The following is a 57,196-nucleotide window of genomic DNA, read 5'->3' as shown; positions in this document are numbered from 1 at the left end:
CGGCTTTCGGGATCTGGACGTTGCCTTTGTCGTCTTCCGGGGTGTAGTTCAACTCAGCCAGGGCGGAGTGACCGGTACCGGCGTTGTTCCAGCCGTTGGAGCTTTCCTGGGCGACGCCGTCGAGGCGCTCGACCATTTCCATCGACAGACCAGGTTCCAGCTCATTGAGCCAGACACCCAGCGTTGCACTCATGATGCCGCCGCCAATGAGCAGCACATCGACTTTCTTTGCCTCTTCCGCGTAGGCGGACGTGATCCCCATCGACAAAGCCAGCCCCAGCAGGGCCGTGTTCAGTTTCTTAAACATCTGTAGCACCTATGATAAACGCCATCCGCCCTCAATCCTCAACATGAGCAACCCAAGAGTACGGGTACGCAGGCAGCGTGCCGTGGGTTCCTACACTTACAAGGATTTGAAGGTGGGCACACAAGGCCGACGTGTCTCCATCGACCTCAGTTATATGTCCCTCGTGCACTGACTTTTTATCATTATTGGCTCAGTTACTTGAGCGACATTGATTCTGTCGGACGTCTGTGGACGTACGAACCGAATAAGTCAAACCAAGTTAATGCGACAGAATATCACGCCTCGGCCAGCCTGCGCGCCCGAAAGGACTCAACAGTCTAGTCGGGACGAGACCCGCGCCCGGCGTCTTTGCTCAAACGATCCAGCACAAACGCCTTGGCGTTGCGCGTCATTTGGTCAAGATGCCTGTCGCGTTGCTTCTCTGCATCGATCATCGCCCGCTTGCCGTGTTTGTGCAGCAGGTACGTATGTATCTGCCGCACCTCCAGAGAACTGTAGATAGATGTGACATCCAGTAAGCCCATCAAGCCTTCGGTGCCGTGATCACGGGTGTTCATCAGCACCTGAGTGCCACGCACGCCCAGCACCTGGAAGCCCATCGATTCGAACCAGGGCACCTTGGCGACGGTGCAGGTCAGTTCGGCATGCGGGTAGCGATCGAGCATGTCTTGCAGCATCGCCCGGGCAACGCCCCGCCGCCGCTGGCTGGCCTGCACCGCCATGTACGCCACGCCGCACGCCTCGGGGTCGTCCTTGACCGGCAGGTACAGCAGAAAGCCGATGACCTGCTCAGGGTCTTCATCATCCGTGGCGACGATCAGTTCGACCGCAATGCCTTTGGCACCACTGAGCGCTTCGAGGTAGAGATGAACCTCGTAGCCCACCGCGTATTGATAGACGTTGTACAACGGGTTGCTCGGCGCGATGCCCACCATGCTGATGTCGGTCAGGTTGTCGACGACCATCTGCAGAATCTGGCTGTTGATGGGCTCTGGGCATGGGGTGGCAAAGTGGGTGAGCTGGGGCATTGCGTTTTAGACTCCGGGTTAAGCCCGCTATTGTCACAGATCGAGCCCTCGCAGGAAAATCAACGCTCGGGCGCGACGATGCGGAAGCGGATGTTGATGTCGTTGGAGACAACATTGTCCGCCCACTCCCCTTCGCCGATCTTGAAGTCCCTGCGTTTCACAATGATGTCGCCATCGAAGATGCCAATGGCCTTCTCCGGCTTCAGCAGCACCTTCACCTGCAACTCACGCGTCATGCCCCTGAGCGTGAGGTTGCCGGTGATCAAGTAGCGATGGTCGCCCAGTGCTTTCACCCCGGTCGATTCAAAGGTCGCCACCGGATACTCCGCCGTGTTGAACCAGGCAGGCTTTTGCAGCTCGCTGTTGGCATCGCTGCCCCCGGCGTCGATGCTGGCAAGGTCGATGGTCATCTTGGCGTGGGCCGCGGTGGGGTTCGCCGTGTCGAAATCGAGCGTGGCGTCGAACTTGCCGAAGGTGCCATACGCCCTGGAGCCGAACTGGTTATAGGTGAACGAGATCTTGCTGGCGGTGGTGTTCACCTGGGTGTATTCGACGGCGTGGGCGCAAGGCAAGGCGCCGACCAGGAGGATGGCGAGCAATGCGGCGAAACGCGGGAATCGAGGGGTCATGGGATTCTCCGGTTGAAGCGCCTTGGGATTCAATCACCGCACAGGTGTGTCAGTGGACTTAAGCAAAAATTCGATGTTTATTCCAGTGCAGCCGTACCGCGCGCCTTTACCCACAGCGCCATTACTGGATAATGGCACCCCGCCACAATCAGGCCCCTGACCTTAAACGAAGGCAACAACCTGCTCGGCAAGCGCATGGAAGTGCTGGATAACGTACGCATCGAATTGGAGGGCTGCGAAAATATCGGCCGTTTGCCCACCTGTACGTTTGAACTGACCAACCTGAACGTGGACCGCAGCTTTCGCTTCGATGACGGCACCCGGCTGTTTGACGAGTCCGGCGGTCCGCTCGAGTTCGAGTCGATCCGGGTGGGCCAGGTCGAGGACAGCGCCCGGCTACGCTTTCAGCTGATTCGCAACGTACCTACCCGAGTGACGCTGATCTTTCAGCAGAGCAACAGCAAGCTGAGCAAAACGCCTGCGATCAAACTGGCGTTTCGGGATGGGAATGATGAGACGCTGACCGTCAAATTCAGTGAGATTGTAATGCGCTAGGTGCAGGAATAAAGGCTCTTCACTGTCTGGTTCAGCTCAGCGCTGCCCCAGAAATGTCTGGAGGCTGTGATGCCCCTCGACGATCAACTCCCGAATAACTTCCTGGTACTGTTCTGCCCTACTCGGTTCGCGCAGCTCAAAGCTGGCGGACCAACTGATAAACGCCTTGGACTGGCCTGTCAGGGGCGCCAGTTTCACGGTGGCCACGTAATTATCCAAGGGTAATGGCGCCTCTTCGAAGCGGTATGAGAATGTCAGATTGCGGTCATCGACTGACAACAAACGCTCCCTGACGACCGCGCCATCGGCCAATACGAGTTTGCGAATGCAACCCACCATGCCATCAGGCTGGTTGTCCTCAATGCCGCTTTCGACGATCGCCGGATGCCACCTTTGAATCTCGCCAAACTTCTTCAACACGCTCCACGCGTGCGCTGCGTCACTGTCCAGAACAGCGGAAAATTCAACCATCGGCATTTGTGTTCCTCCTAGAAAAAACCTGCTTGAAAACCCCCACCGAACCTGTACTCAAATGCAGCGTTCGGAGGAGATGACATGAATGCCCGGCGCGCGCTCAAGGGCGGACTCGAGTAACGCTCGGGCGATCCGCGACGCGGGGTTAAGTCGCCAGCGAGCGGGCAACAGCCGTCCGGCCAGGCCAAGTGCGCAAACCAGTGCACACTCACCCAATCGCAACTCGTCCCGCTGCCCACCGATGACGCCGGGTCTTACATAGGTGAGTGAGTGAAAGCCAAGCCCGGCCAGATGCTTCTCCAGTTCGCCCTTCACTCGGTTGTAGAAGAAACGCGAAGTCGGATTCGCCCCGATGGCCGAATTGAGTACATATGCTGAGGTGCCATGCCGCTTGGCCAAGCGCGCCACATGCATCGGGTACTCGAGATCGACGCGTCGAAAGGCGTCTCTCGAACCGGCACTGCGCATCGTTGTGCCCAAGGTGCAGATCACGGCATCGGCCTGCCACCAGTCAACCGTTTCGGGCAAAATGTCGAAATCGACCAGAGGCGCCTGCAGCTTGGGATGAGCGACAAGTGCCCGGCGAACCGGAGCTACCACACGACTGATACGTGGATCGGCGAGCGCCAGTTTCAGCACCTCTCGCCCTACAAGCCCCGTGGAGCCAACCAAAACCAACTTCATTGCGAATACCGCTGGTCGAGTCCGCCCGCGCCGATGATAAAAACGTCACTCACGGTCGCTTCTCCCCTTGGTGATGGACGAACTCCGGTCCCGGCACTGCCTCACCGGGACCGGTGGACGCTCAACCTTCGAACTGGTGATAGACCTTGGCGATGACCTTCCAGGCACCATCGATTTTGATCAGGGTCAGGTAATCGTTGTAGTCGGCACCGATCGCATCCTTCTCCATATCAACACGCACAACAGCGGTCGTCGGCGTGATCGCCAGTACGTCGAGACGGGTCGTGATGTCGGGGGCACTGCCGTTTTTCTGAACGAAATCAAACAGGTTTTTGATCGGGCCGCCGAGCAGTTGGCCATTAGTGAAGCCATACATCACCGCGTCTTGGTGGAATGCCTTCGCGACACCTTCCGTGCTGCCCGCCCGCAGTCCTTCAACGTACTGATTGGCAACCGCAATGACGGCGTTGTACTCGGCGGTCGGTACTGCCTTGATGTTCTTTGACATGGTGCTCTCCTTTCAGTGAAGACGAGGGATCAGGCGTTCGGATGGGTGTGGTAGATCTTGCTGACGATGGTCCACTTGCCCTCTACCTTCAGCAGGTTGAAGAAGTCGGTGAAGCGGAATCCGGAAACGTTGTCGGTATCGACCCGCGCACTGGCAGCCGTGCCGACGATGTCGATGCGCACGATGGCGGCTTTGGCTTCCGGGGATGGACGGAACGCGGTGTCGATGACGTCATAGAGATTCTGGATCGCGCCGCCGACGAGCTTGTCGCCATCGACACCAAACATGGTGGCCTGCTCGTTGAAGGCGGGCTTCATCAGTGCGCTATCGGCCTTCGCGCCACCTTCGTTGTACTGGTTAAGCACCTCGACAATCGCGTTGTATTCCTGAACGTAAGTAAGACTGCTCATTGCATGACTCCTGATAAGTAACTGACACGGGATTGGTTTTTTTCGCACTCATGCGCTGTTGCAAGGCGCCGGCCTGCAATCATTCAACCGGCGCTTTTTCGGGGATCAAGCCGCGCACTTTCAACATTTCCCAGAAGGCCTTGGGGGCTGATCTGGACGCCGCTTGAAGATTCGTGCTGACGGCCTCTGCGTTCTGCGCACCGAGCAACACCGTGCTGACGGCGGGGTGCAATTTGACGAACTCGATCGCGGCGGACACGAGTTCGACATTGAACGCATCGCACACTTTTTCGATGCTCCTGACGCGCGTCAGGATGTCCTCGGGGACGGTGTTGTAGTCATACGTCAAGTTGCCGGCTTTGGTTCCTGTCGCCAGAATTCCCGAGTTGAAAACACCTGCCGCGATGACCGAGACATTGCGCTTTTGGAGTTCGTCAAAGGCACCGTCCAACGGCGCGTGATTGAGCAATGAGTAGCGCCCGGCAATCAGTGCACAATCGATGTCGAACTCGGACGAGGCGCGAAGTACCGAATCGGTGTCGTTTACGCCGAGGCCAACGGCCGATATATAGCCGCCTGCGCGCAACTCATCGAGCGCCCGGTAGCCACCGCTTTTATTGAGCTGATCCCAATAGATGGCGGCCTGATCGCCGTGCCAGGCTTCGCCCACATCATGCAAAAGCAGAACGTCGATGAAGTCTTGCCCCAGGCGAAACTGGCTGTCTTCGAACGAACGCATGATGCCGTCATAGGAGTAGTCGTACTCCGCCACAAAAGGCAGCGGCTCGACCCAATCAATTGCATATCGCCCTTTCACTTCCCTGAAGCGATTGGCGGGCTTCAGAATCCGGCCAGCCTTGGTGCTGAGCGTTACGTGTTGGCGAATTCCCAGCTCTCGGATCGCATGCCCCAAGTAATACTCGGCCTTGCCATGCCCATAAAACGGCGCTGCGTCGAAGTGTTGGATGCCTCCTTCGAAAGCCACACCGATGGCTTCTTCGAACTGGCGATAGTTGACGTAGTTGTTGAAGCCCGCCATGCCGACGGTGCCTAGCCCGATGGGACTGACCAGCGCCTGGGATTTGCCGAGTGGAGTTTTCCGTTGATCAGACATTCACTTCACCTCCAGCGTCGGTGGTGGGCCAGTCGGTGTAACCCTCTGCCCCACCGCCGTAGTAAGCCTCGCGGGGTGCAACGACCAACTCGAAGCCAAAGCGCAGACGCTCGACCAGATCCGGGTTGGCGATAAAAGGTCGGCCGAATGCGACGGCATCGACCTTGCCTTGCGCGCGCCGCGAAACGGCTAGATCAAGGTCATAACCGTTATTGCCAATGTACGGGCCGTCGAACAACGCCCGTAGCGCGTCCAGGTCAATGCCTTCCGGTACATCGCGAGATGTGGCGGTGGCCCCTTCGACGATATGCAGATAAGCCAGTTGGAACGCGTTCAGTCGCTTGATCAGATAGCCGTAGGTGACCATGACGTTGCTGTCGGGCGGTGTATTGCCCGCGTCCGGCGTCACCGGCGAGAGGCGGATGCCAACCCGGTCGCTGCCCCAGATCGCGACCACGGCTTCGGTGACTTCGAGGGTCAACCGAGTCCGGTTCTCGATGGAACCGCCGTATTGGTCGGTGCGCTGATTGGTGGAATCGCGCAAGAACTGGTCTAGCAGATAGCTGTTGGCAGAGTGAACTTCAACGCCGTCGAAGCCTGCGCGTTTTGCACATTCGGCTGCGTGCTTGTACTGCTCGATGATGCCCGGGATCTCCGATGTCTTCAGAGCGCGAGGCATGGACACTTCAACCACGCCGTTGGCGGTGTAGGTGGTGCCTTGGGCTTTGATCGCCGATGGCGCCACCGGAAGTGCGCCATCCGGTTGCAGGTCTACGTGGGAGAAGCGTCCCACGTGCCACAGCTGGCAAACGATTCGCCCCCCCGCGGCATGGACGGCATCGGTCACCTTCTTCCAGCCAGCCACCTGCTCTGGCGTCCAGATACCAGGGGTCATGGCATAGCCGCGACCCTGGGCGGAAATATTGGTGGCCTCGCTGATAAGCAGTCCGGCGCTGGCCCGCTGGGCGTAGTAAGTGGCATGCAGTTCGTCAGGCACACCGTCTTCACCCATGCGGCTACGGGTGACTGGCGCCATGACAATACGGTTGGGGAGATCGAATGCGCCCATTCGGTACGCAGAAAAAAGATCGGTTCTCAGGCTGTTATCGGTCATGTTTTACCTCGAATAAAAGACCAAAGCCATCGCCCAGGGCTGGCCGACGGCTCTTCATGGCTAGGTTTTCTGCACCACCCGCGCTACACCTGAAGGCTCAATGCTGACCTTTTCCCACTTGGCGATGACCAAGGGGGCAATCGCATTGCCCAGCACGTTCAGGGTGGTGGTACCGCTGTCGATAATCCGGAAGATGCCGGCAATCAGTGCGACCCCTTCCAATGGAAGACCGGCGGATGCCAAGGTGGCGGACAGGATGATGATGGCGAAGCCGGGAACGCCGGCGGCCCCTTTGGAGGTCAGCACCATCGTCACCACCAGCAGTATCTGCTGGGACAGCGACAGGTCGATCCCATAGAGTTGCGCGACAAAAATCGTCGCCACGCCGAGGAAGATCGACGCGCCATCCAGGTTGAATGCATACCCCACCGGCACCACGAAACTGACGATACGGCGCGGCACGCCATAGTGTTCCAGCTTGCTCATCAGCTGCGGCATGACCGACGCCGAGGCGGCGCTGGAGAACGCCAGGATCAGCTCATCACGGAAGTACTTGATGAGTTTGAAAATATTCTCGCCAATCAGGTAGCAAATACCGCCCAGCACCACCAGCGCAAAGACAATCAGTGCCAGGTAAACCACACCGATCAACTTGAGCAAAGGCAAGAGTGAGGCAAAACCGAAGGTCGCCACGGTAGCGCCGATCATGCCGAATACCCCGATCGGCGCATAAGCCATGACAATACTGACGACCTTGAACATTGCATCAGAGATGCCTTGAACCACCGCCACTACCGGTGCGCTTTTTTCTCTGGGGAGCGAGTTCAATGCCAGGCCAAACAACACGGCGAAGAACAGTACCGAGAGCAACTTCGCTTCCGACATCGCGACAAAAACGTTATCGGGAACGATGTTTTGCAGGATGACGAGAGCGCCCTTCGAAGGCTCCATGTTGACCGACGCGGTGCTGTGGGAAATGCCTGAAATATCAGTGCCCGTGCCGGGCTCGAAGATATTGGCGAAACACAGCCCCATCACAATGGCCAGGCCGGTAATCGCAAAGAAATACCCCAGCGACTTGACGCCCATGCGCCCAAAAGACTTGTTATCACCGCCGCCGGCAATCCCCAGAATCATGCAACAGAACACAATGGGAACCACGACCATCTTCATCATCTTGATGAAGATATCGCCAAGGGGTTTGAGGATTTCAGAACTGATCCACCCTTGATACTGCGGGTGTGTATTGAAGTACCAACCAACGAGCACGCCAAGCAACAGCCCGGCAACTATTTGCCAAACCAAAGGGATACGTTTCATGTCTAGCCTTCTTGTTGGAATGAAAGGACTGCGTTAAGTAGCAGTTGCTAGAGTCATGAGCTTCCAGCTCATTTGAAATCGAATGGCACAACAACGTTGTGCCATTACTTCTATTACTTGGCGAAGAGCTGGCTCATATCCTTGAACGCCTTGAACTCAAGTGCGTTGCCACACGGATCGAACAGGAACATGGTGGCTTGTTCGCCGACCTGCCCCTTGAATCGAATGTAGGGTTCAATCACAAACTCGGTACCAAAGGACTTCAGGCGCTCAGCCAAGGCTTCCCACTGCTGCCACTCCAGGATGATGCCGAAGTGCGGAACGGGGACGTCGTGCCCGTCTACCGGATTGCTGTGCACGCTCTCTTGGGAAGCAGTCTTTGGGTGCTCATGAATAACCAGTTGGTGACCGTAGAAATCAAAGTCGACCCACTGCGTACTGGAGCGACCCTCTTGCAGCCCGAACACTTCACCGTAAAAGGTGCGTGCCGCCGCGAGGTCATAAACAGGGATCGCCAGGTGAAAAGGAGAAAGGCTCATCGGAACTCCAATCAAGGTGTTTTTATCGGTTTTGTTTTTGAGAACGGAGCCAATCGTAGAGCCGCAGACCAAACAAAAAAATCAATATATATTTCTTAGAAACACAATTAATATTTGTGAATGATCAAAGAACTGAAAACACTTATCGCCGTCGCACGGGAAGGCACCTTTGCCGCTGCCGGCAACAGGATCGGGCTGACGCAGGCCGCCGTGAGCGCCCAGATGCAGCGTCTGGAGGCCGAACTGGGTTTCCAGATTTTCGACCGCAAGGGCCGCTCGGCTCACCTGAACAGGATGGGGCATCAGATACTTCTGCAGGCGCAGGAGCTGCTTCGCCTTTATGACAATCTGGGGTCCACCACGGTTGGGCTGCCAGCCAGCGTGCTGGTGAACATCGGCGCCATCGCTTCCGTGCAGCGTTCGTTCTTGCCGGATGCGCTCGCCAGATTTCACCAGCAATGTCCGCAATGCCGAACCCGTGTGATCCCGGGCCTGTCGATGGAGTTGGTCAACCTGGTGGATGCCGGCGAGATCGACATGGCGGTGATCATTCGCCCGCCCTTCTCGCTGCAAAGCGATCTGCGCTGGACGACTCTGGCACTTGAGCCCTACCGGCTGATCGTTCCGCGCGATGTGCCCGGAGAAGACTGGTCGGCACTGCTTTCCAGCCAACCCTTCATTCGCTACGACCGGTCATCGTTCGGCGGCAGGCAGGTCGATCGTTTCTTGCGGCAGATGCATTTCACCTTGCGTGAAGTGTGCGAGCTGGACGAACTGGAGGCCATTATCAAGCTGGTCGAAAATGGCGTCGGTGTTGCGCTGGTGCCGCAGACGGCGACCCATCAGGATTGGCCGGCCGGGGTGCGTGCGCTGGACTTGGGGCAACACACCTTCCATCGTGATATCGGCCTCGTCCATCGGCCTCGGCAAAGTTTTACCGAGCCGGTACGGGTATTGGCCCAACTGATCGTTGAGCAGGTTCAGAGCGGCGCTTGAATCAACTCTGCACAGCCCTCTTCCGACTACGAATAAGCCCCAATCATCCACTTCACTTTTTCCAGCGCCTCGCGCAATGCGCCCATCTCCACGGAGCCCAGCGCCAGACGAAACGCATGTGGGACGTTGGCCGAAGTGGCGAACGGTTCGGCGGTGGAAACCGAGACGTTTTCGCGCATCAACGCCATGGCGATCTGATCGGCCCTTGCGTCTTCCGACAACGGCAGCCAAAGAAAATACGACGAGGGATGGCGAATGCAGCGCAGCCCCGCCAGTACCTCGCCGGCCACGACTTGCCTCGCTTGCGCGTCCTGGCGCTTCTCGGCTTCCAGTTGCATGACGGTGCCGTCGTCGAGCCATGCAGTGGCGATTGCCGTCATCACGCCCGGGGTATTCCAGGTCGTCGCTTTGATCGTGCGCTCCAGCGCGGGCACGTGTTGAAGGGGGGCGACGACGAAGCCGACGCGCAGTCCGGTGGCCACGCTCTTGGAGAGGCCTGATACGTACACCGTTCTCTCAGGGGCGAGGTCCGCCAGCGGTGCGGGGGGATTTTCCGCGAGGAAGGCATAAGCGGCGTCCTCGATGATCAATAGCCCATGTCGGCGCGCAATCGTCACCAGACAGTCGCGTTGATCGGCACTCATCACCCATCCCAGCGGATTGTGCAGGGTCGGCATCGTGTACACGGCCCGTACGCGCCTATGCCGGCACAGGCTTTCCAGCGCCTCCAGATCAGGGCCATGATCGAGCACCGGAATGGGCACGATTTCAAGGTGCAGTGAGTCGGCCAGGGTCTTGAATCCTGAATAGGTCAAGGCATCCGCCGCAATCACGTCACCGGGTTGCAATAGCGCCATCATGGTCACGGCCAGCCCCTGCTGGGCACCGGTGACGATCAGCACCTGCTCTGCCTCAACCGCCAGGCCTCGGACGCGCAGATGTCGCGCCACAGAGGCACGTTCATGCGGGCGCCCCGCGTGTGGCTGGTAGCGCAGCAGCGATTCCAGATCGCCGGCCGATGCGAGCTGGCGCAGGGCATTTCGTAGCAGTTCTGCTTGCCCGGGAAGCGCTGGATAGTTGAAGTTCAGGTCCGTCATGCCAGCGGCAACGCTATGCTGGTCGATACTCTGACCCGGTGACCACGAGGTTTCCCTCACAAAGGTGCCCCGCCCCATTTCCCCGCTGACCAGGCCCATGGCTTCCAGCTCCGCGTAAACCCGGCTAGCTGTCACCAGCGCCAGGCCTTCCGTTGCCGCCAACTGGCGGTGGGTCGGTAGGCGCGTGCCTGGCAACAATCGTCCTGAGCGGATATCCGCGGCGAATTCATCCACCAGTGATTTGTAGCGTGAACGAGGCATGCGCAAGTGTATCCATGACAATATTTTGATTGTATTGAGTTTCGTCCATAGGATGCCTCCCATGCAACCGGCATAAAGGGAGTCCTCAATGGAACGCACATCGAATCTGCAAACCCACACCACGGAAAAGACCGCGAGCGGCTGGCTCAACGGGTTCATCGGCGTGCTCATTTTCAGCGGCTCGCTGCCAGCGACACGGGTGGCCGTTCTGGAGTTTGACCCGGTCTTTTTGACGGTTGCCCGAGCCAGTATCGCTGCCCTTCTGGCGCTGTGCATGCTGCTGCTCTTCAACGAAAAACGGCCAGCCAAGAGTCAGCTTCTCTCCCTGGCAATCGTGGCCTTGGGCGTTGTATTCGGGTTTCCGCTGCTGACGGCGCTGGCGCTGCAATATGTGACGTCTGCGCACTCCATCGTCTTCGTAGGCCTGTTGCCACTGGCCACGGCAGCCTTCGGGGTCTGGCGCGGTGGCGAGCGTCCCCGGCCGGTGTTCTGGTTCTTCTCGGTGCTGGGAAGCCTGCTGGTGGTGGGTTTTGCCGTTTCCCAAGGCCTGACCGCCTCTCCTGCGGGGGACATTCTGATGTTGCTGGCCATCCTCGCCTGCGGATTAGGCTATGCAGAAGGCGCGAAGCTTTCAAGAACACTGGGCGGCTGGCAGGTGATTTCCTGGGCCCTGGTACTGTCGCTTCCCGTCATGGTCCCGCTGACCTGGTTCCTGGCCCCTCCTTCGCTCTCGGGAATCACCCCGACCGCATGGTTCAGCCTGGCTTATGTTTCGCTGTTCAGCATGTTTCTCGGCTTCGTGTTCTGGTATCGCGGGCTGGCCCAGGGCGGGATTGCCGCCGTCGGTCAACTTCAGCTGCTACAGCCGTTTTTTGGCCTGGCGCTGGCGGCCACGCTGCTGCATGAGCAGGTCAGCCTTGGCATGTTGGGTGTGACTGTTGCGGTGATTCTTTGCGTGACCGGTGCGCGCAAGTTCTCGAGATAGACGGCTCGCCGCCAGAAACCGACTGTTGGTTGGCCTGGCGGCCGCAGGAATACTAACCTTTTAAGGTAAGGCCTGAATCTGTCGTGGTGGACCGGCCTCCGAGACGTTCCCGGCCCACCGCAGTGCTCGATAGGAGGAATGAAAAATGGCCAATTTCGAGAAGAAAATGCCGGTGCAGACCGACGACGAAAAAACCGATCAGCAACCGACGGTGGCAGACCCTTGGCGGCCCCTGGAAAAACTGCGCCAGCAGGTCGATCACCTGTTCGAAGACTTCAATCGTGGCTCGGGGTTGACCCCTTTCCGGCGGGGGCTGTTCGATGTCGAACCGTTCTGGAGTCGGGATTTTATCGGCCGCAGCCTGCCTGCGGTGGACATTACCGAGAAGGATGAAAGCTTCGAAATCACCGCCGAACTGCCGGGCATGGATCAGGAAAATATCGACATCAAATTGTCCAATGGCAACCTGATCATCAAGGGTGAAAAGAAAGAGGACAAGGAAGAAAAAAGAAAGGGCTATCACTTGTCAGAGCGTCACTATGGCTCCTTCCAGCGGGCATTCAGCCTGCCCAAAGGCGTCGATGCCGACAAGATCGAAGCGAACTTCAGTAAAGGTGTGCTGAGCATTTCGCTGCCGAAGAAGCCCGAAGCCATGAACGCGGACAAAAAGGTGCAAATCAAATCAAGCTGAATCGCCCTTCGCGCGACAGAAAGCCCCTTGCCGGGAAACCGGCCAGGGGCTTTTTTGTGGTCGCGACGGCGCCAGGCAGAACCTGTCAGTCGACCCGGGGCAATGGCTTGACGATCGTCAGACTGGAGGGCGACCGGTTCAACACACTTTCGGCCGTACTGCCGATGAAAATATCGATCCCGCGATGGTAGGTTGTCCCCAGTACTACCATGTCGAAGGCATGTCGTTGTGCAAAATGTGCGATCACCTCAGGGGGGATCCCAGGCAGTAGATGTTGCTGTTGTTTCTCGATTCCGTAGCGCTCGGCAAGCACCTCGAAGGCCTCCAGCTGAGCATCGATGACCGCGTCTCTCAAACTGCCATCCAGTGTCGCTGTCGGCACGTTCACCTCAGACTCCCCCAACTCCGACCAGCCGTCGACGTTGAGCAGGTGCAAGGTGGCGCCGCAGGATTCAGCCAGCGTCGAGGCCAGGTCGAGAATCCGGTCATTAAGCCCTTGGGTCAGCGCCTCCAGATGGGACAGGTCGACGGTTGCGAGTATGCTCAACGGGTTTGGATTTGCGGCATCGGTGACCAGGTGCAAAGGGGCCGGACAGTTGCGCAGCAACTGCCAGTCCAGAGGCCGGTGAAAGGCGCGATCGAGTGCCGACACGCGATGTGTGTCCTTGATCACCAGGTCCGCATGGAAGTCGTTCACGTACTCAAGCAGATGCGCCAGGCTCGGTCTGGCCCAGACCACTTCAGTGGTCACCTGCAACCCTTCGCATCGTTGAAACCGGGCTTGCTGCTCCAGCCAGTGACGATGCACCTGCAAGTAACCTTCCCGCGCCTGAGCCATCGCGTCGTGGTCAAACAGGCCGGCCACCGCCAGTGCCTGGACATGATCGAAAGCGACGATATGCAACATTGCACCGGTTGCACAGGCCAAGGCTCGCGCCCGATCGAAAGCCGGGGTGCGGACCATTTCGGTCGGGGCAATCAATAGCAGACGTTGAATTTTCACCACTACTCTCCTTGCAACATCGGCAATTGCATCGCGCGGGCCAACATGGCGGCCCGGTCGAACGCCGGAGTACGAGTCATGGCGAAAGGAGCGATCAGCAGTAAACGCTGTGTCTGCGACATAGGGCACCTCGGCGCACGGCCATCTCGATGCAATGGGTAGAACCACAGAGTGAGCGCTTCAGAACCAGGGGATTTGATCTTTGTCAGCTATAGGGTCGACCGTTCTTCTGAATCGTCAGTTTGCTGGAAACAAACCCGAAAGCGGCTCTACAACGCCCCCCCACCACACGTCGGGGCGCATGCTGCATCACTCGCCAGGTTGATAAAGATCAATCCCGCTTCCCCCGTCAGTGACAGGATAAAAAACAGGGCCTCGGTGCCCAAACGCATGGGTGCCATGGAGCACAGGTGTTTCCGCAGTTTTTGACAGGAGCTTTGTCATGTCTGAGCAATTACGCTTCATGCTGGTCGTCTCGCCGCTCATGGAAAACAGCCCCGCGTTCGATCGGGCCGCCGCGTTGGCCAAGGCCGCGGGCGCGGCCCTGCACATCGTCGCCTTCGATTACCTGGAAGGCTTGGCAACGGCCAGCCTGGTCAATGAACAAGTGCAGGAGCAGATGCGGCTCGGGTATGTCGAGCGCCATCGCCAGTGGCTCGAAGAACAGGCCCGTCCCTTGCGTAAAATCGGTGTGCCTGTCACCACTGAGGTGGTTTGGGTAGAAAGACCGTTGCAGGAAATCCTCGTTCACCTCAAAGAACAGCCGATGGCAGTCCTGATCAAGGCTCTGGAGTACGAGTCGCTGCTGTCACGGATCATGTTCACGCCCCTGGATATTCATCTGCTGCGCGAATGCCCGGTTCCGCTGCATTTTGTCAGCCATGTGCAGCACGCGTTGCCACGCAAGATCGTCGCCGCGGTCGATCCCTTCCACAGCAATACTCAGTACAAGGATTTCAACGACAGGATTCTTCGCGAGGCGTCAAAACTGGCCAGTACCTGCAACGCCGAGCTCGATGTTATCTATGCCCATGACCTGTCATCGATCAGCGCGGACGAGTTCGATTTCGACAACAGCTCGACGTTTTTCTCTTCAGGCAAAGCCAAGACTCTGTTCGACGCACAGGGCGATGCCTTCCGCGAATTGGCCGAACGCAACGGTATTGCGCCGGAGCAACAGCATATGATCATGGGCAACCCGGCCAAGGTCCTTACCCATTACGCCGATGCGTACAACGTCGATGTGATTGTCATGGGCCGGGTCGGCCATCGTGGCATGGGTCGACTGGTGGGCAGCACCGTGGAGCATCTGCTGTACAAAATGCCGTGCAGTGTATGGGTGGTTTCACCTGAAGATCTGTAGAGGGACGCTGCGACAGCGCTCGGACCACGTCTTCAAGGTGAGGGCGAGCGATAGTGTGGCTGCCAGACTCAACTGCCTTGCTCATCTTTTCCCCGGCCCTTTGCCGGAAAACCGGCCAAGGGGTTTATTGTCAGAGTGATGAGCTTGAGGGCTGATCGAGGGGGGTTAATTCAACACTGTCGCGGTACTCCGGCACCGAAACCGACCAGCCCAGTTCCAGACTGATACGCCGGCGCAGTACATCCGAGGCATTCGGTTCCCCGTGCACCACATAGGTGTGTTTCGGCGGCCGTTTGAACCCGCGCAACCACTGCATGATTTCATCCGCATCGGCATGCGCGGACAGCGTTTGCATCGGTACCACTTCAGCCCGGATCGGCACGTCTTGGCCGTGGATACGCACCGATGGCGCACCGGCGATGATCTGCGCACCACGGGTACCGCCCGCCTGGAAGCCCGGCACCAGCAACGTGTTCAACGGGTTGGGTGCCAGTGCCTTGAGGTGATGAAGTACGCGCCCACCGGTGGCCATGCCGCTGGCGGCGATGATCACCGCCGGGGTGCGTTGCTGGTCCAGCTCGATAGAGTCTCGGGTCGAGCGCACGAAATGCGCGACATGGCACATGCCCTCGCACTCTTGCAGTGACAACCGGTGTTCACTGCGAAAACGCTGGTACAGGCGCGTGACGTCGGTGGCCATGGGGCTGTTGAGGTAGATCGGCAGGTCCGGGATCGCCCGTTTCTGGACAAGCCTGTACAGGTAATACATCAGCAATTGCGCACGTCCGACCGCAAACGATGGCACCAGCGTGATGCCGTGGCGCAAAGCGGTGCGGGTGATGACCTGCGCCAGTTGCTCCTCCGGGGATTCAACAGGGTGCTGTCGGTCACCGTAAGTCGACTCCACCAGCAGGTAATCGGTCTGCTCGATGATCTCCGGGGCGAACATCAATGGATCGTTCGGCCGCCCCAGGTCCCCGGAACACACCAGCGTCATGCCATCGGCCACCACTTCCACCGTGGCGGCGCCCAGTATGTGTCCGGCGCAGCGCAACAGGATGCTCATGCCCGGAACAATCTGGACCCGGTGGTGCAACTCCACAGGATGCAACAGTTTCAGCGCCTGTTCGGCGTCTTGCTCGGTATAAAGCGGCAGCGCCGGAGTGTGTTTGGAGAAGCCATGGCGATTGGCAAACTCGGCCTCTTCTTCCTGCAAGCGGCCACTGTCACGCAGCAGGATTTTCACCAATTCACAGGTCGCGGGGGTGGCATACACCGGCCCGCGATAACCGTTGCGCACCAGCACCGGTAAATAGCCACTGTGATCCAGATGGGCATGGGTCAGCACGATGGCGTCGAGGTCGCGAACCGGTACATGGAAGCGGTCCCAGTTGTGCAGACGCAGTTGTTTATAGCCTTGGAATAAACCACAGTCGATCAGCACATGGTGGTCGTGATGTTCCAGCAGGTACTTGCTGCCGGTCACCGTGCCCGCCGCACCGAGAAATGTCATTCGCATCGTCATTTCCTCAAGCCAGGTAACGCTTTACCCGACGGATAAACGCTTATCCATGGTTTCCCCTCGGTTCATCGCGGCAGGGAAGTGTCAGGCTGTGATGAACAGTATCTGGCGTTATCGCCGCGGGGCTCTGATTTTTGTCAACTAATGGCCGGCGAGTGATAGCCGGACGCACTCACAGAAGCCTTGTTGATTTAGCTCAATGTCTTGATGTCGTTCCAGTGTAGAAAAAACTGATCGGGCCAGGCTTGCGTCCGTTGTAATCCACGCATCAGACAGAGGGCATCACCATGAGCGACTTGAGTTTGCGTCAACATATTCTGGAAGAGCTTGAATTCCAGCCTGATATCGATGCTGCCAACATCGGTGTGACCGTGGACAACGGCGTCGTCACGCTCTCCGGGCACGTCAAGAGCTACATGCAGAAAATCAACGCAGAACGCGCGGTAAAAAGCATCAAAGGAGTACGCGTGCTGGCCGAAGAAATTCAGGTCAGATCATTTGCTGCTCGCCTGAGTCAATGATCTGGGGAAATCGTGGATCGCACCGGCCGCGTTTCACTGGAGGCGCATGATGTTCGCGGTCACATTGATCAATACGCTGGTGGTGATCGTCGCAGTGGTGATCCACTACGAATGCCTGTTACGCCTCAATGACTGGTTGCCGAGGCTTAAACTCTGGAGCCGCTTCAGGATTGTCGTCGGGGTGTTCGGTGCTCTGCTGGCCCATGCCATAGAGGTGTGGTGCTTCGCGCTGGTCTATTACCTGATGGTGCGCTCCGGAGAATGGGGCAGCCTGATTGGCAACTTCGATGGCTCACTGATGGACTGCGTGTACTTTTCATTCACCACGTACACGACAATCGGTTTCGGCGATATTGCACCGGTGGGCAACCTCAAGTACCTGACGGGTCTGGAGGCCCTGACCGGCCTGGTACTCATCACCTGGACGGCATCCTTTCTGTTTATCGAAATGCAGAAGTACTGGAAGCGCAAATAACCCGCCGACCTTCCCTTGCACGGATCGACTGAGACCGGCTTTTGATTAGCGTCTGTCGAGATAACGGAACAGTTCCTCCTCCTGGTCAAAGTGCAGTTGCACAAGAGTATCCAGACGAATCAACTGGTGCTGAATCTCATCGGCGCAAGCCGTTGCAGGGTCGGCACTGAAGTCAGCGCTCATGCGCGCCAGCACATGGATAAGGCGAAAGATCTCTCGATGGGCATGGCTCAATGCCGACAAGGGGTCCTCACCCTGCATGCTTCGCGTCAGCAGCGGGTACAGGTGTTTTTCATCTTCGCGTTCATGGAGGGCCAGTGAGGCTTGCAGCTTATCCACCAGTTCGCCCAAGTCGGCCTGTGCTTGCTCAAGTGGACGCAGGGCAAAGTCATTTGCCATCTTGTGCAGATCGCTCAGCACCGTGGAAAGCTGATCGTGTTCATCCTGCAGGCGATCGATATGCTCCCCGGCAAGCTGTTGGTGCAGACCTCGCGACGGCATCAATGCACGCAGAGCATTGATAATGATCACCACGTCGATGCCTTCCTGCACAATGGCGCCGATAAGCGGCGGCAGGTAACCGAAGGCCGCCACAACCATGGCCAGCACGGACATGCTCATGCCGACCAACACGCCTTGGCGGGCGATGTGACGGGTGCGGCGGGCAATGTCCAGCGCCTCTACCAGACGATCCAGGCGATCCACCAGCAGCACAACCCCCGCGGCTTGCGCAGAGGCCGTGGCACCACTGGCCCCCATCGCCACGCCGACATGGGCGGCCGCCAGTGCGGGGGCATCGTTAATGCCATCGCCCACCATCAGTGTGCTGGCGCGCAGGCAGCCTTCCTGGACCGCACGCACTTTATCCTCAGGGGTCAACCCGGCACGCAGCTCGTCAATACCGGCAGACAGCGCAATCATCTCGGCGGTTTCCAGGCGATCACCCGTGAGCATGACGATTCTCTGGATGCCTCTGTTGCGCAGTCGACGCAGGGTTAGCGGGGTTTCCCGACGCAGGTTGTCCGAGAAAACCAGCAAACCGGCGAGTGCCCCATCCACTTCAATGAAACTGCCACTGCACGCCAGGTAATCCATGTGGCGCAGCATGGTTGTGGCCCAGCCAGGCACAGGCATGTCTTTATGAACAAACGACAAGGTGCCGAAGCGCACTCGCAGGCCATCGATCAGCCCGCAAAGACCCGCGCCCGGAATCTCCTCAACGTCCTGCGGCAGGCTGAGCGGCAATCCACGCTGATAGGCCGCTGTGACAATGGCTTGGGAAATCGGGTGCGTCGAGGCCTGCGCCAGCGAAGCGGCCAGGCCAAGCAGGCGCTGCGGATCGAACGCTCCGTTGGTTTCAATCGACTGCAGACGGGCATGGCCGCTGGTCAGCGTGCCGGTCTTGTCGAGAAACACCTGCTTGACCCCGGCCAGCGCTTCCAGGGTCACGCCGTCCTTGATCAGGATCCCGCGCCGCGCCGCCCTGGAGATACCTGACATGATCGCGATCGGCACCGCCAGAATCAAAGGGCAAGGTGTGGCCACCACCAAAACCGCCAGCGCTCGCAAAGAATCTCCACTCATGTGCCAGGCGATCCCGGCAATCAGCAATGTCAGAGGAATGAAGAGCAATGCATAACGGTCGGCCAGACGCACGAAAGGCGCGCGCGAGCGTCGTGCGGCTTCGGCCAGGCGCACCACCCCGGCATAGGTGCTCTGCGCTGCCGTTCGCGTGGCAGCCAGGAGAATGGGTGCACCGACATTGGTCACGCCACTGGGCAATTGCTCCCCTGCCTGGCGGGTGACCGGCAGTGACTCACCGCTGAGCGCCGATTCGTCCAGAATGGCTGTAGAACTGAGGAGACAGCCATCGACCGGTACCACCTCCCCCAAGCGCACAAGCAGTGTCTGCTGCGGTTGGATCTGCTCAACCGGTATCTGCCGTAAATCGCCACTTTCTTGCAGCCAGGCAAAGCGTGGCGCCCGGTCTACCAGCGCACGCAGCTCGCGTTCGGCGCGTTGTTTGGTAAAAAACTCCAGGATGCGACCTGACGCCAGCATCAAGGCAATCACCGCCGCCACCAGCGTCTGTTCAAAAAACAACGCCGCTGCAATCGACAGCAGTGCAATCAGATCTACACCGGCCTCGCGTCGGGACAGGCGCCTGGCAATCTCGACGAGCAACACCAGGGCCATCACCAGACTGCCTGCGGCCCAGAAAGTCGATGCCCAGTCAGACTTCCCGACGACCTGCGCAATGCCCCCGACCAGCAGGGTCAGGGTGGTGAGCAGCAATAGAGCCGGATCCAGCCACTTACCGAACATTGATGTGAGTTCCTGCACGCGACATGAATGGATAGAGCTTAGGACTCGAATGCCCGGCATGTTCGCAATGCGTCATCGGTATTGATCAGTATCGGCTTGATTATTTCGGTGGGTGGCGCCCTGCTCGCCTGGACGCTGCTAGCGGCCGAATCGGTGTTTACCCCGGCCAGGGAAAACGTCATGCCGGGGGCGCTCGCCGTGGAGAACAGCCAGGGTGTGCCGGCCAATGCGCTGTGGATCACCGATGGCTGCATTCAACTGTTCCTGCTGCTGACGCTGTATTCACCTTTCCATTTGGCGTATGACAAGCATCAGACAGTGGTGGTCGACGCTGGACGACTACCGTGCAAGTACCGCTCGAACCAGTCGCCAGCCAGCCTGGCGACTGTTTCAAGCGCGCCTGTTTCTTCAAAAAGATGCGTAGCGCCCGGCACGACTTCCAGACATTTCTCACACCGCAAGGCATGACTGCTTTGCACATTCAGATTGATCACCACCGGATCTTGCTCACCGACAATCTGCAGGGTCGCAGCCTTCACGCGGGCCAGCGCCGCACCCGCAAGGTCGGTCCGCCCTCCTCGGCTCACCACGGCATGCACCCGGTCCGCACGCTCGGCCGCTGCCATTAGCGCCGCAGCGGCACCGGTGCTGGCGCCGAACAATCCGATCCGAAGCTGTTGCAGTTCGGCATCCTGGCCAATCCAGTCGATCACCTTCACCAACCGCCCGCAAAGCAGTGCGATATCGAAACGCAGCTCCCGGGTCTGATTGTCCAGGCGTTGCTCCGTTTCTGTGAGCAGATCGAACAGTAATGTGCCCAGCCCTCGCCGGGCCAGCGACTCGGCAACTTGTTGATTACGCGGGCTTGAACGACTGCTGCCGCTGCCATGGACGAAGACCACCAGGCCCACAGCGTTCTTGGGCAGACGCAGGTCGGCAGACAGCACCACGTCCCCCAGGTCCAGCATTCGATAGCGAGCCTCAATCATTTCAATCCTCTTCTCCAGCCTGTGGGCAGCCGACGTCTTCACTGAATCACCAGTTTAGATTCCGCTCCTGAAGATTCGTTGCTGTCCACTGGTCCTCCCAGGCGCATGCCCCACACAGCCCTTACGCTATGATTCACCCATCGGCTCTGGACGGGAGACTGCCATGCCTGACCTGCCTGCGAGTCAGCGGTTGCGCTTGTACGACAGCGATGAACTCGAATTGGTGCTGCAGGCAATGGCGCGCCAGGCCGCAACCCTGTTGCCGCCCGCTCAAGCGGCATTGGTCGGCATCCAGCGCCGTGGTGAGCCTCTGGCACAGCGTTTACGGCAACATCTGTCACGTCAGACCGGCCAGCCAGAACTGCCTCTCTACCCACTGAAGGTCAAGCGCTATGCCGATGACCTCAAGGTGCTGCATGCACACACGGCACTGACCGAGAACCCGCTTCTCAACACGCTGGACCTTGCCAATACCACCCTGCTGGTTGTCGATGATGTGCTGTTTGAAGGCCATTCGCTCCTGCGCACCTGCGCGTACCTGGCGCAACTCGGTGCTCGTCAGGTCTACACGGCAGTACTGGTCGACCGGCATGTCTGCCAGCAGCCGATCCATGCCGATGTTGTCGGCGTGCACCTGCAAGTTGCCGCCCATGACATCGTCGAATGCAACGTGCCGCCCTACGAAATGGAGTTTTGCATTGAAGTGCTGCGTCATGGCGCAGCGCTTCACCCGCGAGGGAGAAGCTGAAGCAGGCTATCTTTAGTAAAGGGGTCGGTCGCTGGCCTGCAGAAACAGGGTGTCGCTTTTCAATGACTTTTCATCCCCTGGGCGTGGAACAACCCTGACCGCGCGGTAGCGGCCCGTTATAAACGACCCTGCGTTCCCACTCCGAGCCAAGGCCATGAAAAAGAACGACCAGTGGAATCTGTCCTACTTCGCGATCGCTTTTATCGTGCTGAGCCTCGCACAGATTTTCTTCGGTGAGCGCCAGGCGGTGCAGCCCCTCCCGTACAGCCAATTCCTGCAACTGTTGAACGAGCAAAAAGTCAGTGATTTGCGGGTCGATAAGGACCAGATCAGCGGCAAGTTGCAAGAGCCCATCGACGGACGCGAGCGGTTCTCCACCGTGCGGGTCGACCCGGCGCTGGCGACCGAACTCTCTCAATCGGGCGTCGGTTTTACCGGAACCACCGAAAACACCTTTTTGAACAGCCTGTTGGGCTGGTTGTTACCGTTTGTCCTGATCATGGTGTTCTGGAATTTCCTGTTTCGCGGGATGGCCGACAAACAAGGCCTTGGCGGGCTGATGAATGTCGGTAAGTCCCGGGCCAAGGTGTTTGTAGAACGCGACACCGGGGTCACCTTCGCCGATGTCGCGGGCATCGACGAAGCCAAGGCCGAGTTGGTGGAGATCGTCTCGTTCCTCAAGGACAAGGCCAAGTACGCACGCCTGGGCGCACACATTCCCAAAGGCACCTTGCTGGTGGGCCCGCCAGGCACCGGCAAGACGCTGGTGGCCAAAGCCATCGCAGGGGAAGCCGGTGTGCCGTTTTTCTCGATCTCCGGCTCCGAGTTCGTCGAGATGTTCGTCGGGGTCGGCGCAGCCCGGGTCCGCGACCTGTTCGAGCAGGCCAGGCAGGCGGCGCCCTGCATCATCTTCATCGATGAACTCGACGCATTGGGCAAGATGCGCGGCGTCGGTACGCTGGGCGGCAATGACGAAAAAGAACAGACCCTCAACCAGTTACTGGCCGAGCTGGATGGCTTCGATCCCCGTGAGGGCGTGGTGTTGCTGGCCGCGACCAACCGGCCTGAGGTCCTCGACCCGGCGTTGTTGCGGGCCGGGCGCTTCGACCGGCAGATTCTGATCGACCGCCCCGACCGCAAAGGTCGGGAGGCGATCCTCAAGGTTCATATGCAGAAAATCACCGTGGAGCCAGGGCTTGATGGCGCACGTATCGCCGAGATCACCACCGGCTTCACCGGCGCCGACCTGGCCAATCTGGTTAACGAAGCGGCCATCGTCGCCACTCGACGCGGCGCCGAAGCGGTCAGCCTGAACGATTTCACCGCGGCCGTAGAGCGGCTCATCGCGGGGCTTGAACGCAAGAGCAGCCTGCTCGATCCTGACGAGCGCCGAGTAGTGGCCTATCACGAAATGGGGCATGCTCTGGCCGCCAGCACGCTGCCGGCGATGGACCCGGTGCATAAAGTGTCGATCGTGCCCCGCGCCATCGGCTCGCTCGGCTATACCCTGCAACGACCGACCGAGGATCACTTCCTGATCAGTTGCCAGACCCTCAAGGACCGGATTGTCGTGCTGATGGCCGGGCGCGCCGCCGAAGACCTGGTCTATGGCCAGATCTCCACCGGGGCCGCCGATGATCTGGGCCGCGCGACTGATATCGCCCGCCAATTGATCACCCGGTTCGGCATGAGCGCCGAACTCGGACAATCGGTGCTGGAGCGGCAAAACGCAACGTACCTGGGAGACCGCATGGCCACGGTGGGCGAGAAGGATTATTCGGAACAGACCGCCCGGGAAATCGACCTGGGTATCCGCGCCCTGCTCGATGAAGCCTACCAACGGGCCAAGGCATTGCTGGAGAGTCGTCGGGCCGACCTGGATGAGGGGGCCCGCCTGTTGCTGGAAAAGGAAACCCTCACCCCCGAGGAATTCCCGCCGCTGATGCCACTCAAGCCTGCCCCGGCATTACCGAAACTGTGATAACCATCAAGCCCGGTTATCCGGCGCCGGTGTCCATTGCCACTGCATCACTTCGGGCATGTCTTGCCCGTGTTCGATGAGATAAAGCTTGTGCTTCTCCATCGTCGCCCAGTAGCGCGCCCGGGCGGTCTGGAGCTGATCATGCAGCCGGGGCACGCGCTCGATGACATCCAGTGCCAGCTGATACCGATCCAGGTTGTTGAGCACCGCCATGTCGAACGGTGTGGTGGTAGCCCCCTCGTCCTTGAAGCCGCGGACATGAAAGTTTTCGTGATTGGTGCGCTTGTACAGCAGTCGGTGGATCAGCGCGGGATAGCCGTGGAAGGCGAAAATCACGGGCCGGTCGACGGTGAACAGTTCATCGAATGCGTTGTCCGCCAAACCGTGGGGATGGTGGTACGACGGTTGCAGGACCATCAGATCGACGACATTGATCACCCTCACCCGCAAATCCGGCACGTATTCGCGCAGCAAGGTGACCGCGGCCAGGGTTTCAAGGGTCGGAACGTCGCCGGCACAGGCCATGACCACGTCGGGATCGCTATCATCCTGGCAGGCCCAGTCCCACCGTCCGATACCGACCTGGCAATGACGAATCGCCGCATCGATATTCAACCATTGCCATTCCGGTTGCTTGCCGGCCACGATCACGTTGACGTAATTGCGGCTTCTGAGGCAATGATCGGCCACCGACAAGAGGCAATTGGCGTCGGGCGGCAGATAGATCCGGACCACGTCCGCGGTTTTGTTCGCCACCAGATCAATGAACCCCGGATCCTGGTGGGAGAAGCCGTTATGGTCCTGGCGCCAGACATGAGACGTGAGCAAATAGTTGAGCGAGGCAATGGGTTTGCGCCATGGCACTTCAGCGGCGGTTTTCAGCCATTTGGCATGCTGGTTGAACATCGAGTCGACGATGTGGATGAACGCCTCGTAACAGGAAAACAGCCCATGCCGGCCCGTCAGCAAATAGCCTTCGAGCCAGCCTTCACACACCTGTTCGCTCAGAATCTCCATCACCCGGCCATCGGCTGCCAGATTGACGTCGTCGACGCCCAGCGGCTCCATCCATGCCTTGGCGCTGACTTCATACACCGCATCCAGCCGGTTCGAGGCGGTTTCGTCCGGGCCGAACAGACGAAAATTGCTCGACGTCAGATTGTCTTTCATCACGTCTCGCAAAAACGTCCCCAGCACCCGTGTCGCTTCTGCGCGCAAACCACCGGGAACCTCGATGTTCACCGCATAGTCGGTGAACCGCGGCAGCTCCAGCGGTCGCAACAGCAGCCCACCGTTGGCGTGGGGATTGGCACTCATTCGCCGATGGCCGGTCGGCGCCAGGGCGGCGATTTCGGGCAGCAAGGTGCCATTGGCGTCAAACAGCTCGTCAGGGCGGTAGCTGTAGAGCCATTCCTCCAATTGCCGCAAGTGTGTGGGTTGCTGGAAATCGGCCAGCGGGACTTGATGCGCGCGCCAGGTGCCTTCGACCCGACGACCATCGACGAATTTCGGTCCCGTCCAGCCCTTGGGCGTGCGTAATACCAGCATCGGCCACAAGGGCCGTTCCGGTGGGCGGGTTTGCGGCCGTTGGCGCGCGATCCGCTGAATTTCACGAATATCCAGCACCATGGTGTCCAGCGTCCTAGCCAGGGCTTGATGAACCTCTGCCGGGTCATCGCCCTCGACGAAATACGGATCGTAGCCATAGCCATACATCAACGCCGATAGCTCCTCCTCGCTGATGCTGGAAAGCACGGTCGGGTTGGCGATTTTGTACCCGTTCAGATGCAAAATCGGCAGCACCGCCCCGTCACGCGCCGGGTTGAGAAACTTGTTGGAGTGCCAACTGGCCGCCAACGTCCCGGTTTCGGCCTCGCCGTCGCCAATGACACACGCCACCATCAAATCCGGGTTATCGAACGCGGCGCCGTAGGCATGGGCCAGGCTATAGCCCAGCTCGCCTCCTTCATGGATCGACCCCGGAATCTGCGCTGAAACATGGCTGGAAATGCCGTAGGGCCAGGAAAACTGCCGGAACAGTCGGGTCAGACCGTTGGTGTTGCACCCCACCGACGGATTGAATTCGGTGTACGTCCCTTCCATGTAGGTCTGGGCCACGACCGCCGGGCCGCCATGCCCGGGGCCGGCGATGAAGATCATGTTCAGGTCGTGGGTCGTGATCAGGTGGTTGAGGTGCGTATAGATCAGGTTCAACCCCGGCGTCGTGCCCCAATGCCCCAGTAGCCGTGGCTTTACATGCGCCAGCGTCAGCGGCTCCTTCATCAGCGGGTTGTCCTTGAGGTAGATCTGCCCGACCGCCAGATAGTTGGAGGCCCGCCAGTAGGCATCCAGCCCTTCCAGTTGCTCGGCACTCAAAAAATCGCTCATGACGTTCTCCGCAAGGGGCTCGGTATACCGATAAACATGCGCCAATTCTGGGAGTCTGCAACGCGCAAGACTTGATTTACATCAAGTCCTGCGCCGGCCGCCCCGTCCCGACGAGGACGAGCCTTTTCCCGCTCGTCGATTGCCCCCGTAAACGCCCGATTGAAGTTGCGATCCAAACTATCCTTTACCCACTATCAGGGGCTACATGCGATGCCCGAAACCCGACCCTATCAACATCATTATCTGAAGGCCGCGTGCTCCAACTGCAGCGTCCTGGAGTTGTGCCTGCCGATCGGCTTGACCGGCCAGGAGGTCGAGCGGCTGGATACCCTGATCGTTCAGCGGGTAAAGGTGAAAAAAGGTGCCGCCCTGTACCGGGCCGGTGATCCGTTGCGCTCGCTGTATGCAGTACGCATTGGTGCATTCAAGACCAGCATGCTGTCGGTCGATGGCCGCGAGCAGGTAACCGGTTTTCAGATACCCGGCGAAATGCTCGGTCTGGACGCCATCAGCGACGATCGGCACGCCTGCAGTGCCTTTGCCCTGGAAGACAGCGAAGTCTGCCCCCTGCACTACGCACAACTGGAGAAACTCGCCCAGGAGTTGCCCTCACTGCAACACAACATGAACAAGCTCCTGAGCCGGGAGATCGTGCGTGATCACAGCATGCTCATGATGATGGGTAACATGAACTCCGATGAACGCCTGGCAGCCTTCCTGCTGAACCTGTCGCAACGGCTGAGCATTCGCGGGTACTCGTCCAGAGACTTCGTGCTGAAGATGCGCCGTGAAGAGATCGGCTCGTATCTGGGCCTGCGCCTGGAAACCATCTGCCGGGGCATCGCTCATCTACGGGATCAGGGGTTGGTCGAGATTTCGGGGCGTAATGTCAAAGTCCTGAATCTGGAGGGGCTCAAGCAATTGGTCGTCGGCTGTCACCGGCAGTCGCCCCCCTGACGCCCCAGGTGCATCGGCTTTTGGAGAATCGTCATGCGCGCGATGGTTTTGCATGCCCCCGGCCAGCCGCTGCTACGGGAGGAGCGTGCCATCCCGATACCCGATGCACATCAACTGTTAATCAAAGTCCTGGCCTGTGGCGTGTGCCGCACCGACCTGCATCTAGTGGACGGTGAACTACCGCAAGCGGTGCTGCCGCGGGTGCCGGGCCATGAAATCGTCGGTGAAGTGACGGCGGTGGGTGCCAACGTCGCGCCCGACTGGGTCGGTAAGCGCGTGGGCGTTCCCTGGCTCGGCTGGACGTGCGGTGAGTGCACATTCTGCCGCTCGGGCCGGGAGAACCTCTGCGATCGCGCCCGGTTCACCGGCTGTCACCTGGATGGCGGTTATGCCGAGTACACCGTTGCCGACGCCCATTTCTGTTTTCCCATCCCGGACGCGCTCTCGGCCGCCGAAGCCGCACCGCTGCTGTGTGCCGGGCTGATCGGTTTTCGCGCCTTGCAAATGGCCAAAGGGGCGCGTCATCTGGGTCTTTATGGCTTCGGCGCGGCGGCGCATCTGGCGATTCAGGTGGCACGGGGCCGGGGGCAGCAGGTGTATGCCTTCACCCGTCCGGACGACAGCGAGGGCCAGGCCTATGCCCGAACCCTGGGCGCCGAATGGGCAGGTCCCTCGGATCAAGCGCCGCCGCACCCGCTCGACGCCAGCCTGATCTTCGCCCCCGTCGGTGCGCTGGTGCCACGGGCGCTGGAAGCCACCGTCAAGGGCGGCTGTGTGATTTGTGCGGGCATCCACATGAGCGACATCCCCAGCTTCCCCTATCGCCTGCTGTGGGGCGAACGCAGCATCCGTTCAGTGGCAAACCTGACTCGCGAGGACGGCACGGCGTTTTTTGCAGAACTGCGTCATACGCCCGTGCACAGCGATGTCACCTGTTTCGCCCTGGACGATGCCAATCAGGCACTGGCCAGCCTACGGGCCGGTCAGGTCAAAGGCGCGATTGTGCTCATCCCCTGACACGCGATCCCGGCTGCTTGACCGCCAGAATACTGCCCGGCACCGAGTAAAGCGCTCGTTCCGTGTTGCTGCCGATCAACCGATCGAACCCCACCCGATGCACCGTGCCCATTACAACGACATCGGCCAGATACTCCTCGACAAACTCACTCAGCACCGGCGCCGGCAGGCCCATGATGAAATGCCGGCGCTCCGGTGGCACGCCATAGCGATCGGCCAGGCTGACAAACGCCTGGTGCAGGGATTGCCGCAGCTCCTCCATGAAGTCCACGTTCCACCCGCCGCTGACCAAGGGCGCATCGCCATTGAAGGCCGGCGACAAGTCATACGCGTACAGCAGATGCAGCGGTGCATCGCATTGCAGGGCCAGTGCATTCGCCGATTGAATGATGGTGTCGTTGAGGCCACTGATTTGCGTCGAGGGGTCGAACGGGTCCACTGCCGCCACGATCCGGTGCGGCAGAGCGTGACGGGCCTGATTGACCAGATGCACCGGCACTTGGCATTCGCGCAGCAGGTGGCAATCCAGAGGGGTGACAAACACGCGCTTGAGCAGCGGCTCCAGCGTAACGTCCTTGATCAGCAGGTCGGGCTTGAGATCTTCGACGCACTTCAGGATGTCCAGCAATGGATGAGTGGTAAAGACCACTTCCACGCTCACTTTCAGTCCCTCACCGCTGAGGCGCTGAATTTCTTCCGCCATCCAGCGGCGATAGCGGCGCAGATAGCGCTGGTACTCCGCCTCATCGGTTTTTTCTTCCCACAAATGGATGATCGGGGCCGGTTCCATGAACGCCCGCACATCCAGAATCGCCCCGCTGACCTTGGCGAGGGCAACGGCGCGCTGCAAGGCCGGGGATTGGTACAGGGTTCGGTCGGCGATCAGCAACACACGTTGATATTGACCCATCACACACCTCGATTCGGTGCCGGTCCAAAGCGCCGGTATGTTCCCAGACTGCGCTCGTTGCTCCCTACCCCGGTTGATTTACATCAGATGCGAGCGTTTGAGCCTGCCTGTCACGAGTGTCTGATCCAGATCAGATTCAAGCGCCGCCAGCGGCGTAAAAAAGAAATGAACCGCGTGGTTCGTTGCGACGCGCGAGCCTTTCAACCCGGATGGAGAATTGCACCATGCTCACTGTTAAAGACCACAATGACCGAGCGGCCGCCGCCTACGCTGCCGTCTCCGGACAGTACTGGATTGAAGCGCTCAGGGACGGGCGCCATGTGCTGATCCGGCCGCTGACAGAAAAAGACCGCGAACGTGAATATGCTTTTATCAAGCAGCTGTCCCCGGAGTCGCGGCACATGCGCTTTCTGGCGCAAGTCAACGAGCCCGGCACGGCCATGCTCGACCAGTTGATGGATGTCGACGGCAAGAAGCGGTTGGCTTACATCGCCCTGATCCATGACAACGGCAAACTGATTGAAATCGGTGTCAGCCGCTATGCCGCCACCGCCGACACCGAGTGTGAATGTGCCGTGACGGTTGCCGATGAGTACCAGCATCTGGGCTTGGGCACCACGCTGATGGAGCATTTGATCAAGGCCGCGCGCAAGAATGGTTTTCGTCAGATGTATTCCGTCGACGCCGCCAGCAATGCCCCCATGCGCGATTTGGCCAAAGCCCTGGGCTTTGAGACCCGTCACGATCCCGATGACAGTCGTCAGGTCATTCATAGCCTCTATCTGTAAAAAAACGCCCCTCGGCGTGATTGGATCCGCCGAGGGGTGTTTCAACACTCAGGGCTCTAACAACGAGTGCCGACCCGCCGTTCGGTGTTTTTTTCAACGGTGTCCGCCAACAACGCTAGGCTTACAAACAATGTGGTGATTATCGCCATTTTGCAGGGAGCGCAAAAATGGAAATCATTAACCGTTGGCAAAACCTCTCCCTCAGGATGGCCCAGGGAGGAATGCCGCAATGAAGCTTTCCAATCATTACAAATGGACTGCCTTGGGCGCCATTGCGCTGACTCTTTTCAGCGTACTGATATTTTTGCTGATCAAATCCTATTCCTACGACACATCGACCTACTTCGAGTCGCGCGACTTCGTTCGCCAACTCAAGCAGTTCGATGCCAACTGGAACGTGAAGATTCTGAGAGCCAAAATCGGCCTGAACGACAATTTGTTTCTGGGAGCGCCCGCTGAAGCAGAACAGCGATGGGCGCAGCTCGACAACCTCAATGCGACCGGCCCCCTCTCGACTCTTTGGCAAACTCGACGCGAGGGTTATCTGGATGCGGTAGAAAACAAAACCCGACTGGTTGAGCAATTCAAACAGCACAACACAGCCTTGCGAATATCATTCGAGGCCCTGCCTGAGCTGGAAGATAACATTCGGGTGTTGCTGGAAGATTTCAACGACAAACGCCCGAAAGTGGATGCTGTGGCGGCCTCAGTGGTGTTCGATGTTACGTTGGATACCCTTGAATACGCCCTTTATGTCTCCAGCGAAAGGGCTGAGGAAATCTCCGGACATATGAAGTATCTGAATGAATACATCAATCAACTGCCGCCCGAACAGCGCCCGCCTTTCACTACCTTTGTAGACGCGGTGAATGCCATTGTTCGAGAACAGCCCATCGTCAATGATCTGCTTGATCGCATCAGTGTGATTCCGGTCGCACGGCAGTTGGACAGCATCAACGAATTATTGAACGAGAAACAACGGCGCACCAGCGCGACAGACCGCCAATATCACCTTTACCTGGGCATATGCGCCGGCATCATGGCCCTGCTGTTGTTGTATCTGGCCGGCCGCCTGATTCGCAGTTATGCCCTGATCAACAAGATGAACAATGAGCTGCAAACAGCAAACGAGCGACTGGAGCAACGCGTCGAGGAACGCACCCGCGAACTGCTGGAAGCCGAGCGCGAACTGGTCGATGCCGCGCGGATGGCCGGCATGGCGGAGATCGCGACCAATGTGTTGCACAACGTCGGCAATGTGCTGAACAGCGTTAACGTCTCGGCAGATGTGATCACCCGCAAATTGGCGGCCAGTAAAACCCTCGGCCTGGGTAAAGCGGTGAAAATGATGAACGAACATGCTGAAGACCTGGGGCAGTTCATCACGTCCGATGAAAAAGGCAAATTGCTTCCCCTTTACCTCAATCAACTGGTCGACTCCATCGCGACCGAGCAATCGAGCATCGTTGAGGAACTGTCACAACTCACCAAAAGCATCGATCACATCAAGGACATCGTTTCCACTCAACAGGCCTATGCCGGCGCCGCCAGGCTGGTTGAGCCGTTGAACGTCGTCGATCTGTTCGAGGATGCGTTACGCATGAATTCCGGCGCGTTGAGTCGTCACCATGTCGTCGTCACCAAGGACTATCAGGACACGCCGACGATCATCGGCGACAAACACCGACTGCTGTTGATCCTGATCAACCTGATCAGCAATGCCAAATATGCAATGTCCAAGGTCAGCGACCGTCAGCGCCAGATGACGCTGGGCGTCAAGATTGTCGATAACACAACGCTGCGCCTCAGCGTAGAGGATCAGGGCGAAGGGATCGCCGCCGAAAACATCACCCGCATCTTCAATCACGGCTTCACCACGCGCAAGGAAGGTCATGGTTTTGGCCTGCACAGTTGTGCGCTCGCGGCGGTAGAGATGAACGGGCATCTTCGCGTCCATAGCGATGGACCGGGCCACGGAGCGGTTTTCACCCTGGAGATACCTTTGGAGACTGCGCATGCATTGCCGACCGCTGGAATGTCAGTCAGTTAAGTCGCAAAACCTGTGGGAGCGGACTTTTGTGGCGAGGGGGCTTGCCCCCGTTGGGTCGCGAAGCGGCCCCAAAACCTGCAATCGCGGTGTATCAGGTACACCGCATGCAATGGTTTTACGACTGCTACGCAGCCGAACGGGGGCAAGCCCCCTCGCCACACAAGCCCGCTCCCACAGGGATTGCGCTTGACTGACTGGTATTAATCGCCCCACCAACGCGACTATCCCACCAAGGCCATCAACTGTTGGCGTTGCGCATCCGTCAGCATCGGGCCGAAACCGGCACCGGCGTTTTCCGCCATGTAACGCGGGTTGCTGGTGCCGGGGATGACACAGGTCACCGCCGGATGAGCCAGCAGGAACTTGAGCGCCAGTTGCGCCCAGCTATTGACTCCCACTTGCGCGGCCCATCCCGGCAGCGGTTTGCCTTTCAATCGAGCGAGCAAACCGCCGCCACCGAAAGGCCGATTGCAGATCACCGCCACACCTCGTTCGCGACACAGCGGCAGGATTCGTTTCTCGACACCGCGGTCGTCCAGGGCGTAGTTGATCTGCAAAAAGTCCAGCGGCTCGGCTTTCAACACCGCTTCCACTTCGTCATACGCCGACGCCGTGTAATGGGTGATGCCGATGTAGCGGATGCGCCCTTCTGCCTTCCATTGGCGCAGGGTGGGCAGGTGGGTTTTCCAGTCCAGCAGGTTGTGAATCTGCATCAGATCGATACGGTCGGTCTGCAACAGCTTGAACGACTGTTCCATCTGCGCGATGCCTTCTTCGCGACCCTGGGTCCAGACTTTGGTGGCCAGAAATGCAGGCGAACGAGGCCGATGGATCGACAGCAATTCACCGGTCGTCTGCTCGGCGCGACCGTACATGGGCGAGCTGTCGATCACCGTGCCGCCCTTCTCGAACAACGCTCTGAGCACAGCGGGCAATTGCTTGTAGGCGGCGTCGGAAGGCGCGACATCAAAGCCGCGATAGGTGCCCAACCCGACCATGGGTAACGGCTCGTTGCTGGAAGGAATGGCTCGGGTCAGCATGTTCTTGCCTCCTGTTTCCGTCGACGGCGCCGATGCGGCATAGGCCGGATCGAAAGTGAAGACCGCCGAAACACCGGCAGCCAGCGTGAGTAGTCTTCTACGCGTGAAGACAGCAGGATCGGTCATGGAATTCCCCCTGGCTGTTCATTCATGGTCGCCCTTTGCTCTTGTCGTCTGGCCAGCCACAGACATAACCCGCCCCACAGCCCGACAAACGGCACAATCACCACCGCCACCAGCCCAAACCCCGCACCCAGTGCCGTCAACCCGGCGGAGAGCCAGCCACTGGCGGCATCGCCGCCGCGATACACCAGAGTTTCGATCACATTCTTGGCCTTGTACTTTTCCTCGCGGCTCACCACCGTCCACAGCACTTCTCGCGCCGGGCGCACGATGGCGAACTCGACGGCGCGGCGCAGCCCTTGCGCCAGCGCGACGGTTGCCGGCACGGGCGCCAGGGCCATGGCGCTAAACGCCACAATCGTCGCCAACGGCAACGCCACCAACGCCCCGCCGATACCAATCAGACGGATCAATGGCGCGGTCAGCAGCAGTTGAAACAGCAACGTCAGCGCCGACACGATCAAATCGACGATGGCGAAGAATTGCGTCCTGCTGGCCACATCAGCATAGCTGCCAGCCACAATCCGTCCCTGTTCGAAATACAGCAACGTTGCGGCACTGGTGTGCAACAACATGAACAACACCAGCCCCATCAGATAACGCGAGCGCAGAATCAGTGTGATCCCGGCCAGCATGCTGCCGCCCATGCGCCGCTCATCCAGCCAGCGACTGCCAGACTGCGACGCTGTGCGCGACAACAGCGCCCGATAGCAACGCACCGCACATTCCAGCAGCACGGCCGCCGCGACGGTCAACGCCACCGGCCCAAGATGTGTGGCCATGGTCGCGGCCAGCAACGGCCCGATGAACGTGCCCAGGGTGCCACCCGCCGCGATAAAGCCGAACAGCCGCCGCCCTTGCTCGCTGGAAAAGCGGTCGACCAGCACGCTCCAGAAAATCGAAACGATGAACAGGTTGTAGATGCTGATCCAGACGAAAAACACCCGCCCTACTGTCACCGGCGCAATGCGCTGAGCGATCAACACGCCAAACACCAGCATCGACAAGGCAATCAAGCGGTAGATCAACGGCACGAAGCGCATGGCGGGCAGCCGCGAAACCAGCGCGCCGAACAGCGGCACCATCACCAGCATCACCACGAAAGTGGCGGTGAACAGCCACTGCAACTTGTCGGCACCGCCTTCAAGGCCCAAGGCATCGCGCAAGGGTCGCACCAGGTAATAACTGGCGAGCACGCAGAAATGGAAGGCGAAACCCAACATCAGGGCCGTTCGTTCGGACGGCAGAACCTTGACCCATTTCAGCGTATCGCTGGCCGTCATGGGACGGCGCCCGGATACAAGCGTCGAATCTTGGACATCGGTGCGCTCCCCGTACCGCAACTGTCGATGTACTACACTCTGACAGCGCTCAAGCGATAGCCGTCGTCAGGCCAGAGCAGTCCATGTCGTCCACTAAACTTAGCCGAATGTCGCGCCCCCTGATGTCTCTCTTCGCATTCGTTGCCGTTGCGTACCTGGTGCTCTGCGCGGTGCTGTTCGTCTTTCAGCGCGCCCTGATCTACTACCCGCAACCACGCGCCATCGACGCGCCCGAAACACTGCTGACGCTGCAAGTCGCCGATGCGCAAGTGCTGGTGACCGTCAGGCCGCACGACGGCCCGAAAGCGTTGATCTACTTCGGTGGCAATGCCGAGGACGTTTCTCGCAACCTGCCCGATTTTTCCCAGGCCTTTGCGGATCATGCGATCTACTTGCTGCATTACCGAGGCTACGGTGGCAGTTCCGGGTCGCCGTCCGAGGAGGCGATTCAGCAAGATGCCATGACCTTGTTTGATATGGTCTACAACACCCATCCCACTATCGCCGTGGTCGGGCGCAGCCTGGGCTCGGGCATCGCCGTGCGCCTCGCCAGCCAACGCCCGGCTTCGCGGCTGATCCTGATCACACCCTACAACAGCCTTGAAGACCTCGCCGCCCGCCAGTTCCGTTGGTTCCCGGTAAAGTGGCTGCTTCAGGACAGGTTCGAATCCTGGAAATACGCCGCTCACATCACCGTACCGACACTGTTGATTGCCGCCGAACACGACGAAGTCATACCGCGCTCAAGCACGGACCAGCTCTACACCCATTTCGCCAAGGGCGTGGCCTCGCTGCAAGTGATACCGGACACGGGCCACAATTCGATCTCCGAAAGCCCCCTATACCTGAAGATGCTGGGTGCAGGGCTGTAAGGTCAGCGCATCAGGAGACAGTCACAAAATCGACATGAATGCTTAACGTTTTTTTTACAACCCAGCAGGCACGTTATGCGTGGCTGCGGGTGCAGCGGCTCATGATGAGCATCGCGCGGGCCTTTGATAAAACGATGGAGCAAGGCATGGAGCCAACGGTGATATCGACCCAAACACATACGCTGATCAGCACGCACCCAGGGGTGAATGTCATGCAAAGGCCTCCTTTGCGCACGGCGGGGATTGGTCGCGCACAGGCGCGGGCCTCATGACGGTTCTGGTCACGGGCGCCGCCGGTTTCATCGGGTATCACACCGTCAAGCGATTGTGTCGGGAAGGTCTTGAAGTGGTCGGTATCGACAATCTCAACGACTACTACAGCGTGGAACTCAAACATGCACGACTCAAGGCGCTGGAATCCTTGCCGGGCTTTCGTTTCCAGACTCTGGACATCGTCGACAAACCGGCCTTGATGGCGTTATTCGAAGACCATGCTTTCACCGAGGTTGTGCACTTGGCGGCCCAGGCGGGCGTTCGCTATTCGCTGGACAACCCGGACGTCTACGCGCAATCCAATCTGGTAGGTTTCCTGAATATGCTGGAAGCCTGCCGACACCACCGCCCCGCGCATCTGATCTATGCCTCGAGCAGCTCGGTGTATGGCACCAACAGCAAAATGCCGCTCAGCGTCGAAGACAGCGTCGATCATCCCATTTCGTTGTACGCCGCCACTAAACGAGCCAATGAACTGCTGGCGCACAGCTACTGCCACCTCTATGGCCTGAAGGCCAGCGGCCTGCGCTTTTTTACCGTTTACGGGCCTTGGGGCCGCCCCGACATGGCGCTGTTCAAGTTTACCGAGGCGATCATCAAAGGCTTGCCGATCGACATCTATAACCATGGCCAGATGTCGCGCGACTTCACCTACATCGACGACATCGTCGAAAGCATCGCCCGCCTGCGCTCAAAACCACCGGTGCCGAACGGGCCCGGCGATGGCGCAAACCGAATCTTCAACATAGGCCGCGGCCAGCCGGTGCCGCTGCTGGAATTCGTCGATTGCCTGGAATCGGCGCTGGGTATCAAGGCCCAACGCAACTTCATGCCGCTACAGGCAGGCGATGTGATCAAGACCTGGGCCGATATTTCGGCACTGGCCGAATGGGTCGACTTCCGCCCTCAGGTGACGGTTGAAACAGGCGTGGCGGAATTTGTGAAGTGGTATCGCCACTTCTATCAGATATGAAACGTGAGCCCTTGATAATAAAAGACCAAGGCGCAAGGGGGACTCTATGAGCCAAGACATCTTTGTATCTGTATTGATTCCAGCAAAAAACGAAGCAAACAACCTCAAGCCCTTACTTGAGGAAATCCGCACCGCACTGGCCGATGAGGCTTACGAAATCATTGTCGTGGACGACGGCAGTACCGATTCCACCTTGCATGAACTGCGGCAGATCAAAAACAACGGTCTGAGCGCGTTGCGTATCCTGCGTCATGAGCGCTCGCTGGGGCAAAGCACCTCGCTCTACCATGCCGCGCTGAATGCCCGGGGCCAATGGCTGGCGACACTCGATGGCGACGGTCAAAACGACCCTGCGGACATCCCCGGGATGTTGGCGCTGGTGCGCGGTGAACAGGGTCTGGTCGACGTTCAGTTGGTGGCCGGGCATAGGGTCAATCGCCGTGATACCGCCAGCAAGCGCTGGGCCTCGCGTTTCGCCAACGGCCTGCGCAGCCGCCTGCTCAAGGACGCCACCCCGGACACCGGCTGCGGGCTAAAACTGATCGAGCGTGCGGCGTTTCTGCGCTTGCCGTACTTCGACCATATGCATCGGTTCATTCCTGCGCTGATCCAGCGTCACAACGGCCGCATGATCGTCCATCCGGTCAACCACCGCCCCCGCACAGCCGGGGTGTCCAAATACGGCAACATCGACCGTGCCCTGGTGGGCATTCTCGACCTGTTCGGCGTTTGGTGGCTGATCAAGCGCACACGGCTGAATACCAACGCACAGGAGATCGAAGGATGAACCTCTCCCGCGAAACCCTATGGCTGGTGATCGGCTTCGGTGGCCAGATCGCCTTTACCGGTCGCTTCGTCTTGCAGTGGCTGTACAGCGAATACAAAAAACGCAGCGTGATCCCGGTGAGCTTCTGGTACCTGAGCATCATCGGCAGCACCTTGCTGTTCGCGTACGCCATTTACCGGCAAGACCCGGTCTTCATTGTCGGCCAGGCCTTTGGCTCCATCGTCTATTTGCGCAACTTGCAATTGATTGCCCGCAGCAGACATTTAAAGGACTGAGCCATGCGCAAAACCCTGTCGCCCGGGATCGAATGCCTGGGCCTGATGCTGCTCGCCTTGCTGTTGATCGGCGCCGGGCTGGGGCTGCGTCAACCGCAGAATGTGGACGAGGAACGCTTCCTCGGCGTGGCACTGGAAATGCTGCACAACGGCGCGTGGTTCATCCCCCACCGCGCCGCGGAGATATACGGCGATAAGCCGCCGATCTTTATGTGGACGGTGGCGTTCTTCGCGTGGCTTACCGGCCTGCCTGCCCTCGCCCTTTATATTCCGGGGCTTTTGTCGGCCGCAACGGTCACGGCCATGGTCTACGATCTGGGCCGCAGATTATGGAATCAGCGCATCGGTCGGACGGCGGCGCTCTTGTACCTGGCCACCTATCAGACTTACAGCATCTTGCGAACCGGGCAGATCGACAGCTTTTTGATTCTGTTCACGTCGCTGGGCCTGTACGGGCTGGTACGACATCTGCTGCTTGGGCCGGCGTGGCGTTGGTTCTATGTGGGCTGCGCCGCCATGGGCATTGGCGTGATCACCAAAGGGGTCGGCTTCGTCCCGGTGTTGATGCTGATTCCGTATGCCTACGCGGTGCGCAAAAACTGGTCCGGTGTGGTGGCCATGCCGGGCGAAGCGCGCAAGTGGTTCCTGGGCTTTTTGGTTGCGCTCGGCGCCATCGCCATCTGGCTACTGCCCTTGGCGCTTTCCATTGTGCTCAATGGCACTGCGGATGAAATTGCCTATGCGCGAGAAATCCTGCTGCGCCAGACGGCAGCACGCTATGCCGCCGCGTGGGATCACCGCGAACCGTTCTGGTATTTCTTCGTCAACGTGATCCCGCAATATTGGCTGCCGTTGGTGCTGGCCCTGCCTTGGCTGGTGCCGGCCTGGCGCCGGCAACTGCGCAAACACGACGGTCGAGTGCTGGTGCTGCTGGGCTGGGTCGTGCTGGTGGTGTTGTTCTTCTGCCTGAGCAGCGGCAAGCGCAAGTTGTACATCTATCCGGCGCTGCCAGGGCTGGTGCTGGTGGCAGCGCCGCTGATTCCATGGCTGCTCAAGCGCTGGTTCGGCAAACGCCCGCGCGGTCGACGAATATTCCAGGCGCTGGTGGTGACCTGGTTTGTTCTGTGGTTCGCCCGCGGTTTCATCGAGACGATCAAGGACGGTCGCAACCCCCATGAAGCGCTCATGGCGCAGGCGGCGACCACGACCCACGGTGCCGATCTGGTGCTGGTCAACTGGCGCGAAGGCCACTGGTTATTCGCCCGGCAGCCAATCGTGCATTTCGGGATGAAAGACTCCTCGGTCCAACAAGCAGCACAGTGGTTGCGCGACCACCGTGAGGCGTACGCCCTGGTGCCGGACGGAGTGTTGAGCCAGTGTTTCAATCCTGAAGCCGCCCATGCGCTGGGCGAAACGTCTCGTGCGCAGTGGTCGATCGTAGGCGCCGATGCCGATAACGGCCGTTGCCATCCCGGGCAGCCACCCAAGGTCTATCGCTTCAGCTGGGACAAGGAAAAGACATGAGCAAGGCATGGAAGCCGGGAGTATTTTTCATTGTTGTATTGCTTGGCGCCTACGCGGTTTCGGTACATTTTATGGTCCACCGGCAGCTGTATGCTCACTGGCAAAACCTCTGGCACGGCAATCAGGCGCCGGACAAAAATATCTGGCTGCCGGACTATAAGGCCGTGATCCAGGCCAAGCCTGTTGCGAGCGTCACCGATTTGTCCGGCATCACCTATGACCCGGACCGGGATCGTCTGTTGGGGATCACCAATAGTTCTTCCATGGCGATTGTCACGCTGAGCCGTAACGGCGACCTGCTTGAACGTTATCCGCTGATCGGGTTCCAGGACACGGAAGGCATTGCTTACTTGGGTAAGGGGCGAGTGGTGATCGCCGATGAAGTGTTGCAGCGACTGTACGTCGTCACTTTGCCGAGTACCCCTGGCCCTATCCATGCGGAAAACGCACCGTTTCTCGCCATCGAGATCAACCTGAGCGAACACAACAAGGGCTTTGAAGGCGTGACATATGATCCGGTCAATGATCGCGTCTTCGCGATCAAGGAACGCGATCCGCGGCAGCTGTATTCGGTCACGGGCATGCTCGCGTCCATCGACGGCTCGTGGCAGGTCCGCATCAAGGACTTGACGAACTGGATCGACCGCAGCGTCTTCGGCATGGACCTTTCCGAGGGTTACTACGATCCTCGGACCGGTCACTTGCTGGTGCTGAGCGAGCAGTCCGACAACGTGACCGAACTCGACGAGAAAGGTAACTTCGTCAGCATCCGCTCACTGCTCGGCCTGACGGATGATCTCGAAAAAAACATACCGCAAGCCGAAGGCATGACCATGGACGCCGATGGCGAGCTTTACATTGTGAGCGAGCCCAATCTGTTTTATCGGTTCAGTAAATCGAAGGCCGCTGTGGTGCATTAATGGGTTTTGTGTGGGATGGGCCGGCCTCTTCGCGGGCAAGCCCGCTCCCACATTTGATCTGCGGCGATCGCAAAAACGGGTTCACAGCAGATCCCCTGTGGGAGCGGGCTTGCTCGCGATGAGGCCCCCAAGAACACCCTCCTGTTTCCGGTTAAATCACACCGAATCAGGTCGAGCTTCAGCCGCCGCCATGTGCGCCTTCAAAAACCCGATAAACGCCGTCACCTTGGGCGACGGCAAATGCTCCCGAGCCGTCACCGCATTCAGGTCCTGTGGCGGCCCGATCCATTCCGGCAGCACCCGGCGCAGTCTTCCCGCGTCCACATCGGCCTGCATGCTTTGATCCATGCCCAGGCTCAACCCTTCGCCGGCACACAATGCATCTTTTAGCAGAGCGGGATCGTTGGCGATGATGGTCGGCTCAACCCGATAACCGCGCATTTTGGCGCCAGCCTTGCGCAACGGCCAAACGTAACCCACATCGCGCCGAGCCTGATGCAGCACCAATGTGCGGTGTTGAAGCAGTTCGTCCGGCGTCGCCGGCAGGCCGTGGCGCTCGATGTACTCAGGCGCGGCGTAGATGCCCGTGGCGTAACTCGCCAGGCGGCGGGCGACCAGACTGGAATCCGGCAAGGCGCCGAGGCGCAGCGCCACATCAACCTCCTCGCCGACCAGATCCAACGGCACGTGGGACGCCAGAATCTCCAGTCTGATGTGTGGGTACGCCTGACGAAAACCGGCCACCAACGGTGAAAACCAACTGACCCCGAACGAGTACGGCACCGTCACCCGCAGCCACCCGCGCGGATCATCACGCAGTTGATGCACTGCCAGCTCGGCGTGTTCCAGGGTAGTGGCGATGTCCTTGCACTGGTCAAAGTAAACCGCTCCCGCCTCGGTCAGGCTCAACTGGCGCGTGGTACGGCGCAACAACTGCACACCGATGGCCTGTTCCAACTCGCGCACGCGGCGGCTGACGGTCGTCTTCGGAATCTGCAAGGCATGGGCGGCGGCGGTGAAACTGCCCAACCTCACCACGCGCACAAACACCAGCGTGTCATTCAAGTCCCGGATCATTCGAGCCACCTGCGAGGGAAAATCAAGATGGCCCAATTGTGCCACTGACGGCACATTTCATACCGCTTTTATGGGCTAATCAGCGCCGCGGGCGGCACCTATCATCGGGGCTCTCAACTGGAGAACTCCCATGAATCTGAACGAATATGTAACCTGCGACGGTATCGGTCTCGCGCAATTGGTGGCGACTGGCGAAGTCACGTCGGCTGAACTGGCGGAGCTGGCCATTGCCGCCGTGCAACAGGTCAACCCGCAAATCAACGCGGTCATTGAACACTGGTCGCCCACTGTCACCGAGGGCACGGGGCCGCTGGCCGGTGTGCCCTTCCTGATCAAGGACCTGGCGATTACCTCGGCCGGCCGCCGCGTTGAGCTGGGCAGCCGATTGGCCCAAGGCCTGGTGGCGGAATCGGATTCGTACCTGATGCAACGCTTCAACGCCGCGGGCCTCGCCACCCTGGGGCGCACCACCACCCCGGAAATGGCCTTTAGCACCGAGACCGAATCCGTGCTCCAGGGCCCGACCCGTAACCCGTGGGACACTCGGCTGTCGGCCGGCGGTTCGAGCGGTGGTTCGGGTGCCGCGGTCGCTGCCGGCATCGTGCCGATTGCCCATGCCACTGACGCTGCGGGTTCGATCCGCGTACCGGCATCTTACAACGGGCTGGTCGGGCTGAAACCGACTCGCGGCAGAGCCTCGAACGGCCCGGCGCTCGATGAGGTATTTGCCGGTTTCGGCGTACAACTCGGTCTGTCGAGAACCGTCCGCGACAGCGCGGCGTTGATGGACATCGTCCAGGGCTATGCGCCGGGCGATCCTTACTACACCGCCGCACCGGCCGAAGGTTTTCTGGCGCAGGTGGGACGCGATCCAGGACGATTGCGCATCGGCCTGCTCGACACACCGTGGAACGGCGCCGCACTGGATCCCGAGATTGCTGAGGCCACCTTGGCCGTGGCCCGCGAAGTGGAAGCGCTCGGTCATCGCGTGGAACGAGTGACCGCACCACTCGGTACGTCGTGGGATTCATTCGTCCAGGCTAACGCCCACATCTGGTGTGCCACCCTCGTGCGCTGGATCGACGGGCTCGCCGCCACCACTTCACGGCCTATCGACCTGAGTACCCTGGAGCCCGCCACCCTCGCCTGCTACGCCTATGGCCTACAGGCCCGCGCCGTGGAGTTCGCCGGCGCGCTGGAAGTGCGTAATCTCATCGCCCGCAGCGTGGCCGGTTGGTTCGACGACTTCGACGTACTGCTGACGCCGACCCTGCCGCGCCTGCCCCACGCCCTCGACACCTACAGCCGTGGAGCGCAAACCATGGACGGTTTGCAATGGACTGCGCGGGTCTTCGAGCACTCACCGTTCACACCGGTGTTCAATGTGGCGGGGACGCCGGCGATGTCGTTGCCGCTGGCCATGTCCCGCCAGCAGGGTTTGCCCATCGGCCTGCAATTTGCCGCGCGATTCGGGGCTGAGGAGGTGTTGTTACGGTTGGCCGGGCAGTTGGAACAGGCGCTGCCGTGGCATGAGCGCAAGCCGCAGATTTGGGTCGGCGATAACTGAGTCAATGCCCCGACAACGACAGGGGTGGCGGCTGGAGATGTCGATTAAACATTGTCTGTTTATCGGTCTTACTGTGGGTTTTGTAGTGGATGGGACGGCCTCTTCGCGAGCAAGCCCGCTCCCACATTTGATCGATGTTGGTCACAAATTTCGTGATCACAGTAGATCCAGTGTGGGAGCGGGCTTGCTCGCGAAGAGGCCCGCAAGAACACCCTCGAACAGGTGTTCAAGGCACTGCTGAGACTATTGCATTCACGGATAACTAAACCCCTTAACCAACGTGCCTGAGGTTGATCAGACGCAGCTGCGTGTCGGTACTGTTATTGAAACCAGTCCTTATTCTCCATTCCGCACAAGATTGCCGTCGGCGTCATAGACCAGATACTCGTCAGGATTGCTCGGATCATTCACGTAGTAACGGGCTTCGTTGCTGTTATCAGGGACTTTCAGGCTGGTGTAGGAACCGAGTTTCTTGACCTGTTTGTTGTTTTGACTGATCAACACCAGTCCACTACCACCGCCGGCCGGGACGGCGGCTGCGTAGCGGGTTTGGAAAGAGTTGATCCTGTTGTACTCCAGCGGAATCTGCAACGTGCCGGTCAGGTCGATGGCTCCATAGCTGTGATCACGCCCGACCACCGCCATGCCGTTGGAAAACGGCTCCACCTCGTCATACGGTAGTTTGATAGGTAGCAGCGTCCCCTGGCGGTTGATAAAAGCAAATTTCTTACTTTTAGCGTCCTGCACCAGCAGCGGCTGCTCGCCGAAGAACCGACCTATCACGTTGTAACCCTGGAGGTTGATCCGTTTACCTTCCAGGTCGAAAACGTCCTGACGACTCCGATCGGCTGAGTGGGTGTAGAGGTAGCCACCGCTTTGCTCGATGTCAGAGAACTGTGGTGGCAGAATCTCTTTGCCGGCCAAGGTATAGGCGCCGTAGATGCCCTCCATGGCATACGTTTTGTTGCCAAGACGGGCGATGAACACGTTACCGGTCACGGTGGGGTTGACGAACTTCATCGGCAACGTGAAACGGTGATTCCTGGCGTCGTAGAGCCCATAAGGTCCGTTGGTTTCACGCTCCACCAACAGCAGGCCATCGTCCAATGTCTGCGTTATGTTTTCGAACGGCAGGTAGACGAGCTTATTGCTGGCGGCGGGAAAATAGGCGAGTTGGCTGCGCAATTCCTGCATGTCAGATTGAGGGTTGCTGGATTTTTCTAGCGTAAACAACGTGTAGATATCCGCCACCACGCTATCTTGCAGCTCTACCCAACGTGGTTTGATCAACCACTGTCCGGCCTGATCGATGAAGCCGTAGTGATCGGATTTCCGGTCGCGGGCGATGTAACGTGTCTGCTCTGCCAGAACGTTGTGTACCTCGTTGATAACGGCGGTATTGTCTTCCATCGGATCAAGCACATGAATGACGATACGTTGCGGCGTGGCCTCGAACTGGTAGTCGGCCTCGGTGTTTTTCAGCGGCCCCGCCTGAGTGGAAAGATTACTGACCAAATGCTCCAGCCGTTGTTGCACAGCCTGACTGGTCTTGAACCGATCGAGATCATCCTTGGTCTGCAGCAGGGCTTTGTAAAAGTCACGCATCGCCGCAATATCGCCGTCCGAGGGGAAGGAGCGGGTGTTGTTGCCATTGCTGTAAAGCGCCTTGCCCGAATCGGTCAAACCCTGCACCACGAAGGTCGACATTTTGGGCGTACTCAGCCGCAGTGAGGCGCTTGCGTCACCAAGGGCTGTGAGCTGAAAATATTGGCCGTCGTCCAGGGTAACCTGCGGGTGATCCTTGTCCAGGACCACTTTTTTGAACGCCGGATAGCTGCGGTAAGCGATCGTCAGGCCGAGACTAGCCAAGGGCTTGTTGACCGATAGTGCGATGGGTTCACGGGACGACACACTATCGTCCGACTCAACCTTGGACTGCACCTTTATATCGGCGAAGACTTTCTCGCTGCCATCTCGAAAACGCAAACGCTGCGGACGGTACTGTTCGGCCACCGGCTCATCCGGCGTGGCGGCGCGCTTCCAGAGAGGATCAAGGCTGCTGGTGTCAAACCTCACTTCGGAACCATCAGCAAACAGCGTCTGAACAAAACGCAGGTCCTGGACCGACGCCAGCGCAGTTTTCACTTGCGCACTGGTGAAAGGGACAAACAGCTCCTCGTATTGCAACTTCTGCTCGTCGGCGGGCTTGGTTCCGTCAACTGTCAGGCTAAATTCCGAGTGCGTTACCAGCTCCAAAGCGCTGAGTGTTTCACCGGTGTCGTGGATCAAGTAATTCAGACGCTTTTCCACGTCAGGCAGTGCCAGCGTGCCGATGTCCTCTACGCCGCCTTCATTCATGTCCTCGGCGGTGAAGCTTTCACTTGTCGACGCACTGCTCTGGCGAAACAGGTAGTAGGACGTACAGCCCACCACTAACAGGGTCACGGTCAGTATCGACAACAATCTCAAACGAGGCGGAGTAAGGTTCATCATGGCTTCGGTAGTTAAAGGGCTGGAAAGTGCAGGCAGCGTCCTATCTGATTTCAATTGGCGTCCTGTCAGGCACCAACATCCAGATTTTTCGCATTTCGCTGTTAGTTACAGCAATGCAACCATCAGTCCAGTCCCACAGATGATGAAGCGGTTCAAGCCACGCCCATCCATTGGGTAGACCATGAATCATAATGTTACCGCCTGGCAAATACCCGTTATGACGAGCAGCGGCTTCGTCTGCCGGATTCGGATATGAAATGTGCAAGCTAAGGTACGCCATTGATTTTGGATTGCGCCAATCGATGAAATAACGTCCCTCAGGCGTTTTCTCATCCCCTTCTCGTTGCTTTGCGCCGTCATTCGCGGCCGCTCCAAGCGCTATGCGATATTCGGCCAATACCACACCCTCTCGCCATAGAAACATCCGCCTTTCTTGTTTATTGACGGTTATCAAATCAGCCTGTTTGTTTGGCTGATCAAGCTCCAGGGTTGGAGCAGGACCTCCGCCCAAGCGGCCCAGGACTGCCGTATACCCAAATGCCGCTATTAGTAGAAACAGCCCGGAAAGAGCCAAGCGCTTTAGCATGTTCAATCCTTTCAAGAAACAGCGGTGGTCAGCCCGGTTATTGGTGCCCTTCTCTGCCTTTTGGATAAAAGACCGACTCAGAAAAAAGCTAAACTTGAATAACTCGCAACTCAGTTATCTCCTCACGGATAACTAAACCCCTTAACCAACGTCAACTCCCCCACCGCCCGCATCGGCACCAGGAACGTCTCCATCTTCTCGTTCGGCGTCCCCTCCTCCGTGATCACCGTAATCTGCGCAGTGGTCAGGGGCTGAACAGCCTCTTCCTGCCCCTCCTCATCACTGCGATACCCGCCACCGTAGTAGTTCACGTAGACCAGGTATTGCCCCTTGATCGGCGCTGGCATGGCGAAGATTTCCGGGCCGTAGCCGGTGGTGACGTCGACGTCGAGTGCGCCGCCGTTGGCTGCAACGCGGTCGCCGTACCAGATGTGGCCGCCGTCAGGCGTGACAAGGTGCAGGTCGAGGTCGGTGCCGTCGCTGTCCCAGGCCAGCAGCACTCGCAACTTGGCCGGGGTGGCGCCGCCGCTGGCATTGAGGAACTGCGTGCGATGGCGTTGTTGACCATCGGGGCTGCGGACTTCAACGCTGTTGCTGCCGTTGGGGAATGAGAACGGGCGGTCGAAGCGGCCGGCGGGGTCGAGCTTCAGCGGCATGCTGACACCGTTGACGATCAGCTTGCCGGGCTCATTGCCCTTGGGCGTGGATTTGATTTGGCCGGTAATGCGAGCGGTATTGGCCTGCCCCACCGGTGTGTTGACCGAGGACGCCGGGTAATTAACCGTCTGACGAAAGTTTTCGCCTTCGCCTTCGGGCGCGCCTGTGCGCCAGCCGCCGACGGGCGTGTCGAGTTTGACCGCGCTGTCGGTGGCGAACGTGGTCGGCCATACGCAAAAGGAACAAAGGAACAGGAGGACCTGTGGGTAACGGAGTTTCATGGCCTAATCCAGCAAGAGGTGGCGGGCGAGCCCTTCGATGTAGGTTTCATCCTGGCCGTTGGGGTGTGCTTCGAAGGCCAGGTGCAGGTATTCGTGGGTCAGGTCGAGGCGGTCTTGCAGCGACAGCACGCCGCGCACGTAGATGCGCTGGCGTTCGCGATCGACAAAAGGACGGCCGAAAGCCAGGCGGCAGACGGCGAAGGTGTTGACTTCGTTGTAACCAACTTCGCTTTCCAGCCGTGGTCGCCAACCGCGGCGTTGTTTTTGCAGCCAGTCTTGCGCGGCGGGCAATGCATCGCAGGAAGCCACTGGATTGTCCCAGCGGCTGAGGCTCGCGCGCGGGTAAGCGTGCAGCAGGATGGCGTCATAGCGTTGACCGGCATTGGCCTGTTCGACGGCTTGCAGCCAGGAGAGCTTGTCCGGCCCCGGTTGGTCGGAGTGATAGGTGACGTCGCTGCCGGCAAGGACCAGGTCGCTGGTCCACGCGGCGATGTTGCGTGATTCGGTCGCGGCCGGGCGTGGGGCGACGCGCTGTCGGCTGCTGCTGTCGTCGATGCTCAGGCAGTCGCCATTGCGGGTGGCGTTTTGCAGCAGGTAGGTGCGGATCGCGACGCTCAGGGCTTTGGCGGCTTCGGCAGGTTCGGGTCTGGCTTCGCGCTGCAGGACGCGGGCGACGTACTCTTCGCGATCCAGGCGGGCGACGAGTTTGTCCTTGAGCAAGAACAACTCGCCGTCGCTATGGATATCGAGTTGATTGCCGTTGGCGAACTCGACGCGATAGTCGCCTTGCAAAGGCCCGGGCGCTAACACGCGATCCCCCGCTAGTACGCGTTTCAGCGGATAACGCGCGAACAGGCCGACCTCAACGCACTTCCCCGCCTCGGCAGGCCATGACGAAGGCAACACCGTCGCCAGTGCCTGACCGTAATTGCGCAAGACCATTTGACTGGTGCCGCGCCCACCGGCCCAGATCGGCGTGCCGTCTGCCGTCCAGCCAGCGAACCCGCCCTGGCGCGACGAAGGGTCCTGATCCCCCAACCAGCTCCAGGTTTTCACCCGCAACCGGCCGCCAAGCTCACCGACGACATTGCCGTCAGCCGCATTCAGCACCACATCAAGCAACACTCGCCGCGCCTGATCCTGCGCCGGCATCACGGCCAAGACCTTCAGCAACTCAGCCACCGAAACCCGGGTCTGCGGTTGCAACGACGGCAAATCCAGCAACCACTTCGGTGCTTGTCTCGCCTGCCAATACTCGCGCCATTCAGCGCCGGCAATGCCCAAGCGTGCAGGCTCAAAGTACAACCCGCAAGACTTCACCAATGCCTGATCGCGCTCAATCCTGCCGCCCGCCGTGCAGCAATACACTTCTTCCTTCGATTGCCCGCGACATTCATAAGCCGGTTCACGCGCGCCGGTGTCCACCAGCCAGCCGTAGACAAACAGCTTCCACAAGCTGCCCAGAGGGGTTTGCAGATCAGCAGGCAATGGCTCACGCGAGATCACCTGAGTCTGGCTCAACGAAAGCAATTCATCCTTGAAGCCCAGTCGCAACGGTTCGTCCTGCGCTGTCGCCAGCGCAGGCATCAAACACAACAACCACCAGACCAGACGCCGGGTCATGTCAGTGGACCGTGACCTGGCCGAGCGCCGGTTTCTGTTCCAGAGCCTGATGCTGTGGCGCATAGACCTGGGTGAAACGCACCGGCGGCAGGTTGAACTGACCTTTTTGCGAGAAGCGCACCAGATGACGCAGGCGCAATTCACCGCTCAAGGCATCCACCGGGATCGCGTAAGCCATTTGCCCCGGTTCGAAACGGGCCTTCTCCAGGGCGGTCGGCTCAGTGCCGGCCTTGCCCATCAGCTTGATGCCCCACGTGGTGCGCTCGACGTCCGCGCCCGGAGGCAGCGGCACTTCGAGCATGCCGTAGCGCAGCGGTTTCGCAGCTTTGCTGGTGATGATAACTTCGTCCAGGTACAGACTGTCGCTGGACAACGGTTTGGTCCCGACCGCTTCGAGTTTGAATTCGAACGCTTCGTCACCCGGCACCAGACGCGACAGGCGACGAGTGATGGTCACGGCCATCGGGTCTACCGGCGGTTGCTTGCTCTGGAAGCTCAACGCAGCGCGAAGCGGGCGTTCTTGCGTCCCGCTCAGCGACAACGTTGCAGGCACGGTTGCAGCACCCTGCCACGTCCAATACATCTCACCAGTATCACCGTACTTTTTCTTCCAGCCTTCACCCGGTGCCAGTGCGATGGTGGGCGAGGCCTGTTCGATGCTGCGTTGCAGCCAGGTCAGCGCCAAGGCGCGCTCCAGGGTCGATTGCTGCGGCAACAGGCGTTGCAACAGCGCTTGCGCGTGAGCCTGATCGAAGGCTTGCAGCGACAGGTTCAAGGCTTCGACAAACGGCTGAGAGCTAGCGGCCACTTGTTGTTGCGCAGCGTCCAGTTGACGATTGAACGCCTCCGGCAGATTGACCTTGGCCTGACGCGCCAACGATGCGGTCAACAGCCGAGCGCTGGCCAGCCCCAATGCCGAGTCCGGATCGCTCATGACCAGGCTCTCTTCGCCATCGTCCATCACGCTCGCCCCATGACCTTCGCCGGCTTTCACCAAATCGTCGATCAAACCGCTGAGCAGCGTGTTCACCGGCAACTGCATCTGTTTGGCAAACGACAGAATCAACGCCCGCTGCAACAGCGGCGTGTTCTGCGACTGCTTGGCGTACACCTCCAGCACCCGCTGCCAATGCTCCGGCGGCAGGCTCAGTTCCAGCGCTTTGCTGGCGTGCCAGTCGGCGTAATAGGCATACGCGGTGAGGAACGCATCCGGCTCACCGTCAAAGCCCCACCAGGTGAAGCTCGCCGACGGGCCGGCCATTTGCACCAGCCGCAGACGGCTGTTCTGCATGATCAAGCGCAAGCGATCGCGGATCTGCGGGTTCGACGACAAGGTTGGATAAGCGATGCTCAATGGCAGCAAACGGCTGGCGGTCTGTTCGACGCCGCCGTACGGATAGCTCAGCAGATCATCGAGGGCCGAACGGAACAGCGCTTGCGGGCTGTCATCCAGACGCAGGCGAATATCCGTGGCGTCTGCGGGCAAGGTCAACGGCGTATCACCGCTGGCCACGTCCAGGCTTTGGCTTTGCGTTACTTGCCAGCCTTCACCGGTCGCGGTCAGGTGCACGGCCAAGGCATCAGCGGTTTTGCCGTCCTGCACCAACTCGGCAGTCCACTCGCCATTGGCCACTGTGAACGCTGGCAATGCGATGTAGTTGATGCCGTTGTTCAACGTGACCGGCACCCGTTGCTCGGCGCCACCGTAATGAATCACCAGCTCAGCCTTGACCGGTTTCTCGGCCTGGCTGAAAGCGAACACACCGAGGTCCGGTTTGTCGCTGTTGCGGAACTTGGTCGGGCCGCTCCACTTCAGGTACAGCGGTTTTTCCGAGCGCACGAACTGCTTCTTCTGCCCGACCTGGCCGTCATCGGCGATGGCCCGGGCGGTGATGCGCCAGCGAGTCAGCGAGTCTGGCATTTTGAAGGTAAAGCGGGTTTTGCCATTCGCATCGGTGATCAATTCAGGCTGCCACGCGGCGGTGTCGACGTCTTCTCGACGCGGCCGCTCCAACACTTTCACGCCACGTTCGCTGCGGTTGGCTTTGCCCGGCGCGCCTGGGCTGCCCGGCAATGCCACGTCGTAGCTGATGAACGACAAACTGGCGCTGGTGCGCACGTTGTTGCGGCGTGGGTGATAGAAGAACTGGTCGATGGTCGGCGCGACTTCCGGTTGCAGGGCGTAGACCATCTCGTCCACGACACTGACCGTCAGGTGCGCCGGAATGGCTTTGCCGGCGAACTGGGTAGCGAGATCGACGGTAACGGTATCCCCTGGTTGATACGCTTCTTTGTCGGTGGTAATTGCCACATCGATTTGCGGCGCGACAACTTTGATACCGGCGTTCTGGAAGCTGTATTGGCCACCCTTGGTGTAAAGAACCGAGAACGTCAGGTTCGGCGCGAAGGTGTCCTTCACCAGGATGCGCGCGCGGTACTGGGTTTCGCTGATTTTTTCCATCTTCAGCCAGTCGCTGCCCTTGGACAGCAGCGCCGTGGCCTCGACCTTGTCGCGTTCCAGCGACAACAGCGCATCGATAATCGGCTCGGGGAAAGTGATCAACGCGAGGGCTTCGTCGCCGGCCTTGTACTCGGGTTTATCGAGGACGATTTCCACGGTGCCGGGCACGGCTTTGACGCCATCGCCAGTGACCGAATGACCGGTCGCGCCAAGCACCCGGCCGTGATCATCTTTCAGCGTCAGGTTGTAAGTGCCCGGACGGTCGAAGGCCAGGGTGAAGCCTTTATCTTTGGCGGTGAGTTTACCTTCGCCAGTGGTCTGATCCTCCAGACGCACCCAGCTGTAGCTACTCGGGTTGACCGCTTTGCTCTGCTCGCTGCCACCTTCGTTGGCATAGCTGAAGGCAACCTTGCCGCCCACCGCGCTGAACCGCTGCGGCGCGCTCAGGCGGAAACTCGCGGCACCGCGGTCGATGAGGATTTCCTTGGTGGTCTTGACCCGATACGCCGCGCCATCGCTGGCGAACACGGTGAGCATGTAGCGGCTCGGTTTCTCGGCGGCGGGCAGATCGAGGCTGGCGTTGCCCTTGGAGTCGGTGGTCAGTTCGGCGCTGGTCAGCTCCACCGGGAATTGCCCGAGGTATTGCAGCTCGTTATCGACCATCGACAGTTGCTGGGCGCGCAGGCTCAGGCTCAACTTGGCGTTGGCCACCGGTTTGCCGTCCGGGTACAACAGCACCAGACTGCCCTTCACCGGTTCGCCGGTGCGGTAATCCTGCTTGGCCAGGTTCAGGGAAATTTCGAAGTGCGGCTTGATGTATTCAGCGACACGGAAGGCGCTGCTGTAGGCCTGATCCTTGTAGCTGAAACGCAGTTCATAACCGCCAGCCACGGCGTTGTCCGGCAACTGGAAACGACCCTGAGTACCGGCCTTGGAATCAAGTTTCAGCGCCAACGATTGCAGCGCCGTGCCCGTGGCATCGAGCACGGTGACATTGACGTCGGCAGCGGTCGGTGCCACGGAATCCCGTGCATTCTTGAACTCGCGGCCGACGATTTTCAGCGATACCCAATCCCCCGGCCGATACAGCGGTCGGTCGGTGAATGCATAAAGTTTGGTGTCGTAGATTTCGCTGTCGTAATAGAAGTTCTCGGAGACGAACACCCCGCCCTCTTCATCCTCGCCGATCACGAACGAACGCTCGGGGCTGACGTGTTTCAGACGCAGCAAACCGTCGGCATCAGTCGCGCCACTGCTCATCACGCCCAGGCCGTCGGTCCACAGCACATTGACCTTGGGCACCGAACTGCCTTCGTGTTTGCGCGCGGCCCACACCAGCAATTCATCGCCAGCAATCTTGCTCACGGCCACGGTGTTGGAGACGAAAACCATGGTGGTCGCGCGATATTTGCCGACCAGCGCTTCCACCAGGTACAGGCCTGGCTTCAGGTTGCCCAACGGGATGTACACGTTGCCCGGCGAGACACTGACGAACTCGCTGGAAGAACCGGCCAGGTTCACGCCCTCAGGCGGCTGGATCGGTTTGGCTTGCCACAGCGGATAACGGAATTGGCTGACCACCGGCAGGCCCGGAATCAACGCGAATTGTGGCTGTGCGTCGTAAGGCGTTGGCGCGGCGATGGCGGTGCCCATCTTCAGTTCCGGCACTTCCTCGGTGACTTGTTTACGCGATTCGTAGGAAAACGCCCGCTGCATCACCCGACGGGATTTGCGGTACCAGTTGTCCCACAGGTACGCGAGGGTGTTCGACAGGCCTTCGCCCTTGAACTGGCCGTCACTGACCACGCGGTGCAGGTTCTTCTGGCGCTTGAGGAAATCCAGCGGTTTGTCGATGCGATACACGCGAATATCCGCGCCGCCGTAAGGTTCCATGCGGAACCGGCGGTAATCGCGGCCAGGGGCTTCGAGGCGAACCATCGCCTGTTCGTCGCTGGCGAAACTGCTGTCGGCCAGCAGGAAAAAGCTTTCACCGGCCACCGGCGTGTAGCCGCTTGGCTCGACGGTGTCCTCAGCATTGACCGCGGCCAGCGGCATGAACAAGGCCAACAACAAAGGCAGTTTTGAGCAAATGCGCAGCATGCGGGCACCGATCATTGGGAGAGGAAGTTCAGTCGATAGACGCCGATGAAGTTGGGGTTGGCTGCGTCGGGTATCCATCGGGTGTCCTTCCATGTCATGAGTTGTTGCAGGCTTGCGGAGCGCATGCCGTTGTCGGTTGGGGTGGTGGTACCGGTGTGATAGGCGATGAAGCGGCCCATCCAGATCATCAGGTGCTGGTCGTCGCCCTGATCGAAAAACATCAAGTCGCCGGGTCGGGCCTGGGCCACATCGCGACCGACCAGATGACTGTTGAACTGAATCAGTTTGATCGCGTTGACGTAAGGCCCGACCTTGCCGCCGCCCTGCTGCCATTGCTGGGCAAGGCCGCGCTGGGCGTCGCTCAGTTGCAGCTCCGGCGGCAGGTAGCGATTGGACAAGCCATTGCTGCGCAGCCATTTATCGTCATGGACTTTCAGCGCTTCGTTGGCGGCAAACCGCACCAGCCCGGCGCAGTCCTGCTGATACCAGCGCGGGCTCGGGCCTTGGGTCAGTTGTTCCTGGGCGATGCGCACGAACCAGGCGCGAAATACCTGGGATTGCTGCGGGTCGAGCGCCGGGGCTTCGCTGGCAAAGGTGCGAGTCCCCAGCAGCAACGCCAGCAGGCCGAGGCCTCGGATAAGTGCGGTCACAGGACTTTCCACTCCAGCGGCAGCCACTGCCAGTGGCCGTCGGGCTCGCTGCCTTTGGGCAAGGTCAGGGCATATTTGCCATAGCCGCCGAGGGTGCGCAGTTTCGGGATCAGGTAGGTTTGCGCGGCGTTATAGAACACCGGCTCCATGTCTTGCGGCAGGCTGTCGAGGGTTTCCTGTTGCATCAGTTGCGCCATGGAGTCCGGGCCGAAATAGATCGGCATCAGCAGGTCTTTCGGCACGACGTCAGCCATGGGCGGGAAGCGTTTGTCGAGGGTGCCGAGGGCTTTGTCGACCAGTTTGTCGTCAAGGGAGAACAGCAGCGTCGAACCGTGACGCGCCAGGCTTACGCGCATAAAGGCTTTGCCGGTGATCGCGTCCGGTTGCTCGGCATCCTTGGCTTTATAGGGGCCGAAATTGGAGCTGACCTGGCGCTGCCACTGATGGGTCTGGCCTTCCTGTTTCTCGACCACCGGGAACGCGTGCTCGGCAACGTTGCCTTCGTAGGCGCCGACCATCGAGCCGAACAGGTTGCCCAGGTCGCCGTCGAGTTTGGCACTGTCATCGTCATTCAGGCTGGCCACCAGCAGCGGCGTGTACAGCCGCGAATCGGCGTACCAGCACAGGCCGGCGGCACCGGCCATGTGTTCGGTCAGGGCTTGGGCCACGGCGTCGTCGGCACCGAGTTTCACCAGCAGCGGTTTCTGTTGTTCGGCGGCCAGTGGCAAGGTCACGCAGGCGCTGGCGCCCATCGGCATGGCCTGCCAGATCGGTTTGAAGTCGAAGTCTGGCTGGTTTTCCAGTTCATCCATGGCGAGAAAGCTGTGCCAGCCCTTGTCGTCCATGTCGAAACGCAGGCCGGCGAAATTCGGGATGAAGCGCTGGTAACCCATGGCCAGAACGCTGGAGTTGACCGAGAGGCGTTGCTTCACTTCAGGCGCGCGGGGTTGCAGGCCGAAGGCTTCGGGGAACAGTTTCTGGCCGCCGAGCAGTGCTTCCAGCGATTCGGTCGAGACCATGCCGGGTTCTTCGACTGGACCGTGGCCGGCGTCATAAAGCTTGGCCGGGTTGGACAGCACCACCAGTTTGTCGCCATGAGAGGCGAAGAGCAGCGCTTTGCTGTTGTTGTAGGTGAGTTGATAAAGCGGCACCACATCGCCGGCGACTTTGATTTCAGCCAGCTTGCTCAGCTGCGTATCATCCAGCGCCACTTTCGCCAGCGGCTCCAGCACCTTGGCCAGCCCGCCGCGATCCATCACCAACAGGAAATCCTTGAGACGCCCATCCGCCCCGCGCCACAGCGCCACGTCCGCCGGTTGATCGAACAGCTGCTCAATCAGGCTGTCCTGCAACTTCAGGTCATGCTCGTAAATGATCCGCCGCAAACTGCCGATCAAACCGAGGCGGTCGGCGTGAGCTTGGTAATAGAAGACGAAATCTTCGGTCAGGGTTTCCTTGAGAAACGGCACCGCCAGCAGATCCTTGGGCAGTTGGCTCAGGGAGTGGGTTTCGAGCAAACCGTCCGGCCGGCCCATGCCCAGTTTGTCACTGGCCAGTTCCGCAGGCGGAGCCTTGGGTTTGTTCAGGAACCACCCCAACCCGCCCGCCACGCCGGCCACCAGGCACAGCCCGATGACCAGCGCCGGCCAGCGACGGGAAGTGTTGACGGCTGGGGAGACGGCCGGGGAAACAGTGTTATCACTCATGTTCACAAACCCAATTCATCCGTGGTGCGGGATGTTTAATAGTTGAAAGTCTTGACCAGCAGCAGGTCGCCGATCGCCCGCAAAGGCACGATGAAGGTCTCGCGTTTTTCGTCGACGGTGTTTTCGTTGAGCACCAGATTGATTTGCGAGGTGATCACCTCGTTCTGGTTGCTGGTCTCATCGAAGTTATAGCCGCCACTGCCGAAGTTGCCCCAATAGTTCACGTAAACCAGATAAGTGCCATGCATCGGCGCGGTCATGGTGAACATTTCCGGGCCGGGGCCATCGACCCCGTCCGGGTCCAGGCCGCCGCCATTGCTCATTGCCGGGCGAGCCCAGAACGCATGCTGGCCGTCGGGGGTAATGATGTGCAGATCAAGTTCGGCCTTGGGGTCGTCCCAACCCAGCACCACGCGAATTCGTGCCGGCGTGCGCAGGTTGTTGGCTTCGTAGAATTGAACACGCTTGAGCGACTTGCCCTCGGAACTGCGCACTTCGACGCTGTTGGACCCGGCGCCGAACGCATACGGCCGGGCGAAACGCCCTTGGTCGTCGGTGTACAGATTCAGGGGATTGCCGTTGACCGCCAGGCTATGGGGCGGACGCAACGTGCCGAGAGCCTTGAGCTGGCCTTCGATCATCGTGCGATTGCGCTGCACGCCCCGGTCGATGGGCGGCGTTGGATAGGCGACTCGAGGGTTTTCACTGCGGTCCAGCAGGCCGTGATAGCGCCAGCCGCCCACCGGTTCCGACAACTCGGCCGTGGGCTCGGCCCATGCCACCTGGGCGCAGACCAGCGTGATCAGCAGTGAAAGAACACAACGCATGTAACGCCTCCTGCCATGCATAACGAAGCCTTGCGCCCGATCCTCGGCGCGTTATTAATCTTACTGCTGGATACTGAAAAGCCGTTTGAGTCGCCTCAAACACACCGTCATGTTTCAAAACATGACAGGATACAAAGGCTGGCAATATAACATTCCCGCCAATCTGTTTTTCCGGTCTTTTTGTGCGCATCTCTGCATTTTTTTCAGATAACTCGAACAGCATCTGATCGAACCACCTATCGGACAACATGAAGCAGTTCCATTGCGGGTCTTTAATGGTTGCAGGATTCAACGTCAGCCCCTCGATCTGTCCACCAACACGACACTCGGGACTGACATCGCATCGGGAGATTCGTCATGAAAATCGTCGTCATGGGCGGTACCGGGCTGATCGGCAAACACCTGTGCAAAAACCTGCAAGACCAGGGGCATGAAACCCTGGCCGCATCACCCAGCACCGGCGTCAACGCCCTCACCGGCGAAGGACTGCAGACCGCCTTGCAAGGCGCCGACGTGGTGGTCGACGTGGCCAACTCGCCCTCCTTCGAAGACGCTGCCGTGCTCGAATTCTTCGAAACCTGCGGGCGCAACCTGCTCGCCGCCGAGAAAACCGCCGGCGTCAAACACCATGTCGCCCTGTCGGTGGTGGGCACCGAGCGCATGCTCGACAGCGGTTACTTCCGGGCGAAAATGGCCCAGGAAACACTCATCAAGGACTCAGGCATTCCCTACACAATATTGCGGGCCACGCAGTTCTTCGAATTCATCGGGGCGATTTCGCACTCGGGCGTGCAGGAAGGCGACACCGTCCGCCTGACCTCCGCCGAGCTACAACCGATTGCCGCGGTCGATGTCGCGACGGCGCTGGCGAAGGTCGCCGTGCAAGCGCCGAGCAATAAGACCCTGGAAGTAGCCGGCCCAGAGCGCTGGCCGCTGGTGGAATTCGTGCGCCTGTTTTTGCAACACACCAACGACCCGCGCCAGGCCCAAGCGGACGACACGGTCCCCTACTTCGGCGCGCCCATCGATGACCACTCGCTCACGCCGGGAGAGCACCCCATCATCGGGCCGACGCGCTTCGAAACCTGGCTCAAGAGCAGCGGTTGATACGCAAATGGGTAATTGCACAGGCTTACCCACCCATTTGCATTCGACCTGACCGGTCATTTGCATCGGAAGTGACCATCACGCGTCGTGACCATGACCGGCAGAGAACGACCCAGGCTGTGTGAAAACGCCAGTAATTGTCTAACCTTCTGATCGTCGAGATCGTATCGGGGGGCGATCATGAAGCGATTCATCGAAGGTGA

General features: G+C 59.4%; 49 protein-coding genes and 2 pseudogenes (1 of these 51 cut by a window edge). 22 read left to right on the top strand and 29 right to left on the bottom strand.

Annotated features, from left to right (window positions below):
* The 3 genes from mqo to ACZ9IM_RS28620 form a co-directional block, all read right to left on the bottom strand.
* Positions 1-307 carry the 5' portion of a malate dehydrogenase (quinone) gene (gene mqo / locus ACZ9IM_RS28630; protein WP_476225687.1) on the bottom strand. It extends 1,340 nt beyond the left edge of the window, so the window shows 307 of its 1,647 coding nt (coding positions 1-307); the start codon lies at positions 305-307; its stop codon lies beyond the left edge, outside the window.
* 317 nt (positions 308-624) lie between these two features.
* Entirely contained in the window at positions 625-1,335 is a 711-nt protein-coding gene (locus tag ACZ9IM_RS28625) for a GNAT family N-acetyltransferase (RefSeq protein ID WP_476225686.1), read from the bottom strand.
* A 59-nt stretch (positions 1,336-1,394) separates the two neighbouring features.
* Positions 1,395-1,964, bottom strand: coding sequence for a YceI family protein (locus tag ACZ9IM_RS28620; protein ID WP_476225685.1), 570 nt, complete (start codon positions 1,962-1,964; stop codon positions 1,395-1,397).
* Positions 1,965-2,159: 195 nt separating this feature from the next.
* Here ACZ9IM_RS28620 and ACZ9IM_RS28615 point away from each other — a divergent pair, with 195 nt between their 5' ends.
* Positions 2,160-2,519 carry a hypothetical protein gene (locus ACZ9IM_RS28615; RefSeq protein ID WP_476225684.1) on the top strand — a complete coding sequence of 120 codons (360 nt, stop codon included), beginning with the start codon at positions 2,160-2,162 and terminating at the stop codon, positions 2,517-2,519.
* A gap of 36 nt (positions 2,520-2,555) precedes the next feature.
* On the opposite strand, the gene ACZ9IM_RS28610 is transcribed toward ACZ9IM_RS28615, so the two are convergent.
* The 8 genes from ACZ9IM_RS28610 to ACZ9IM_RS28575 all read right to left on the bottom strand — a co-directional run bounded on the left by ACZ9IM_RS28610 (position 2,556) and on the right by ACZ9IM_RS28575 (position 8,682).
* Positions 2,556-2,996 (bottom strand): SRPBCC family protein, encoded by a 441-nt coding sequence (locus ACZ9IM_RS28610; RefSeq protein WP_008013643.1) that lies wholly within the window; start codon positions 2,994-2,996, stop codon positions 2,556-2,558.
* A gap of 51 nt (positions 2,997-3,047) precedes the next feature.
* Positions 3,048-3,677 carry a Rossmann-fold NAD(P)-binding domain-containing protein gene (locus tag ACZ9IM_RS28605; RefSeq protein WP_476225683.1) on the bottom strand — a complete coding sequence of 210 codons (630 nt, stop codon included), beginning with the start codon at positions 3,675-3,677 and terminating at the stop codon, positions 3,048-3,050.
* Between the two features lie 121 nt (positions 3,678-3,798).
* Positions 3,799-4,185: a nuclear transport factor 2 family protein gene (locus ACZ9IM_RS28600; protein WP_454186995.1), complete on the bottom strand. Its 387-nt coding sequence runs from the start codon at positions 4,183-4,185 to the stop codon at positions 3,799-3,801.
* Between the two features lie 29 nt (positions 4,186-4,214).
* Positions 4,215-4,595, bottom strand: coding sequence for a nuclear transport factor 2 family protein (locus tag ACZ9IM_RS28595; protein ID WP_429547236.1), 381 nt, complete (start codon positions 4,593-4,595; stop codon positions 4,215-4,217).
* 79 nt (positions 4,596-4,674) lie between these two features.
* Positions 4,675-5,709, bottom strand: a complete 1,035-nt coding sequence (locus ACZ9IM_RS28590; protein ID WP_476225682.1) for an aldo/keto reductase — start codon at positions 5,707-5,709, stop codon at positions 4,675-4,677.
* On the bottom strand, positions 5,702-6,823 hold the full coding sequence (locus tag ACZ9IM_RS28585) for an alkene reductase (protein WP_476225681.1): 1,122 nt from the start codon (positions 6,821-6,823) through the stop codon (positions 5,702-5,704). Before ACZ9IM_RS28585 ends, ACZ9IM_RS28590 begins: the two co-directional genes overlap by 8 nt.
* A gap of 60 nt (positions 6,824-6,883) precedes the next feature.
* Complete coding sequence (locus ACZ9IM_RS28580; protein WP_476225680.1) at positions 6,884-8,143, bottom strand: cation:dicarboxylate symporter family transporter; 1,260 nt, start codon at positions 8,141-8,143, stop codon at positions 6,884-6,886.
* Between the two features lie 113 nt (positions 8,144-8,256).
* A complete protein-coding gene (locus ACZ9IM_RS28575) occupies positions 8,257-8,682 on the bottom strand; it encodes a VOC family protein (protein WP_008013629.1) in 426 nt (141 codons plus the stop codon).
* A gap of 120 nt (positions 8,683-8,802) precedes the next feature.
* Here ACZ9IM_RS28575 and ACZ9IM_RS28570 point away from each other — a divergent pair, with 120 nt between their 5' ends.
* Positions 8,803-9,678, top strand: coding sequence for a LysR family transcriptional regulator (locus ACZ9IM_RS28570; protein WP_476225679.1), 876 nt, complete (start codon positions 8,803-8,805; stop codon positions 9,676-9,678).
* 26 nt (positions 9,679-9,704) lie between these two features.
* On the opposite strand, the gene ACZ9IM_RS28565 is transcribed toward ACZ9IM_RS28570, so the two are convergent.
* Complete coding sequence (locus tag ACZ9IM_RS28565; RefSeq protein WP_476225678.1) at positions 9,705-11,036, bottom strand: aminotransferase-like domain-containing protein; 1,332 nt, start codon at positions 11,034-11,036, stop codon at positions 9,705-9,707.
* An 88-nt stretch (positions 11,037-11,124) separates the two neighbouring features.
* On the opposite strand from ACZ9IM_RS28565, the gene ACZ9IM_RS28560 reads away from it, so the two are divergent.
* Positions 11,125-12,021 carry a DMT family transporter gene (locus ACZ9IM_RS28560; RefSeq protein ID WP_427622773.1) on the top strand — a complete coding sequence of 299 codons (897 nt, stop codon included), beginning with the start codon at positions 11,125-11,127 and terminating at the stop codon, positions 12,019-12,021.
* A 145-nt stretch (positions 12,022-12,166) separates the two neighbouring features.
* Positions 12,167-12,712: an Hsp20/alpha crystallin family protein gene (locus ACZ9IM_RS28555; protein WP_427622774.1), complete on the top strand. Its 546-nt coding sequence runs from the start codon at positions 12,167-12,169 to the stop codon at positions 12,710-12,712.
* An 85-nt stretch (positions 12,713-12,797) separates the two neighbouring features.
* Here ACZ9IM_RS28555 and ACZ9IM_RS28550 read toward each other — a convergent pair whose 3' ends face one another.
* Positions 12,798-13,715 carry a universal stress protein gene (locus tag ACZ9IM_RS28550; protein ID WP_427622775.1) on the bottom strand — a complete coding sequence of 306 codons (918 nt, stop codon included), beginning with the start codon at positions 13,713-13,715 and terminating at the stop codon, positions 12,798-12,800.
* Positions 13,716-14,157: 442 nt separating this feature from the next.
* Between ACZ9IM_RS28550 and ACZ9IM_RS28545 the strand changes: the two genes are divergently transcribed.
* Positions 14,158-15,078: a universal stress protein gene (locus tag ACZ9IM_RS28545; protein WP_218394550.1), complete on the top strand. Its 921-nt coding sequence runs from the start codon at positions 14,158-14,160 to the stop codon at positions 15,076-15,078.
* Between the two features lie 130 nt (positions 15,079-15,208).
* On the opposite strand, the gene ACZ9IM_RS28540 is transcribed toward ACZ9IM_RS28545, so the two are convergent.
* Positions 15,209-16,597 (bottom strand): MBL fold metallo-hydrolase RNA specificity domain-containing protein, encoded by a 1,389-nt coding sequence (locus tag ACZ9IM_RS28540; protein WP_476225677.1) that lies wholly within the window; start codon positions 16,595-16,597, stop codon positions 15,209-15,211.
* Positions 16,598-16,887: 290 nt separating this feature from the next.
* Between ACZ9IM_RS28540 and ACZ9IM_RS28535 the strand changes: the two are divergent.
* Positions 16,888-17,094: pseudogene (locus tag ACZ9IM_RS28535) on the top strand (BON domain-containing protein); the annotation flags it as partial.
* 76 nt (positions 17,095-17,170) lie between these two features.
* Complete coding sequence (locus ACZ9IM_RS28530) at positions 17,171-17,596, top strand: potassium channel family protein (RefSeq protein WP_123494013.1); 426 nt, start codon at positions 17,171-17,173, stop codon at positions 17,594-17,596.
* Between the two features lie 45 nt (positions 17,597-17,641).
* On the opposite strand, the gene ACZ9IM_RS28525 is transcribed toward ACZ9IM_RS28530, so the two are convergent.
* On the bottom strand, positions 17,642-19,921 hold the full coding sequence (locus ACZ9IM_RS28525; protein WP_476225676.1) for a heavy metal translocating P-type ATPase: 2,280 nt from the start codon (positions 19,919-19,921) through the stop codon (positions 17,642-17,644).
* 108 nt (positions 19,922-20,029) lie between these two features.
* On the opposite strand from ACZ9IM_RS28525, the pseudogene ACZ9IM_RS28520 reads away from it, so the two are divergent.
* Positions 20,030-20,164, top strand: a pseudogene (locus tag ACZ9IM_RS28520) (hypothetical protein); the annotation flags it as partial.
* Positions 20,165-20,232: 68 nt separating this feature from the next.
* Here ACZ9IM_RS28520 and ACZ9IM_RS28515 read toward each other — a convergent pair.
* Entirely contained in the window at positions 20,233-20,910 is a 678-nt protein-coding gene (locus ACZ9IM_RS28515; RefSeq protein WP_476225675.1) for a dienelactone hydrolase family protein, read from the bottom strand.
* 163 nt (positions 20,911-21,073) lie between these two features.
* Between ACZ9IM_RS28515 and ACZ9IM_RS28510 the strand changes: the two genes are divergently transcribed.
* Positions 21,074-21,658 (top strand): phosphoribosyltransferase family protein, encoded by a 585-nt coding sequence (locus ACZ9IM_RS28510; RefSeq protein ID WP_427622779.1) that lies wholly within the window; start codon positions 21,074-21,076, stop codon positions 21,656-21,658.
* Between the two features lie 154 nt (positions 21,659-21,812).
* Positions 21,813-23,639, top strand: coding sequence for an ATP-dependent zinc metalloprotease FtsH (gene ftsH / locus ACZ9IM_RS28505; protein ID WP_218394543.1), 1,827 nt, complete (start codon positions 21,813-21,815; stop codon positions 23,637-23,639).
* A gap of 6 nt (positions 23,640-23,645) precedes the next feature.
* Here ftsH and ACZ9IM_RS28500 read toward each other — a convergent pair whose 3' ends face one another.
* Positions 23,646-26,027, bottom strand: a complete 2,382-nt coding sequence (locus tag ACZ9IM_RS28500; protein ID WP_427622780.1) for a phosphoketolase family protein — start codon at positions 26,025-26,027, stop codon at positions 23,646-23,648.
* Between the two features lie 210 nt (positions 26,028-26,237).
* Between ACZ9IM_RS28500 and fnr the strand changes: the two genes are divergently transcribed.
* Positions 26,238-26,984: a fumarate/nitrate reduction transcriptional regulator Fnr gene (fnr, locus tag ACZ9IM_RS28495; RefSeq protein ID WP_218394541.1), complete on the top strand. Its 747-nt coding sequence runs from the start codon at positions 26,238-26,240 to the stop codon at positions 26,982-26,984.
* A gap of 33 nt (positions 26,985-27,017) precedes the next feature.
* On the top strand, positions 27,018-28,001 hold the full coding sequence (locus ACZ9IM_RS28490; RefSeq protein WP_476225674.1) for a zinc-dependent alcohol dehydrogenase family protein: 984 nt from the start codon (positions 27,018-27,020) through the stop codon (positions 27,999-28,001).
* On the opposite strand, the gene ACZ9IM_RS28485 is transcribed toward ACZ9IM_RS28490, so the two are convergent.
* On the bottom strand, positions 27,991-28,911 hold the full coding sequence (locus ACZ9IM_RS28485) for a universal stress protein (RefSeq protein ID WP_476225673.1): 921 nt from the start codon (positions 28,909-28,911) through the stop codon (positions 27,991-27,993). The two genes, ACZ9IM_RS28490 and ACZ9IM_RS28485, sit on opposite strands and share 11 nt — an antisense overlap.
* Positions 28,912-29,135: 224 nt before the next feature.
* On the opposite strand from ACZ9IM_RS28485, the gene ACZ9IM_RS28480 reads away from it, so the two are divergent.
* Together ACZ9IM_RS28480 and ACZ9IM_RS28475 are read left to right on the top strand one after the other, a co-directional pair.
* On the top strand, positions 29,136-29,699 hold the full coding sequence (locus tag ACZ9IM_RS28480; RefSeq protein ID WP_218394538.1) for a GNAT family N-acetyltransferase: 564 nt from the start codon (positions 29,136-29,138) through the stop codon (positions 29,697-29,699).
* Positions 29,700-29,928: 229 nt separating this feature from the next.
* The gene (locus tag ACZ9IM_RS28475; protein WP_476225672.1) at positions 29,929-31,749 is read left to right on the top strand and encodes a DAHL domain-containing protein; all 1,821 of its coding nucleotides are present in this window, start codon (positions 29,929-29,931) and stop codon (positions 31,747-31,749) included.
* A 221-nt stretch (positions 31,750-31,970) separates the two neighbouring features.
* Here ACZ9IM_RS28475 and ACZ9IM_RS28470 read toward each other — a convergent pair whose 3' ends face one another.
* Both ACZ9IM_RS28470 and ACZ9IM_RS28465 read right to left on the bottom strand, forming a co-directional pair.
* Entirely contained in the window at positions 31,971-32,789 is an 819-nt protein-coding gene (locus ACZ9IM_RS28470) for an aldo/keto reductase (protein ID WP_476225698.1), read from the bottom strand.
* Positions 32,790-32,911: 122 nt separating this feature from the next.
* Positions 32,912-34,195, bottom strand: a complete 1,284-nt coding sequence (locus ACZ9IM_RS28465; protein WP_476225671.1) for an NTP/NDP exchange transporter — start codon at positions 34,193-34,195, stop codon at positions 32,912-32,914.
* A gap of 122 nt (positions 34,196-34,317) precedes the next feature.
* On the opposite strand from ACZ9IM_RS28465, the gene ACZ9IM_RS28460 reads away from it, so the two are divergent.
* The 6 genes from ACZ9IM_RS28460 (at position 34,318) to ACZ9IM_RS28435 (ending at position 39,858) form a co-directional block, all read left to right on the top strand.
* A complete protein-coding gene (locus ACZ9IM_RS28460) occupies positions 34,318-35,106 on the top strand; it encodes an alpha/beta hydrolase (protein ID WP_476225670.1) in 789 nt (262 codons plus the stop codon).
* A 268-nt stretch (positions 35,107-35,374) separates the two neighbouring features.
* Positions 35,375-36,352 carry an NAD-dependent epimerase gene (locus ACZ9IM_RS28455; protein WP_427622786.1) on the top strand — a complete coding sequence of 326 codons (978 nt, stop codon included), beginning with the start codon at positions 35,375-35,377 and terminating at the stop codon, positions 36,350-36,352.
* Positions 36,353-36,398: 46 nt separating this feature from the next.
* Positions 36,399-37,139, top strand: coding sequence for a glycosyltransferase family 2 protein (locus tag ACZ9IM_RS28450; protein WP_427622787.1), 741 nt, complete (start codon positions 36,399-36,401; stop codon positions 37,137-37,139).
* On the top strand, positions 37,136-37,414 hold the full coding sequence (locus ACZ9IM_RS28445; protein ID WP_427622788.1) for a lipid-A-disaccharide synthase N-terminal domain-containing protein: 279 nt from the start codon (positions 37,136-37,138) through the stop codon (positions 37,412-37,414). Before ACZ9IM_RS28450 ends, ACZ9IM_RS28445 begins: the two co-directional genes overlap by 4 nt.
* Positions 37,415-37,417: 3 nt before the next feature.
* A complete protein-coding gene (locus ACZ9IM_RS28440) occupies positions 37,418-38,938 on the top strand; it encodes an ArnT family glycosyltransferase (protein ID WP_427622789.1) in 1,521 nt (506 codons plus the stop codon).
* On the top strand, positions 38,935-39,858 hold the full coding sequence (locus ACZ9IM_RS28435; protein WP_476225669.1) for an SdiA-regulated domain-containing protein: 924 nt from the start codon (positions 38,935-38,937) through the stop codon (positions 39,856-39,858). Before ACZ9IM_RS28440 ends, ACZ9IM_RS28435 begins: the two co-directional genes overlap by 4 nt.
* Positions 39,859-40,014: 156 nt before the next feature.
* On the opposite strand, the gene ACZ9IM_RS28430 is transcribed toward ACZ9IM_RS28435, so the two are convergent.
* Entirely contained in the window at positions 40,015-40,935 is a 921-nt protein-coding gene (locus ACZ9IM_RS28430; protein WP_476225668.1) for a LysR family transcriptional regulator, read from the bottom strand.
* 130 nt (positions 40,936-41,065) lie between these two features.
* Here ACZ9IM_RS28430 and ACZ9IM_RS28425 point away from each other — a divergent pair, with 130 nt between their 5' ends.
* Positions 41,066-42,502 (top strand): amidase, encoded by a 1,437-nt coding sequence (locus ACZ9IM_RS28425; RefSeq protein WP_476225667.1) that lies wholly within the window; start codon positions 41,066-41,068, stop codon positions 42,500-42,502.
* 336 nt (positions 42,503-42,838) lie between these two features.
* On the opposite strand, the gene ACZ9IM_RS28420 is transcribed toward ACZ9IM_RS28425, so the two are convergent.
* From ACZ9IM_RS28420 to ACZ9IM_RS28385, 8 genes are all read right to left on the bottom strand, one after another.
* Complete coding sequence (locus ACZ9IM_RS28420) at positions 42,839-44,992, bottom strand: WG repeat-containing protein (protein ID WP_476225666.1); 2,154 nt, start codon at positions 44,990-44,992, stop codon at positions 42,839-42,841.
* A 43-nt stretch (positions 44,993-45,035) separates the two neighbouring features.
* A complete protein-coding gene (locus ACZ9IM_RS28415) occupies positions 45,036-45,581 on the bottom strand; it encodes a L,D-transpeptidase family protein (protein ID WP_476225665.1) in 546 nt (181 codons plus the stop codon).
* A gap of 122 nt (positions 45,582-45,703) precedes the next feature.
* Positions 45,704-46,519, bottom strand: coding sequence for a YfaP family protein (locus ACZ9IM_RS28410; protein ID WP_476225664.1), 816 nt, complete (start codon positions 46,517-46,519; stop codon positions 45,704-45,706).
* Positions 46,520-46,522: 3 nt separating this feature from the next.
* Complete coding sequence (locus tag ACZ9IM_RS28405; protein WP_476225663.1) at positions 46,523-48,142, bottom strand: DUF2300 domain-containing protein; 1,620 nt, start codon at positions 48,140-48,142, stop codon at positions 46,523-46,525.
* Position 48,143: 1 nt separating this feature from the next.
* Positions 48,144-52,718: an alpha-2-macroglobulin family protein gene (locus ACZ9IM_RS28400; protein WP_476225697.1), complete on the bottom strand. Its 4,575-nt coding sequence runs from the start codon at positions 52,716-52,718 to the stop codon at positions 48,144-48,146.
* Positions 52,715-53,353 (bottom strand): DUF1175 domain-containing protein, encoded by a 639-nt coding sequence (locus ACZ9IM_RS28395; protein WP_008008411.1) that lies wholly within the window; start codon positions 53,351-53,353, stop codon positions 52,715-52,717. The genes ACZ9IM_RS28400 and ACZ9IM_RS28395 overlap by 4 nt, the downstream gene beginning before the upstream one ends.
* Positions 53,350-55,059: a DUF2138 domain-containing protein gene (locus tag ACZ9IM_RS28390; protein WP_476225662.1), complete on the bottom strand. Its 1,710-nt coding sequence runs from the start codon at positions 55,057-55,059 to the stop codon at positions 53,350-53,352. The genes ACZ9IM_RS28395 and ACZ9IM_RS28390 overlap by 4 nt, the downstream gene beginning before the upstream one ends.
* Positions 55,060-55,094: 35 nt before the next feature.
* Positions 55,095-55,886, bottom strand: a complete 792-nt coding sequence (locus ACZ9IM_RS28385) for a YfaP family protein (RefSeq protein WP_008008415.1) — start codon at positions 55,884-55,886, stop codon at positions 55,095-55,097.
* 357 nt (positions 55,887-56,243) lie between these two features.
* On the opposite strand from ACZ9IM_RS28385, the gene ACZ9IM_RS28380 reads away from it, so the two are divergent.
* Complete coding sequence (locus ACZ9IM_RS28380) at positions 56,244-56,993, top strand: SDR family oxidoreductase (protein ID WP_476225661.1); 750 nt, start codon at positions 56,244-56,246, stop codon at positions 56,991-56,993.
* The last annotated feature ends 203 nt before the right edge of the window (positions 56,994-57,196 follow it).

The sequence above is a fragment of the Pseudomonas sp. TE12508 genome (assembly GCF_056279485.1).
The sequence above is the reverse complement of the archived record's forward strand: the minus strand, read 5'-3'. Positions and strand labels throughout refer to the sequence as shown.

Bases quoted from the DNA above. Each gene is read 5' to 3' on its own strand.
- ACZ9IM_RS28625 (WP_476225686.1), bottom strand. From the start codon at position 1,335: ATGCCCCAGCTCACCCACTTTGCCACCCCATGCCCAGAGCCCATCAAC.
- ACZ9IM_RS28620 (WP_476225685.1), bottom strand. From the start codon at position 1,964: ATGACCCCTCGATTCCCGCGTTTCGCCGCATTGCTCGCCATCCTCCTG.
- ACZ9IM_RS28615 (WP_476225684.1), top strand. From the start codon at position 2,160: ATGGAAGTGCTGGATAACGTACGCATCGAATTGGAGGGCTGCGAAAAT.
- ACZ9IM_RS28610 (WP_008013643.1), bottom strand. From the start codon at position 2,996: ATGCCGATGGTTGAATTTTCCGCTGTTCTGGACAGTGACGCAGCGCAC.
- ACZ9IM_RS28605 (WP_476225683.1), bottom strand. From the start codon at position 3,677: ATGAAGTTGGTTTTGGTTGGCTCCACGGGGCTTGTAGGGCGAGAGGTG.
- ACZ9IM_RS28600 (WP_454186995.1), bottom strand. From the start codon at position 4,185: ATGTCAAAGAACATCAAGGCAGTACCGACCGCCGAGTACAACGCCGTC.
- ACZ9IM_RS28595 (WP_429547236.1), bottom strand. From the start codon at position 4,595: ATGAGCAGTCTTACTTACGTTCAGGAATACAACGCGATTGTCGAGGTG.
- ACZ9IM_RS28590 (WP_476225682.1), bottom strand. From the start codon at position 5,709: ATGTCTGATCAACGGAAAACTCCACTCGGCAAATCCCAGGCGCTGGTC.
- ACZ9IM_RS28585 (WP_476225681.1), bottom strand. From the start codon at position 6,823: ATGACCGATAACAGCCTGAGAACCGATCTTTTTTCTGCGTACCGAATG.
- ACZ9IM_RS28580 (WP_476225680.1), bottom strand. From the start codon at position 8,143: ATGAAACGTATCCCTTTGGTTTGGCAAATAGTTGCCGGGCTGTTGCTT.
- ACZ9IM_RS28575 (WP_008013629.1), bottom strand. From the start codon at position 8,682: ATGAGCCTTTCTCCTTTTCACCTGGCGATCCCTGTTTATGACCTCGCG.
- ACZ9IM_RS28570 (WP_476225679.1), top strand. From the start codon at position 8,803: ATGATCAAAGAACTGAAAACACTTATCGCCGTCGCACGGGAAGGCACC.
- ACZ9IM_RS28565 (WP_476225678.1), bottom strand. From the start codon at position 11,036: ATGCCTCGTTCACGCTACAAATCACTGGTGGATGAATTCGCCGCGGAT.
- ACZ9IM_RS28560 (WP_427622773.1), top strand. From the start codon at position 11,125: ATGGAACGCACATCGAATCTGCAAACCCACACCACGGAAAAGACCGCG.
- ACZ9IM_RS28555 (WP_427622774.1), top strand. From the start codon at position 12,167: ATGGCCAATTTCGAGAAGAAAATGCCGGTGCAGACCGACGACGAAAAA.
- ACZ9IM_RS28545 (WP_218394550.1), top strand. From the start codon at position 14,158: ATGTCTGAGCAATTACGCTTCATGCTGGTCGTCTCGCCGCTCATGGAA.
- ACZ9IM_RS28540 (WP_476225677.1), bottom strand. From the start codon at position 16,597: ATGCGAATGACATTTCTCGGTGCGGCGGGCACGGTGACCGGCAGCAAG.
- ACZ9IM_RS28530 (WP_123494013.1), top strand. From the start codon at position 17,171: ATGTTCGCGGTCACATTGATCAATACGCTGGTGGTGATCGTCGCAGTG.
- ACZ9IM_RS28525 (WP_476225676.1), bottom strand. From the start codon at position 19,921: ATGTTCGGTAAGTGGCTGGATCCGGCTCTATTGCTGCTCACCACCCTG.
- ACZ9IM_RS28515 (WP_476225675.1), bottom strand. From the start codon at position 20,910: ATGATTGAGGCTCGCTATCGAATGCTGGACCTGGGGGACGTGGTGCTG.
- ACZ9IM_RS28510 (WP_427622779.1), top strand. From the start codon at position 21,074: ATGCCTGACCTGCCTGCGAGTCAGCGGTTGCGCTTGTACGACAGCGAT.
- ftsH (WP_218394543.1), top strand. From the start codon at position 21,813: ATGAAAAAGAACGACCAGTGGAATCTGTCCTACTTCGCGATCGCTTTT.
- ACZ9IM_RS28500 (WP_427622780.1), bottom strand. From the start codon at position 26,027: ATGAGCGATTTTTTGAGTGCCGAGCAACTGGAAGGGCTGGATGCCTAC.
- fnr (WP_218394541.1), top strand. From the start codon at position 26,238: ATGCCCGAAACCCGACCCTATCAACATCATTATCTGAAGGCCGCGTGC.
- ACZ9IM_RS28490 (WP_476225674.1), top strand. From the start codon at position 27,018: ATGCGCGCGATGGTTTTGCATGCCCCCGGCCAGCCGCTGCTACGGGAG.
- ACZ9IM_RS28485 (WP_476225673.1), bottom strand. From the start codon at position 28,911: ATGGGTCAATATCAACGTGTGTTGCTGATCGCCGACCGAACCCTGTAC.
- ACZ9IM_RS28480 (WP_218394538.1), top strand. From the start codon at position 29,136: ATGCTCACTGTTAAAGACCACAATGACCGAGCGGCCGCCGCCTACGCT.
- ACZ9IM_RS28475 (WP_476225672.1), top strand. From the start codon at position 29,929: ATGAAGCTTTCCAATCATTACAAATGGACTGCCTTGGGCGCCATTGCG.
- ACZ9IM_RS28470 (WP_476225698.1), bottom strand. From the start codon at position 32,789: ATGCTGACCCGAGCCATTCCTTCCAGCAACGAGCCGTTACCCATGGTC.
- ACZ9IM_RS28465 (WP_476225671.1), bottom strand. From the start codon at position 34,195: ATGACGGCCAGCGATACGCTGAAATGGGTCAAGGTTCTGCCGTCCGAA.
- ACZ9IM_RS28460 (WP_476225670.1), top strand. From the start codon at position 34,318: ATGTCGTCCACTAAACTTAGCCGAATGTCGCGCCCCCTGATGTCTCTC.
- ACZ9IM_RS28455 (WP_427622786.1), top strand. From the start codon at position 35,375: ATGACGGTTCTGGTCACGGGCGCCGCCGGTTTCATCGGGTATCACACC.
- ACZ9IM_RS28450 (WP_427622787.1), top strand. From the start codon at position 36,399: ATGAGCCAAGACATCTTTGTATCTGTATTGATTCCAGCAAAAAACGAA.
- ACZ9IM_RS28445 (WP_427622788.1), top strand. From the start codon at position 37,136: ATGAACCTCTCCCGCGAAACCCTATGGCTGGTGATCGGCTTCGGTGGC.
- ACZ9IM_RS28440 (WP_427622789.1), top strand. From the start codon at position 37,418: ATGCGCAAAACCCTGTCGCCCGGGATCGAATGCCTGGGCCTGATGCTG.
- ACZ9IM_RS28435 (WP_476225669.1), top strand. From the start codon at position 38,935: ATGAGCAAGGCATGGAAGCCGGGAGTATTTTTCATTGTTGTATTGCTT.
- ACZ9IM_RS28430 (WP_476225668.1), bottom strand. From the start codon at position 40,935: ATGATCCGGGACTTGAATGACACGCTGGTGTTTGTGCGCGTGGTGAGG.
- ACZ9IM_RS28425 (WP_476225667.1), top strand. From the start codon at position 41,066: ATGAATCTGAACGAATATGTAACCTGCGACGGTATCGGTCTCGCGCAA.
- ACZ9IM_RS28420 (WP_476225666.1), bottom strand. From the start codon at position 44,992: ATGAACCTTACTCCGCCTCGTTTGAGATTGTTGTCGATACTGACCGTG.
- ACZ9IM_RS28415 (WP_476225665.1), bottom strand. From the start codon at position 45,581: ATGCTAAAGCGCTTGGCTCTTTCCGGGCTGTTTCTACTAATAGCGGCA.
- ACZ9IM_RS28410 (WP_476225664.1), bottom strand. From the start codon at position 46,519: ATGAAACTCCGTTACCCACAGGTCCTCCTGTTCCTTTGTTCCTTTTGC.
- ACZ9IM_RS28405 (WP_476225663.1), bottom strand. From the start codon at position 48,142: ATGACCCGGCGTCTGGTCTGGTGGTTGTTGTGTTTGATGCCTGCGCTG.
- ACZ9IM_RS28400 (WP_476225697.1), bottom strand. From the start codon at position 52,718: ATGATCGGTGCCCGCATGCTGCGCATTTGCTCAAAACTGCCTTTGTTG.
- ACZ9IM_RS28390 (WP_476225662.1), bottom strand. From the start codon at position 55,059: ATGAGTGATAACACTGTTTCCCCGGCCGTCTCCCCAGCCGTCAACACT.
- ACZ9IM_RS28385 (WP_008008415.1), bottom strand. From the start codon at position 55,886: ATGCGTTGTGTTCTTTCACTGCTGATCACGCTGGTCTGCGCCCAGGTG.
- ACZ9IM_RS28380 (WP_476225661.1), top strand. From the start codon at position 56,244: ATGAAAATCGTCGTCATGGGCGGTACCGGGCTGATCGGCAAACACCTG.